The sequence below is a fragment of the Muricoccus vinaceus genome (genome assembly GCF_042433125.1).
Taxonomy (GTDB): Bacteria; Pseudomonadota; Alphaproteobacteria; order Acetobacterales; family Acetobacteraceae; genus Roseomonas; species Roseomonas vinacea.
On sequence record NZ_JBHLVZ010000033.1, the window covers coordinates 1 to 55741 of the forward strand.

47 protein-coding genes (1 of these 47 cut by a window edge) are annotated in these 55741 nt (G+C 74.2%); 19 read left to right on the forward strand and 28 right to left on the reverse strand.

Annotation, left to right across the window (positions count from 1 at the left end; translation table 11 throughout):
• On the reverse strand, positions 1–1286 hold a 1286-nt coding region (locus ACFFIC_RS12790), incomplete at its 3' end, for a HAMP domain-containing protein (protein WP_377050848.1).
• 181 nt (positions 1287–1467) lie between these two features.
• Between ACFFIC_RS12790 and ACFFIC_RS12795 the strand changes: the two genes are divergently transcribed.
• Positions 1468–1908: a DMT family transporter gene (locus tag ACFFIC_RS12795; RefSeq protein WP_377050850.1), complete on the forward strand. Its 441-nt coding sequence runs from the start codon at positions 1468–1470 to the stop codon at positions 1906–1908.
• A gap of 33 nt (positions 1909–1941) precedes the next feature.
• On the opposite strand, the gene ACFFIC_RS12800 is transcribed toward ACFFIC_RS12795, so the two are convergent.
• The gene (locus ACFFIC_RS12800) at positions 1942–2844 is read right to left on the reverse strand and encodes an MBL fold metallo-hydrolase (protein WP_377050852.1); all 903 of its coding nucleotides are present in this window, start codon (positions 2842–2844) and stop codon (positions 1942–1944) included.
• Positions 2845–2966: 122 nt separating this feature from the next.
• Between ACFFIC_RS12800 and ACFFIC_RS12805 the strand changes: the two genes are divergently transcribed.
• Positions 2967–3950 (forward strand): Bug family tripartite tricarboxylate transporter substrate binding protein, encoded by a 984-nt coding sequence (locus ACFFIC_RS12805; protein ID WP_377050854.1) that lies wholly within the window; start codon positions 2967–2969, stop codon positions 3948–3950.
• Positions 3951–3982: 32 nt separating this feature from the next.
• Here ACFFIC_RS12805 and ACFFIC_RS12810 read toward each other — a convergent pair whose 3' ends face one another.
• The 5 genes from ACFFIC_RS12810 to ACFFIC_RS12830 form a co-directional block, all read right to left on the reverse strand.
• A complete protein-coding gene (locus ACFFIC_RS12810; RefSeq protein ID WP_377050856.1) occupies positions 3983–4234 on the reverse strand; it encodes a hypothetical protein in 252 nt (83 codons plus the stop codon).
• A 59-nt stretch (positions 4235–4293) separates the two neighbouring features.
• The gene (locus ACFFIC_RS12815) at positions 4294–5256 is read right to left on the reverse strand and encodes a collagen-binding domain-containing protein (protein ID WP_377050858.1); all 963 of its coding nucleotides are present in this window, start codon (positions 5254–5256) and stop codon (positions 4294–4296) included.
• Positions 5257–5415: 159 nt separating this feature from the next.
• Entirely contained in the window at positions 5416–6678 is a 1263-nt protein-coding gene (locus ACFFIC_RS12820; RefSeq protein ID WP_377050859.1) for an AmpG family muropeptide MFS transporter, read from the reverse strand.
• A 62-nt stretch (positions 6679–6740) separates the two neighbouring features.
• Positions 6741–7724, reverse strand: coding sequence for an alpha/beta fold hydrolase (locus tag ACFFIC_RS12825; protein WP_377050861.1), 984 nt, complete (start codon positions 7722–7724; stop codon positions 6741–6743).
• Positions 7725–7845: 121 nt separating this feature from the next.
• Complete coding sequence (locus ACFFIC_RS12830) at positions 7846–8142, reverse strand: DUF3072 domain-containing protein (RefSeq protein ID WP_377050863.1); 297 nt, start codon at positions 8140–8142, stop codon at positions 7846–7848.
• Between the two features lie 105 nt (positions 8143–8247).
• Here ACFFIC_RS12830 and ACFFIC_RS12835 point away from each other — a divergent pair, with 105 nt between their 5' ends.
• A complete protein-coding gene (locus ACFFIC_RS12835; protein ID WP_377050865.1) occupies positions 8248–9048 on the forward strand; it encodes a creatininase family protein in 801 nt (266 codons plus the stop codon).
• Between the two features lie 178 nt (positions 9049–9226).
• Here the strand turns inward: ACFFIC_RS12835 and ACFFIC_RS12840 are convergent, their stop codons facing one another.
• Positions 9227–11176 carry an alpha/beta hydrolase domain-containing protein gene (locus tag ACFFIC_RS12840; RefSeq protein WP_377050867.1) on the reverse strand — a complete coding sequence of 650 codons (1950 nt, stop codon included), beginning with the start codon at positions 11174–11176 and terminating at the stop codon, positions 9227–9229.
• Between the two features lie 43 nt (positions 11177–11219).
• The gene (locus ACFFIC_RS12845) at positions 11220–12707 is read right to left on the reverse strand and encodes an MmgE/PrpD family protein (RefSeq protein ID WP_377050869.1); all 1488 of its coding nucleotides are present in this window, start codon (positions 12705–12707) and stop codon (positions 11220–11222) included.
• 214 nt (positions 12708–12921) lie between these two features.
• On the opposite strand from ACFFIC_RS12845, the gene ACFFIC_RS12850 reads away from it, so the two are divergent.
• Positions 12922–13929, forward strand: a complete 1008-nt coding sequence (locus ACFFIC_RS12850) for a Bug family tripartite tricarboxylate transporter substrate binding protein (RefSeq protein ID WP_377050871.1) — start codon at positions 12922–12924, stop codon at positions 13927–13929.
• Between the two features lie 66 nt (positions 13930–13995).
• Here ACFFIC_RS12850 and ACFFIC_RS12855 read toward each other — a convergent pair whose 3' ends face one another.
• Positions 13996–14400: a substrate-binding domain-containing protein gene (locus ACFFIC_RS12855; RefSeq protein WP_377050873.1), complete on the reverse strand. Its 405-nt coding sequence runs from the start codon at positions 14398–14400 to the stop codon at positions 13996–13998.
• A gap of 350 nt (positions 14401–14750) precedes the next feature.
• Here ACFFIC_RS12855 and ACFFIC_RS12860 point away from each other — a divergent pair, with 350 nt between their 5' ends.
• Positions 14751–15446 (forward strand): MarC family protein, encoded by a 696-nt coding sequence (locus tag ACFFIC_RS12860; protein ID WP_377050875.1) that lies wholly within the window; start codon positions 14751–14753, stop codon positions 15444–15446.
• 39 nt (positions 15447–15485) lie between these two features.
• Here ACFFIC_RS12860 and ACFFIC_RS12865 read toward each other — a convergent pair whose 3' ends face one another.
• The 11 genes from ACFFIC_RS12865 to sppA form a co-directional block, all read right to left on the reverse strand.
• Positions 15486–16820 (reverse strand): aspartate aminotransferase family protein, encoded by a 1335-nt coding sequence (locus ACFFIC_RS12865; RefSeq protein ID WP_377050877.1) that lies wholly within the window; start codon positions 16818–16820, stop codon positions 15486–15488.
• 5 nt (positions 16821–16825) lie between these two features.
• A complete protein-coding gene (locus tag ACFFIC_RS12870) occupies positions 16826–17884 on the reverse strand; it encodes a phosphotransferase (RefSeq protein ID WP_377050879.1) in 1059 nt (352 codons plus the stop codon).
• 47 nt (positions 17885–17931) lie between these two features.
• Positions 17932–18072, reverse strand: a complete 141-nt coding sequence (locus tag ACFFIC_RS12875; RefSeq protein ID WP_377050881.1) for a DUF2474 family protein — start codon at positions 18070–18072, stop codon at positions 17932–17934.
• Positions 18053–19108 (reverse strand): cytochrome d ubiquinol oxidase subunit II, encoded by a 1056-nt coding sequence (cydB, locus tag ACFFIC_RS12880; RefSeq protein ID WP_377050883.1) that lies wholly within the window; start codon positions 19106–19108, stop codon positions 18053–18055. The genes ACFFIC_RS12875 and cydB overlap by 20 nt, the downstream gene beginning before the upstream one ends.
• Before the next feature lie 6 nt (positions 19109–19114).
• The gene (locus ACFFIC_RS12885) at positions 19115–20707 is read right to left on the reverse strand and encodes a cytochrome ubiquinol oxidase subunit I (RefSeq protein ID WP_377050885.1); all 1593 of its coding nucleotides are present in this window, start codon (positions 20705–20707) and stop codon (positions 19115–19117) included.
• A gap of 96 nt (positions 20708–20803) precedes the next feature.
• On the reverse strand, positions 20804–21118 hold the full coding sequence (locus ACFFIC_RS12890) for a hypothetical protein (protein ID WP_377050887.1): 315 nt from the start codon (positions 21116–21118) through the stop codon (positions 20804–20806).
• Between the two features lie 228 nt (positions 21119–21346).
• On the reverse strand, positions 21347–23722 hold the full coding sequence (locus ACFFIC_RS12895; protein WP_377050889.1) for a mechanosensitive ion channel domain-containing protein: 2376 nt from the start codon (positions 23720–23722) through the stop codon (positions 21347–21349).
• Between the two features lie 83 nt (positions 23723–23805).
• Positions 23806–24822 carry an alpha/beta hydrolase gene (locus ACFFIC_RS12900; protein WP_377050891.1) on the reverse strand — a complete coding sequence of 339 codons (1017 nt, stop codon included), beginning with the start codon at positions 24820–24822 and terminating at the stop codon, positions 23806–23808.
• 96 nt (positions 24823–24918) lie between these two features.
• Positions 24919–25278 carry a lipopolysaccharide assembly protein LapA domain-containing protein gene (locus ACFFIC_RS12905; RefSeq protein ID WP_377050893.1) on the reverse strand — a complete coding sequence of 120 codons (360 nt, stop codon included), beginning with the start codon at positions 25276–25278 and terminating at the stop codon, positions 24919–24921.
• A 20-nt stretch (positions 25279–25298) separates the two neighbouring features.
• Complete coding sequence (gene ihfB / locus ACFFIC_RS12910; RefSeq protein WP_377050894.1) at positions 25299–25619, reverse strand: integration host factor subunit beta; 321 nt, start codon at positions 25617–25619, stop codon at positions 25299–25301.
• A gap of 65 nt (positions 25620–25684) precedes the next feature.
• Complete coding sequence (gene sppA, locus ACFFIC_RS12915) at positions 25685–26707, reverse strand: signal peptide peptidase SppA (protein WP_377050896.1); 1023 nt, start codon at positions 26705–26707, stop codon at positions 25685–25687.
• A 187-nt stretch (positions 26708–26894) separates the two neighbouring features.
• On the opposite strand from sppA, the gene ACFFIC_RS12920 reads away from it, so the two are divergent.
• On the forward strand, positions 26895–27335 hold the full coding sequence (locus tag ACFFIC_RS12920) for a hypothetical protein (protein ID WP_377050898.1): 441 nt from the start codon (positions 26895–26897) through the stop codon (positions 27333–27335).
• 143 nt (positions 27336–27478) lie between these two features.
• On the opposite strand, the gene rpsO is transcribed toward ACFFIC_RS12920, so the two are convergent.
• From rpsO to ACFFIC_RS12935, 3 genes are all read right to left on the reverse strand, one after another.
• Entirely contained in the window at positions 27479–27745 is a 267-nt protein-coding gene (gene rpsO / locus ACFFIC_RS12925) for a 30S ribosomal protein S15 (RefSeq protein WP_377051171.1), read from the reverse strand.
• A 30-nt stretch (positions 27746–27775) separates the two neighbouring features.
• Complete coding sequence (gene truB, locus ACFFIC_RS12930) at positions 27776–28888, reverse strand: tRNA pseudouridine(55) synthase TruB (protein ID WP_377050900.1); 1113 nt, start codon at positions 28886–28888, stop codon at positions 27776–27778.
• A 106-nt stretch (positions 28889–28994) separates the two neighbouring features.
• A complete protein-coding gene (locus tag ACFFIC_RS12935; protein WP_377050902.1) occupies positions 28995–29855 on the reverse strand; it encodes an AraC family transcriptional regulator in 861 nt (286 codons plus the stop codon).
• A 54-nt stretch (positions 29856–29909) separates the two neighbouring features.
• On the opposite strand from ACFFIC_RS12935, the gene ACFFIC_RS12940 reads away from it, so the two are divergent.
• Both ACFFIC_RS12940 and ACFFIC_RS12945 read left to right on the forward strand, forming a co-directional pair.
• Positions 29910–31163 carry an MFS transporter gene (locus ACFFIC_RS12940; protein ID WP_377050904.1) on the forward strand — a complete coding sequence of 418 codons (1254 nt, stop codon included), beginning with the start codon at positions 29910–29912 and terminating at the stop codon, positions 31161–31163.
• 111 nt (positions 31164–31274) lie between these two features.
• Positions 31275–33083: an ATP-binding protein gene (locus ACFFIC_RS12945; protein ID WP_377050906.1), complete on the forward strand. Its 1809-nt coding sequence runs from the start codon at positions 31275–31277 to the stop codon at positions 33081–33083.
• A 20-nt stretch (positions 33084–33103) separates the two neighbouring features.
• Here ACFFIC_RS12945 and ACFFIC_RS12950 read toward each other — a convergent pair whose 3' ends face one another.
• Positions 33104–35986: an SLBB domain-containing protein gene (locus ACFFIC_RS12950; protein ID WP_377050908.1), complete on the reverse strand. Its 2883-nt coding sequence runs from the start codon at positions 35984–35986 to the stop codon at positions 33104–33106.
• Between the two features lie 84 nt (positions 35987–36070).
• Here ACFFIC_RS12950 and ACFFIC_RS12955 point away from each other — a divergent pair, with 84 nt between their 5' ends.
• The 11 genes from ACFFIC_RS12955 to ACFFIC_RS13005 all read left to right on the forward strand — a co-directional run bounded on the left by ACFFIC_RS12955 (position 36071) and on the right by ACFFIC_RS13005 (position 52629).
• Positions 36071–37858, forward strand: coding sequence for a heparinase II/III family protein (locus ACFFIC_RS12955; RefSeq protein ID WP_377050910.1), 1788 nt, complete (start codon positions 36071–36073; stop codon positions 37856–37858).
• A 6-nt stretch (positions 37859–37864) separates the two neighbouring features.
• Positions 37865–38764 (forward strand): hypothetical protein, encoded by a 900-nt coding sequence (locus tag ACFFIC_RS12960; RefSeq protein WP_377050912.1) that lies wholly within the window; start codon positions 37865–37867, stop codon positions 38762–38764.
• Positions 38765–38769: 5 nt separating this feature from the next.
• On the forward strand, positions 38770–40020 hold the full coding sequence (locus ACFFIC_RS12965) for an O-antigen ligase family protein (RefSeq protein ID WP_377050914.1): 1251 nt from the start codon (positions 38770–38772) through the stop codon (positions 40018–40020).
• Positions 39995–40726, forward strand: a complete 732-nt coding sequence (locus ACFFIC_RS12970; RefSeq protein WP_377050916.1) for a sugar transferase — start codon at positions 39995–39997, stop codon at positions 40724–40726. Before ACFFIC_RS12965 ends, ACFFIC_RS12970 begins: the two co-directional genes overlap by 26 nt.
• A 137-nt stretch (positions 40727–40863) precedes the next feature.
• The gene (locus tag ACFFIC_RS12975; RefSeq protein ID WP_377050918.1) at positions 40864–42120 is read left to right on the forward strand and encodes a DegT/DnrJ/EryC1/StrS family aminotransferase; all 1257 of its coding nucleotides are present in this window, start codon (positions 40864–40866) and stop codon (positions 42118–42120) included.
• Positions 42121–42190: 70 nt separating this feature from the next.
• Positions 42191–43453 (forward strand): glycosyltransferase family 4 protein, encoded by a 1263-nt coding sequence (locus tag ACFFIC_RS12980; RefSeq protein ID WP_377051173.1) that lies wholly within the window; start codon positions 42191–42193, stop codon positions 43451–43453.
• 101 nt (positions 43454–43554) lie between these two features.
• Complete coding sequence (wecB, locus tag ACFFIC_RS12985; RefSeq protein WP_377050920.1) at positions 43555–44694, forward strand: non-hydrolyzing UDP-N-acetylglucosamine 2-epimerase; 1140 nt, start codon at positions 43555–43557, stop codon at positions 44692–44694.
• Complete coding sequence (locus tag ACFFIC_RS12990; protein WP_377050922.1) at positions 44691–47360, forward strand: glycosyltransferase; 2670 nt, start codon at positions 44691–44693, stop codon at positions 47358–47360. The genes wecB and ACFFIC_RS12990 overlap by 4 nt, the downstream gene beginning before the upstream one ends.
• 105 nt (positions 47361–47465) lie before the next feature.
• Positions 47466–49388 (forward strand): polysaccharide biosynthesis protein, encoded by a 1923-nt coding sequence (locus ACFFIC_RS12995; RefSeq protein ID WP_377050924.1) that lies wholly within the window; start codon positions 47466–47468, stop codon positions 49386–49388.
• Positions 49389–49541: 153 nt separating this feature from the next.
• Positions 49542–50897 (forward strand): nucleotide sugar dehydrogenase, encoded by a 1356-nt coding sequence (locus tag ACFFIC_RS13000; RefSeq protein ID WP_377050926.1) that lies wholly within the window; start codon positions 49542–49544, stop codon positions 50895–50897.
• A gap of 157 nt (positions 50898–51054) precedes the next feature.
• Positions 51055–52629 (forward strand): hypothetical protein, encoded by a 1575-nt coding sequence (locus ACFFIC_RS13005; RefSeq protein ID WP_377050928.1) that lies wholly within the window; start codon positions 51055–51057, stop codon positions 52627–52629.
• Positions 52630–52633: 4 nt separating this feature from the next.
• Here the strand turns inward: ACFFIC_RS13005 and holA are convergent, their stop codons facing one another.
• The 3 genes in view from holA to leuS are tightly spaced (at most 13 nt apart) and all read right to left on the reverse strand, a layout consistent with a single transcriptional unit that may run on beyond the window.
• Complete coding sequence (gene holA, locus ACFFIC_RS13010; protein WP_377050930.1) at positions 52634–53641, reverse strand: DNA polymerase III subunit delta; 1008 nt, start codon at positions 53639–53641, stop codon at positions 52634–52636.
• A gap of 13 nt (positions 53642–53654) precedes the next feature.
• Positions 53655–54212: an LPS assembly lipoprotein LptE gene (gene lptE, locus ACFFIC_RS13015; RefSeq protein ID WP_377050932.1), complete on the reverse strand. Its 558-nt coding sequence runs from the start codon at positions 54210–54212 to the stop codon at positions 53655–53657.
• Positions 54205–55741 carry the 3' portion of a leucine--tRNA ligase gene (leuS, locus tag ACFFIC_RS13020; RefSeq protein WP_377050934.1) on the reverse strand. 1079 nt of this gene lie beyond the right edge of the window, so only the last 1537 of its 2616 coding nucleotides appear in the window; the start codon falls outside the window, past its right edge; the stop codon is at positions 54205–54207. The genes lptE and leuS overlap by 8 nt, the downstream gene beginning before the upstream one ends.

Sequence of the window (55741 nt, forward strand, 5' to 3'; positions counted from 1 at the left end):
GCCGCCGCCTCCTCCTCGAAGCCGCGTACCAAAGCCTCCACACGCGCACCGCGCGCCGCCTTCAGCGAGGCCTCCTCCACCGCAAGAGCGGACAGGCGGTCGGCCTCGTGCAGGCCGTCGCGGCAGGACTCGGTGGCGCGGGCCATGTCGCCGATCTCGTCGTTGCGCGCGGTTTCGGGCAGGGACAAGGCGTAGTCCCGGCGGGAAAGCTGCAGCATGGCGTCCCGCAGATGGGCCAGGGGGCGCGTGACGCGGCTGCGGATCAGCAGGATGGCGCCGAGCGCGAGGGTGGCGAAAAGGAGGGCCAGGGCGGCGGCGGCGCCCAGCCACAGCCTGGCCGCATCGGCGCGGGTGCGGGCGAGGTCGCCGATGCTGGCCAGGGAAAGATCCGCGACCTCCACGAGGCGGGCGGTGCCCTGGTCCAGCGCGGCGTTCATGGCGGCCGGGGTGACGGGCGGCTCGCGCCCTTCGGCAAGGGCCTTGTCCAGGCTGTCGCGCAGGGCGGCGAAGCGGGTGAAGTAGTCCTCCTGCGCGCGCTCGATCGCCTGGCGGACGGGCACGGGGAGGGTGGCGGTGAGGCCCGTGACCAGCGGCCAGGTCGCGGCGGCGCGGGCGCGGAGCTGGGTCATGGCCGTGCGCGCGGCGGGGGTCACGGCCTTCGTGGCGATGGCGCCGATCAGGAAGTCCCGCTCCGTGCCGGCGGCGTCGCGCGTCGCGTAGGCGGCGTCCTTGACCTGGGCGAGGGTGGCGCTGGGTCCGTCGAGGTTGCGGACCTGGGCGGTGAGGGTCGCGCTCACCTCCTCCAGCAGGTCCACCAGGCCGGTGGCGGCGGTGTTGAAGCGGGCGGCGATGTCGGGCGGGCGCTGCGCCAGGGGACGGGACAGGGCCGGGTCGCCTTCCCGCCGCAGGGTGTCCAGCGCGGCGCGCGCGGCGGCCAGGCGGGCGGGCGCGTCGCCGGCGGCGCAGATGGCCTGGGCGCAGAGGGAGGCCAGCGCGTCCAGCGCGGCGCTGGCGGCGGCGCGGGGCTGGGCCATGCCTGCCAGCAGGGTGGCGGCGGCGGGGCCCTCGCCGCGCAGGGCGATGCGCACCGGCCCGCGCTCCAGCCGCGTGGCCTGCAGGGCGGCGAAGGTCAGGCGCGTGGCGTCGGCGACGGTGACGGCGGCGTTGGCCTGCCGGAGATCCTGCGAGGCGTGGAAGAAGAGCCAGGCGGAGCTGCCCAGCAGGGGCGCCGACAGGGTGCCGACGAGCAGCCCGAGCTTCAGGAACAGGGTAGGGCGGAGCGTCATTGATGGATCCTCGGGCACCGACGGCGTTCTAAAAGGACAGGCGCGTGTTGCCGGATTATTGCCTGGCCTGATGAAGGCTTGGCTAATCCCGCCCGCGGGGTGCGCGAGGGAGCGGCATGGATTCGCGTGCCGGACGGGGCGCGGCGGCGTTGTTCCATTGTGCCGAATGGGAGACGGAACCTTGGCCTATCTGCTCGCGGTCCTCGCCGGGGTGCTGAACATGCTGCAGTCCGGCAGCAATGCGACGCTGAACGAGAAGCTGGGCGCGGGGCCCGTGGTGCCGGCGCTGGTGGTCTATGCCGCGGGGGCACTGGGGGTGCTGGCGGCCTGGCCCTTTCTGGGAAGTTCGCTGGAGGGGGTAACGGGGCGTGCCGGGGCGGTGCCCTGGTGGGGCTGGATCGGCGGGCTGCTGGGGGCTTTCTATGTCGTGGTCACGCTGACCCAGGCGAAGGCCATGGGCGCCGGCGCCTTCACGGCGGTGACGCTGACCGCGGCGGTGGTGACCAGCCTGGTGCTGGACCATTGGGGGCTGCTGGGCTTCGAGGTGCGGCCGCTGACCGCGCTCCGGGTGCTGGGCGGCGTGCTGATGGTGGCGGGGGTGGGGCTGGTGGCGCGGTTCTGAGCCCCGGGACCGGCGGGCCGCCGCCCGCCGGCGTCAGGACAGGCGTTCGGTGGCGACGCCTTCGGCGGTGACGGTGAAGCGCATCAGGTCCTCGCCCATGACCAGCGGGCCGCCATATGTGCGGCGGGTCTGGTCCTCGATCTCCGCCAGGGGCACGCGCGGGACGCCGGGGGCGGCGATCTGCACGATGTGGGTGAAGGCGGCCAGGGCGGGGCGGGTGGCGGCGAAGATCTCCCCGGCTTCCTCGGGCGAGGTGTGGTGGTCGGCGATGGCCATGGAGACGGGGTTGCCGCGCAGGGCGGGCGGCAGGGCGCAGACCTCGTGCACCAGCAGGTCCACCCCGGCGCCGTGCGCGCGCAGGTTGGGATGCGGCTTGGTGTCGCCGGACAGGAGGACGCTGCGGCCGGCATGGTCGATGCGGAAGCCGACCGCCGGGCGGATGTGCCGGCCGTGGTCCACCTCGAAGGCGGTGACGCGGACGCCGGCTTCCTCCAGCACCACGCCGCCGGTGGCGGGGAAGTCGCTCGCCTCGATCCGCGTGGCCTCCTCCGGCACGCGCTCGTCGGCCATGCGGATGCGGATGTCGTCGGCGAAGGCCTCGCGCAGGTGGTGCGCCATGCGGGCGGTGCCGGGCGGGCCGAAGAGCCGCATGGGCGCGCGGCGGCCGCCCCAGGCGGGAGGGACGTAGGAGCTCATCCACACATCCGCGAGGCCGTTGACGTGGTCCGAGTGGAAGTGGGTGAGGAAGACCGCGGCGATGCGGCCGAGCGGAAGGCCGCACTGGGCCAGCCGGATCGTGCAGCCGCGCCCGGCGTCGAACAGCAGGTCCAGCCCGCCGGCCTGGACGAGGGTGGCGGGGCCGAAGCGCTGCGGGCTGGGATTGGGCGTGCCCGTTCCGAGCAGCGTGACCACGATGCGGCCATCCCCTGCGTTCATTGCCGTTTCCTCCTGATGCCCTGGCCGGAAAAGCTGGATCGGGCGGCCTTCCGGGAGTAGTTATGAAGCATAACTATAATCGGCGCGGGAGGAAACCGGGGATGGCTTCAACTGTGAATCGCATGCCGGCCTGGACCCGCCGGACCCTTTCGGCGGGGTTGCTGGCCGGGCTGGGCGCGCCCCGGGCCGCGCGGGCGCAGGGCGGCTGGCCGCAGCGTCCGGTGCGGATCGTGGCACCCTTCGCCGCGGGCGGCGCACCGGATGTCGCCTTCCGCATGGCCCTGCCCAGGCTCGGCGCGGCCTTCGGGCAGCCCTTCGTGATCGACAACCGCCCGGGCGCGAGCGGCGCCATCGCGGCGGACGCCGTGGCCAGCGCCGCGCCCGACGGCCACACCCTGCTGCTCGCGACCAACTCCATCATCGCGATCAACCCGGCGCTGTTCGGGGCGCGGCTTTCCTATGACCTCGCGCGGGACTTCCGGGCGGTGGCGCGGTTCTCGCGGCTGCCCTTCTTCCTGTTCGTCGCGGCCGAGTCGCCCGCGCGGGACATGAAGGGGCTGATCGCCCTGGCGCGCGAGGCCCCGCAGCCGCTGACCTATGCGACCAACGGCAACGGCACGGTGGGCCATATCTCCACGGAAACCCTCGCGCGGGCGGCGGGAATCGAGCTGGTCCATGTTCCCTACCGGGCTTATCCGGCGGCCATGGGGGACCTGCTGGCCGGGCGCGTGTCGATGACGCTGTCGGACCTGACGGTGTTCGGCGGGCCGCTGCGCGGCGGGCGGTTGCGCGCCCTGGCGGCGATCTCGGCGGAGCGGTCGCGCTTTCTGCCGGATGTTCCGGCCCTGCCGGAGCTCGGCCTGCCCGCGGTGGATGGCAGCGTCTGGATCGGCCTTTTCGCCCCGGCCGCGACGCCGGACGAGATCGTGACGCGCCTGGGCGGGGAGCTTCGCGCCTGGCTGGCCACGGAGGAGGCGGTGGCGGGGCTGGCCCAGATCAGCCAGGAGCCGGCGCCGCTGGACGGTGCCGCGCTCGGGGCGCTGGTGCGCGAGGAGACCGCCCGCTTCGCCGGCATCATCGCCGCCGCCGGCATCCGGCCGGACTGAGCGCGGGGGCGGCGCTCAGCCCGGCGCGGCGATCAGCGGCCGCTGTTCGGCTGGTTCTGGCTTTGCTGCTGCTGATCGCGGCGCTCGGCCTGGTTGCGGCGATGGACGCCGACCGCGCAGCCGGCGGCGGCGCCGGCCACCGCATGCCCGCTGCCGACGAAGTGGCCGGCGACGGCGCCGACCGCGCCATCCTTGACGCAGCCGCCGGTCTTGGCCTGGGCGGGGAGGGCGGCGAGGAACAGGCCGGCGGCGATGGCGAGGGGGGCGAGAAGGGTGCTGCGCATGGGATGGACTCTCCTGTGAGGACCGTCCGTTCCAACGCGCGGGCGCCCGCGCCGGCACATTAAAGCCGGGCCATGCTCCCGCGGGCGGGGCCGCGCTGGCGGCGTGCGAGGACGCCGAGGAACAGGATGCTTCCGCCGAACAGGGCGAGGGAGGCGGGCTCGGGCACCGGGGTGGGGCCGAGGTCGGGGATGGAGCCGAGGAAGCGGTGGTCGTGGAGTTCGCCGCGGCCGCTGAAGGAGCCGGCCATGAGGACGCCCTCGATCGGCGTGCTGTTGGTGACCTGGGCACCAATGGCGAGCACGGCGCCGTGCCAGAAGCCGAAGCTGAGGGTGTCGGCCTCGAAGAAGTTCCAGAGGACGCGCTGGTTCACGTCGATGGCGGCATTGAAGTTGGCCATGTCCTGAAACGAGGTGCCGCTGACGTTCACGATGACCGTGCTGGCGCCGTTCAGGTTGAAGTTGATGTTGCGGTAGCTCTCGAGCGCGGTGGTGGAGAGGGTGAAGACGGCGCGGCCGCTGCTGTCCGGCGCGGCGTTGAAGGCGGCGTTGTTGGGATCGGCCGCGTCGACCTGGCTGTTGGCCTGGAGGGCGGTGAGCTGGCCCGACAGGGCGCCGAGGGTGGCGCCGACCTGGGCGGGATCGAAGTTCCGCAGGCCGGTCTGGAGCGTGCCGCCGCCGTTCAGGTTGAAGGTGCCGTTGTTGGTGCCGCCGACCACGACGCCGCCGCCGTTGTTGACGTTGAAGGGGCCGGGCGCGGCGACGTTGTTGTGGACGTTCAGGGCGCCGAGTTCCGGCAGGCCGCCGGCGCCGCGCGGGTTGTTGTTGAAGGTGGCGCCGCCCGTGAGGTTGCCGCCGACGAGGAGGCGGCCTTCCACGTCCGAGTTGCTGGAAAAGTCGCCCAGAACGACGGCGTTGAATTTGGACAGGATTTCGGCGGCGGTGATCGGCGCCGCCGTGGCGGCCGGGATGACGGCCAGCAGCCCGGCGGCGAGGGCCAGGCCAGCGATGAGACGAAGCTTCATTCTGCTCTCCTGCCGCACGGTTCCGCGCCCGGTTCTCGCGCCCACGTCGGAGGGGAAGAGAGGGGAAAACGTTGCGAAAAGCAAAGCAATGTTTTGTGTTCTGATCGGAATTCCTGTTTTTTGGACAATTCCGGCGTGGCGGGTTGTGGCGGGGGCGGATCAGCCCGCCGGGGCCGGGGCGCCGCTGGGCTGCGCCGGGGGAAGGCGCCAGAGGAGGAAGAGCATGATGGCCATGGCCGGCAGGGCCGCCGCGGTGGTGAGCAGGAAGAAGCCGGTCCAGCCGAGCGACTCGGCCATCCAGCCGGAGGAGGCGCCCAGGGTGCGCAGCGGCACCGCCGCGAGCGAGGACAGCAGGGCGTATTGCGTGGCGGTGAAGGCGCGGCTGGTGAGGCCGGAGAGATAGGTGACGAAGGCGGCGTCGGCCAACCCGTCCGTGAAGTTCTCGATGCCGACCTGGAGCCAGAGCATGGGCATGTCGTGGCCGGCATTGGCCAGCGCCACGTACATGAGGTTGGAGAGCATCTGGCCGAGGCCGGTGATGACGAGCGCGCGGGCGGTGCCGAGGCGGGCGACGACGTAGCCGCCGGCCAGCGCGCCGCCCAGGGTGGCGAAGAGGCCGAAGACGGTGCCCACCGCCGCGACCTCGTCCCTGGAGAAGCCGAGGGAGCGGTAGAATGGGGTGGTCATGATGCCCGCCAGCGCCTCGCCGAGCTTGAAGAGCGCGATGAAGAGCAGGATGGCCAGCCAGTGCGGGCGGCGCATGAAGTCGGCGAAGGGGTGGACGACGGAAAGGCGGAGGCGCTCCCCCCAGGGGAGGGGGGCTGCGGCTTTCGTCGGCGCCTCGCGCGAGGCGAGGGTGGCGAGGACGCCGACGAGCAGCAGGGCGGCGGCATAGGCATAGGCACCGCCCCAGCCCAGGGCGCCGACCAGCCAGAGGGTGCCGCCGCCGCTGGCCAGAAGCGCCAGGCGGTAGCCCCAGACATAGCAGGCGAGGCCGTAGCCCTGGTTCTGTTCCTCCAGGATCTCGATGCGGTGCGCGTCCACCACGATGTCCTGGCTGGCGGACAGGAAGGCGACCAGGGCAGCGAGCGCCGCGGTGCCGAAGGGGCCGGTGGCGGGGTTGCTGAAGCCGGTGGCGAGGATCGCCAGGATCAGGAAGGGCTGGATCAGCAGAAGCCAGCCGCGGCGGCGGCCGAGGCGGGACAGGAAGGGGGGCGCCACCGTGTCCAGCGCGGGGGCCCAGAGGAACTTCAGGGAATAGGCGAGCCCGATCAGGGCGGTGAGGCCGATGTCGGTGAGGGACAGGCCGGATTCCGTGAACCACTGGCGCAGCACCTGCCCGGCCACCAGCGGCAGCGGGACGCCGGCGGAGAAGCCGAGCGCCAGGAGGATGGGGAAGCGGCGGTCGCGGAAGAGGTGCATGGCGGGGCGACCCTGCCATGGGGCGCGCGGGGGCGGGAGGGGCGTCCGCCCGCCCTGGCCGCTCAGCCCAGCAGCGGCTGTCCCCGGCCGGGGGAGACGGACTGCACGGCCCGGGCGACCTGCCGGGCGGCCAGGTGGTGGACCATGTGCCCGGCGCCGCGGACGATCTCCAGCGTGCTGCCGGGGATCTCGCCGTGCAGGCGCTCGGCGGCGCGCTTGAAGACCACCTTGTCGCCATCGCCGGCGATGATGGCCACCGGCATGGCGAGGTCCCCGTAGCTGTTCTCCAGGGCGCGGACGGCGGGGATCATCAGGGCGCCGTCCGCGTTGGTGGCGCGGATCTGGGAGGGGCGGAGGGAGATGGAGGGGGAGAACTCGTCGTCGAAGCGGGCGGGGACGGCGGCGGGGGAGAAGAAGGCCCGCTTGAGCAGCGGGATCGAGAGCCAGCCGAGGACGGGGGAGATCGTGTAGCGGAGAATGTCGCCCAGGACGGGGGCGGCGCCGATCGCGGCCATCCAGGCATCCGGGCGGAGGGTGGGGAAGTAGTAGCCGGACAGCAGCACCAGGCCGGCCGTGCCTTCCGGGTGCTGATGGGCGAAGGCGAGGGCGACAACGGCGCCAAAGGAGTGGCCGACGACCACCGGGCGCTCGATGCCGATCTGCACCAGGGCCTTGTGGATCAGCGCGGCCTGCTCCGCGGCCGTCCAGGGGCGGTTGCGGGGGCGGGTGCTGTGGCCGAAGCCCGGGCGGTCGAAGATGATGACGCGGTGGGTCTTGAGCAGCAGATCGGCGACGCCGCTGGTGTTGAAGTCGTCGCCGGTGACGATGTTGCCGTGGATCAGGAGGGCGGGCTGGCCTGTGCCGCGGTCGGTGTAGTGGAGACGGGTGCCGTCCACCTCGATGAAACGACCCTGGGGCGGATGGCGGCGTTCCGTCAGGCGGGCGAGGGCGTGGTTGGCGAGGGCGAGGGCACTGAGGGTGCCGAGCGTCCAGGCGAGGGTGCTGGCCGGGCGCGGGGCACGGCGTCGGCGGCGGAGCAGGTTCATTCGGGGCCCTTTCTGCGGAGGCGCGGGAGGGGCCGCCGGGCGGCCATTTGGGCCGAACGCCGCAGGGAGGGGGATGTTGCGGTGCCGGCCGGGGGAGCGCCGCGCCCCCCCGGAGCCGGTATCAGGTGCCGCGGCCGGTCTTTTCCTGGAGCGCGTCGATGCGGCGGGAGGCCTCGGCCTTGCTCAGCCCTTCCTCGAAGCCCTCGCCGGCCTCCTCGGACAAGGTCTTGAGGTAGGAGGCCTGGGCGCCGGTCATGGGCTGGTCGCCGGTGGTCCAGTCGGACGGGTCCTTGATGGTGTTGGAGCCGGGCTCGGGATCGGTCTTGGGGTTGTGCTCCTCGCCCTCATGGGCGTGGGCCTTGGTGTTGTTCTTGCTGATCGCGTGGTTGTCGCTGGTCTTGGCGGCCGGCTTGGTCATGCGGGCGTGCTCCTGTGTTTGGTGTTCTCCAAACGTTCGGGTGGGGTCGCGGTTGCCTCGGCAAAGGGGAGGGGCGACACGGGGAGCGGCAGGAAAGGGCGCGCGATGAAGGTGCGGATGGGGGAGATCACGGGGGGCGAGGCGCGGGCGCTTTATGCCCGCAAGCCCGTGGTGCTGCTGCCGCTGGGCAGCCACGAGGACCAGGGGCCGCACGCGCCGATGGGGGATTACCTGCTGGCGGAGGCGGTGGCGGAGCGGATCGCGCTGCGGGCCTCGGAGGCGGGGACGGAAACGGTGGTGGCACCGGTGCTGCCCTTCGGGAAGAGCGACTTCTTCGGCTCCATGCCCGGGGGGATCGCGCTGTCGCACCGCGCCTTCTCGCTTGTGCTGGAGGAGATGATCGGGGCGCTGCTGCGCCACGGGCTGGACCGGATCGTGCTGCTGAACGGGCACGGAGGGAACGCGCCGGTGATCCACGACGTGACGCAGGGCTTCATGCTGGCGGGACGGGGGGTGTTTCCCTGCTTCTATCTCTGGAAGGTGGCGGGAGCGCTGTTGCCGGAGGTGGTGGGGCCGGAGGTGGCGCGGCGCTCGGCCGGTCACGGGGCGGACCCGCTGGGCAGCATCGCCATGCACCTCTCGCCCGGGCGGATGCGGATGGACCTGCTGCCGGCACGGCCCTCGGCGCCCGGAACATGCCTGGGGCTGCCCTTCTCGGGCTGGGGGGCCGTTTCCTTCGGGGGGGCGGAGGTGAACGTGCCGGCGGAGTACGACGGCCCCTCGCCGGACGGGGTGGGGGCGGGCGACCCGCGGCTTTGCAGCGCCGGAACGGGGGCGGCGCTGGTGGAACGGCTGGTGGAGATCGGGGCGGGGTTCGTCCGGCATTACGCGGCGCAGGGCGGGTGACGGCGGTGGGCTTGTTCGGGCCTGGTGGCGCTTGTGGCCCCGGGGAGGGATGGAAGGAATCCCTCCTCTCCCCGGACCCCTCACCATCAGCTTCCTTCTCGGGGGGAATCCTTCGCAGGCTGTGCGCCGGGGTTCCGGGCACTGCCTTGAACGTCCGGAGCGGGACGAGCGCCGCGCGTCATCGCAGCTGGGCCAGCGATCCTGCCTTCGCGCGCTCGACCAGCGCCTCGGCGTCCCGTGGCAGCAGCAGGCGTTCCGCCACCGCGTCCTCCGCCGCGCGGCGCACCGCGGCAACATAGGCCGTGCCGTCCGCGTAGCGCTCCGCGACCGAGGGGCGCGGGTCGCCGGCGGACAGGCGGGCTTCCCGCGTCGCGGCGAAGGGTACGACCGCGCCCTGCAGGGGGTAGAGGGCGGCCGGGCCGAAACCCTGGGCCCGCGGGTTCCATCCCGTGTAGCTGGCGCGCGGCGCGGCAAGCTGCAGCGCGCGCAGGCCCGCGACCGCCATGCCGTCGCCGTCGAGGCGCGGCACGAAGACGGGGTAGCGGCCGATCTCGCGGGGCGGCATGGCGGACTGGTCCGAGAGGGCGGCGGCGGTGTGGATCGCGGCGTAGGGCAGGCCGGGGATCGGGGCGGGCATGGCCTGGGCCGCCGGCACCAGCGTGCCGTGGGCGCGCATGGGCACGCGGCTGGCGGGGGGCTCGCGGCCCTCGGCCAGCCAGGCTTCCATCGCGGCGAGGAGGGCGCGCATGGGCGGGCCGGCGTGCATGGGGTTCTTGGGCAGCGCCATGGCCTCGATCCGCCCGGCCGTTTCGCCGGGCTCGGCGAAGTGCGGCGTGCCGGCGATCATGTAGGCGCGCACGTCGGGCGGCAGGTCGATGTGGTGGCCGGCGGTGTCGGTCACGAGGAGCGAGGCGCGGGAGGCCCACCACTCGTGCTCGCTGTCGCTCTGCATGACGCGCGGGCAGGTGGAGGTGAGGCGGCAGCGCAGCATGAGCCCGTCGCGCCGGCCGGAAAGCGGGTCGTCCAGCACCGCGTAGGTGAAGGGAAAGGTGTCGGCCTGCCAGGCAGGGTCCTGGGGGTGGCGGGCGTTGCGGCCGGGCTGGCCGAAGCGGAGGTTGGTCGCCATGCGGCGCGCGCCCGCGACATGCGGCATCAGCCCGTCGAAGACGACCCGTCCGGCCGTGTCCTCGTTGAAGCCGAGATGGAGGAAGTCGCGCAGGAAGCGGCCGGACTGCGACACGCCGAAGCCGATGGCGCGGTGCACGGCCGGGCGCCCGTTGAAGGCCAGCGGGTTGGCCGCGGAGGTGTCGCGGCGAAGGAAGGCGACGATGTCGCGCACGGCGGCGAAGCCCATGCCCAGCACCGCCGGGTCGCGCGCGGTGTAGGTGACCTCGTAGAGCGCGCCGGCGTCGAAGCCCGCCTCCGGCCGCGAGACCTCGATCCGCTGCGCGTCCAGGGCGCGGGCGGACAGCCCGGGCGGCGACTGGCGCGGATCGGGCCAGGCCTGCCGCACCGTGACGGACAGGTTGGGCGGATCGGCGAGCGGCCAGGCGAGGGTCGCGGGCGCGGGGCTGCGCCGGTGGTCGAAGACGAACTCCTCCCGCACCGGGCCCGTCACGCCGCGCAGCACCGGGGCCGAGAGGGCGAGCTGCCCGGGCTGCGAGGGGATGTCCGCCTGCCAGCCCACCCAGACCACCGTGGTGCCGCGCCCGGCCAGGAAGCCGATGCCGGCATCCTCGGCCGTCCGCATGGTGTTCGCGCCGGGCTGGCGCGCGTCGTCGAAGAGCTGGGGGGCGAGCTTGCGGCCGCGGTTGGGCACGTCGAGCAGAAGGGTGCCGCTGCCGCGCGCCGGGTCCTCGGGGCGCAGGATGACGACGTCGGCGGTGGCCTCGACGCGCCCTTCGGCGTTGCGGGGTGCCTCGGCCAGGTCGGTGATGACCGCGTTGCGCGGGTCGGCGGGGTCGAGCGCGATCGTCGCGCGGCCGGTGACGCGGCGATAGGCGCCGGCCTCCCCGAAGCTGCGGCCGGCGAAGGCGGGCACGTCCTCCGTCACCTCGAAGCGCGTCACCTGCGCCGTTGCCGGTGTCGCGAGGGCGAGCATTCCCGCCAGGACGGCTGTTTGCCGCATGAACTGTTTCCTTGGTTTTGCTTGTGACCGGGAGGCGCTGGCCTCAGGCCTGGAGAAGCGCCTTGAGCGGGCGGATGTCGGAGAGGGTCTCGATCGCCATCACCGTGTCGATCAGCCGCCCGGCCTTCTCCGCCCCGAGCACGGGCGCGAGGAGGTCGCGGCCCTTCGCGACGACCTCCCCGCGGGTCATCGGGTTGGCGGTGGTGCCCCGCACCTCGCCCACGCGCTCGCGCAGCACGGTGCCGTCCGACAGCGCGACCTCGACCACGGCTTCGCGCCGGGGCAGCAGCGCCTCCAGCGCCGCGTCCGGAACGAGGCGGACCTTGGCGCGCTGGCGGAGCACGGCGGGGTCCCGCATGCGCGGCACGTCGTGCGCCGCCTCGAAGGAGGCGGTGCCGTCGAGCAGCATGACGGCCAGCATGTGCTGCACGCACACATCGGGCATGTCGCGGTTGTCCACCACGCGCGCCTGCTGCGTCGCGAGGCGCACCTCCACGGCGCGGACGTCATCGGCGGCGAAGGCGCGCTGGCGCCGCATCCGGTCCAGCGCGTCGAGCGGCGCCTGGATGGGCGAGCCGACCGTCCAGCGCTTGATGTTGGTCCGCACGATCTCGAAGCGCTGCCCGAGTTCCGCGACGAGTTCGGCCGGGTTCGCATCGGCGGAGTTGGCGAGGAGGAAGTTGTCGGCGCCGGAGAACACGTCCTCGATTCCCGTGCCGCCCGTCTGCACCATGAGCGCGGCGGTGACGCCGTTGCGGGCGGGCATGCCGCCGAAGACGAAGGCCTTCTCCACGTGGTCGGGGTCGCGCTGCCAGGAGGCGATGCCGGAGGCCTGCTGGGCCGCGTAGTCCAGCATCCAGCGCATCTGCTGCGCGGAAAGCCCGGCGGCCGCGCCGGCCGCCGCCGCCGCGCCGAAGGTGCCGGCGATGGCGTGCGTGCTGCGGTGGCTTTCCCCGCGGAAGCGCCAGGCGCCGAGCGCGAGGCTGACGCGCGGCCCGACGTCGTAGCCGAGCGTGACGGAGCGCAGGAAGCGGGCGCCGTCCAGGCCGAGCGCCTCGCCGATCGCCAGGGCCGCGGGCACGACGGAGCAGCCGGGATGGGAGGCGGAGGGGGCGTGGGAGTCGTCGGTCTCGTCGGAATGGGCGAGCATGCCGTTGGCGAGCGCCGCCTCGGCCGGCAGGCAGGTGGTGCCCGAGGCCGCGACGGTGCAGGGGCCGCTGCCGCCATGCGCCCTGGCGAAGCGCAGGGCCTGCTGCCCCGGCAGCAGCTTCGCCCCCGAGATCATGGCGGCAAAGGTGTCGAGGAGGTGGTGCTTGGCGCCTTCCACCACCCCGGGCGGCAGGGCCGCGCCGGTTGCCCCGGCCATGTAGGCGCTGAGCTCGGCCATGGCGGGGCCCGGGGCCTCCGCGGCCAGGGCCGGGCGGGAGGCGCGGGCGGACCAGGCGAGCGAGGCCGCGGCCGCGCCGAGAAGGGGGAGCCGCCGCCGCCGGACGGGTGGGCCGGCGGAGGGGGGCGTTTGCGCGTCGGACATTTCCACCACCTGCTTTGCGAGGCTTGGACGGGTGTGACGGCAGGACCATCCGGCCTTCCGGCGGGTCTTGGCAACCCACGGGGATCGTGGGGAGGTCCGGCCGGGCGGCTATTCGGATCGCTGATAGGTCGCGCGAAAGAACTGATGGGGCCGCGGGCCGGCGGCGCGCCTAGCTTGCGGCCGGTTCCGCGCCAGGCGGACGGGAGGACATGCGATGCACCGGCTCCAGGCCCCCAGGGGCCCGGCATACGACGCGGCTTTCTCGCGCCGTGCCGCGCTCGGCCTGCTCGGCGGGCTCGGGCTGCCCTTCGCCGCGCGGGCGGCCTTTCCGGACCATGACATCCGCCTTCTGGTGGGCTTCTCGCCCGGCGGGGCCGTGGACCTGGTGGCGCGGCTCGTGGCCGATGCCCTTCGCCCCATCCTCGGGCAGAACGTGGTGGTGGAGAACCGTTCGGGCGCCTCCGGGCTCATCGCGGCCGAGGCGGCCGCGAAGTCCCCGCCCGATGGGCACACGCTCTATGTCGCGGCGATGAGCGCCTTTGCCGTGCTGCCCCAGCTTCCCGGCCAGCCCATGCCGCTGAACATGGAGCGGGACCTGACGCCGGTGGCGAATGTCGCGGGCGTGCTCAACGCCCTGGTGGTCACGCCGCGCGCGCCCTTCCGCACGGTGCCGGAGCTGATCGCCTTCGCGAAGGCCAACCCCGACAAGCTGACCTATGCCTCCACCGGGAACGGCACGAGCCAGCACCTGGCGGGGGAGCTGTTCTCGCGGCTGGCGGGCGTCCGCATGACGCATGTGCCCTATCGCGGCGGGTCGAACGCGATCCTCGACATCACGGCCGGGCGCGTGGACATGATGTTCGGCAACTTCCCCGAGTTCATCGGGCAGATCCGGGATGGCGGGCTGCGGCTGCTCGCCTTCGGCAGCCGGCAGGCCTCGCCGCTCTTTCCCGGCACGCCGCTGGTCCACGACGCCGTGCCGGGCTTCGAGGTGACGAGCTGGATCGGCCTGGCGGGCCCCGCCGGGTTGCCCGACGCGGCGGCCGCGGCCTGGAACGCGGCCCTCGGCCGTGCCACCGCCTCGCCCGAGTTCCAGCGCCGCATCACGGAGAACGGGCTGGAGGTGCTCGGCCAGGATCAGGCCGCCTTCCGTGCGACCATCGTGGCCGACCGCCAGCGGTGGGGCGACGTGATCCGGAGCGCCGCCATTCGCGCGGAGTGACGGCGGCACGGGGTCGTGGGCGGGGCCGGCTGACGGGCGGCGATGCCGTGCCGGCCTTGCGGTTCCTCAGCGCCGGAGGGGATCGAGGCCGGTCGCGGCGACGGCCTCCGCCGCCTCGGGCGAGGCGAGAAAGGCGATGAGCTGGCGTGCCGCCCCGGGCTGGCGCGCCCGCCTGGCCAGCGCGGCGGAGGCGAGGGAGACGCGGCCGGTTTCGTCGGGGATGCGGATGATCTCGATGCCCGCGATCGGCAGCAGCTCCGACACCTGTTGCAGGCCGAGCGCCGCGTCGCCGCGCGCGACCACCGCGCCGATGCGGTCCGGGAACCAGCGCCGGGATTTCGGCAGCACCTGTTCGGCGATGCCGAGGCGGGGAAGCAGCTCGCGCTCGAAGAAGAGGCCCGAGCCGCTCGGCGAGTGGGCGATGCTGGGTGCGGCGAGGAGGGCAGAGCGGAGTGCGTCCGGCGTGGACATGTCCGGGCGGGGCGGAGGCGAGGCGGTGGCCCGTGCGCCGCTCGAAGGCCGGGGCGAGGCGGCGATAGGCCTCGGTGAAGGAGCCGGAGGAGAGGACGTGGATCTCCGCGCTTTCCGCCAGCGCCATCGGGACGAGGGGCGCCGCCAGGGCGCCGAGCAGGGAGCGGCGGGGCAGGGGGGTCATCGTGTCGTCTCCTCCGGGCCCCCTCGGACGGGAGGTGGCCGGAGGCTAGCGCGCGGGGCGGGGGGCGTCCTATCCGTTCTTCCAGGCGCTTCACCGGCCCGGGCATGGCGGCGCGATGGGGTGGCCTGCCCTGTCGGTGGATGGAAGATCCCGGCAGGATGGGACCATGGATCCCGGACAACTTCCCTTCGGCGGCGTCGTCGGCGCCTTCCTGCTCGCCTTCCCCGCGCTGTTCTCGATCGTCAACCCGATCGGGGCCGCGCTGATCTTCAGCCAGGTCATGGCGGACCGCACGCATGAGGAGCGGGCGCTGCTGGCGCGGCGGGTGGGCGCCTACTCGTTGATGGTGCTGCTGGTGTCGCTCTGGGCGGGCTCCTACGTGCTGAATTTCTTCGGCATCACGCTCGGCGCCCTCCGGGTTGCCGGCGGCCTCGTGGTGGCCATCCGGGCCTGGAGCCTGCTGACCGCGCCGGAGGTCCAGGAGGCCCGGAAGGAGCAGCAGGCGGCGCCCGCCAGCGACGCCGAGGACGCGGCCTTCTTTCCGCTCACCATGCCCTTCACCACCGGGCCCGGCACGATCTCGGTGGCGATCGCGCTCGCCTCGGCGCGGCCGGCGAGCGGGTTCGGGCTCTGGGCGTTCTTCGCCGGCATGACCGGCGCCGCGGTTCTGGTCGCGCTGAGCGTCTGGATCGCCTATCACTCGGCGGACCGGCTCATCGCGCTGCTGGGCGCCAGCGGCGCGCGCGTGGTCACGCGGCTGGCCGCTTTCCTGCTGCTCTGCGTCGGCGTGCAGATCCTGAGCAACGGCATCCAGGACCTGCTTGCGCCGCTTTTCCAGCACGCCGCCACGCCCGGTCGGTGACCGGAGCCTTCGGCCGCAGCGGAGGTTTCCTCGCGCTTCTCAGCCTGCGGCGAGTGCCTGGTCGAGGGTGTCCAGGAAGAGGTCGGCCTGTTCGGTGGAGAGGCAGAGGGGCGGGCGGATCTTCAGGATGTTGGCGGCCGGGCCGGAGGCGCTGATCAGGACGCCGCCTTCGCGGAGCGCGTTGACGGTGCGCGCGGTCTCGGCGGTGGCGGGTTCCTTCGTGGCGCGGTCGCGCACCAGCTCGGCGCCGATGGAGAGGCCGGCGCCGCGGATGTCGCCGAGGATGGCGTGTCGGGCGGCGAGCGCCCCGAGGCCGGCGAGGAGGTGGGCGCCGACGCGGGCGGCGTTGGCGGGCAGGGCCTCGTCGCGCAGCACGTCGAGCACGGCGAGGCCGGCGGCGGCGGAGACGGGGTTGCCGCCGAAGGTGTTGAAGTAGCGGGCCCGGCTGCCGAAGCGTTCCAGCAGTTCGGGGCGGATGGCGAGGCCGGCGAGCGGGTGGCCGTTGCCCATGGGCTTGCCCATGGTGACGATATCGGGCTCCGCGCCGTGGCGCTCGAAGCCCCACATGCGGCCGGTGCGGCCGAAGCCGGGCTGGACCTCGTCGGCGATGAAGAGGGCGCCGGCGGCGCGGGCGGCGGCGGCGGCCTCGGCCAGGAAGCCGGCGGGGTCGGGAAAGACGCCGTCGGAGGTGAACATGGTGTCCACCAGCAGGGCGCAGGGGCGGATGCCGTGGCGGGCGAGGCCGGCGAAGGCCCTGGTGATGTCGGCGGCGAAGCGGGCGGGCATGTCCGGGCCGCCGCGATAGGCATCGGGCGGGGAAACGGTGGCGACGTGGCGTCCGAGGGGAACGCCCTCGCCGAGGGAGGGGGAGAGTTCGGCGAGCGAGGCGGTGACGCCGTGATAGGCCAGCGAGGTGACGACGATGCCCTCGCCGCCCGTGTGGGCGCGTGCGATGCGCAGCGCGAGGTCGTTGGCCTCGGACCCCGTGCAGGTGAACATGACGTGGCCGAGCGCGGGCGGCAGGGTGGCGAGCAGGGCCTCGGCGTAGTCCAGCACGGTGTCGTGCAGGTAGCGGGTGTGGGTGTTGATGCGCGCCGCCTGCCTCGCGATCGCCTCCACCACGCGGGGATGGGCGTGGCCGAGGGAGGCGACGTTGTTGTAGCAGTCGAGGAAGCGCTTGCCATCCGCGTCGAAGAGCCAGGCGCCATCGCCGCGCACCAGGTGGACGGGGTGTTCGTAGAAGAGGCGGTAGGCCGGGCCGAGCAGGCGCTGGCGGCGCTCCACCATGGCGCGCTCGCGCGGGGACAGGGCGGGGGCGGCGGCGGGGTCGAAGGCGTTGATCATGGCCATGCCGCGGGGGGCTGTGTCGGGCATGGGGTTCATCCTTGCGTCAGGGCCGTCAGGGCGTTGGGCGGGAGAAGCGCCAGGGCCTGGAGGCCGGCGCGGGCGCGGGGCAGGTTGCGCTGGATATAGGGCGCGTTGTCCGGCTGGAGGCGGGCGCGCCAGCCGGTGATCAGCACCGTCATGGCCATGCGGGCCGCGATCATGGCGGGAAGAAGGGCCGCCTGTTCCTCCGGCAGGGGGAGAAGGGCGCGGAAGCCGGACAGGAAGGCGGCGGGGGCGGCCAGGAGGCTCTCGCCCTCTCCGAGGAGATAGGCGCAGGCCGTCGCGGCCTCCTGCAGCGGGGAGGCGCGGAGCATGTCGCCGAAGTCGATGATGCCCGAAAGGCGTGCGGGGTCGGCGGGGTCCACCAGCACGTTGTGGGGGTTCAGGTCGTTGTGGATGACCTGGGCGGGGAGGGAGGCGAGCAGGGGGGCGGCGCTTTCCTCGAAGCGGTCCAGCGCGGCGGCGGCGAGCGCGCGGAGCGGGGCGTCCGGCACGTCCGGCAGGAAGGCGCGCAGGCGGGGGGCCTCGCGCAGGTCCCAGATCAGGCGGCGGGTGTCGGCGGGATGGGCGAAGCCTTCGAGCGCGCGGTCGAGGCGCGCGGTGAGGGTGCCGAGGTCGCGGGCACGGGCAAGGCCGGCGGCTTCCGTCATGGGCACGCCCGGCAGGAAGGTGACGACGCGCAGCAGGCAGGGGCGGCCATCGCGCGCGGGGTGGGGGAGGGCGGTGGCGCCCGCCCGGGTGCGGAGGACGTGCGGCACGGGGAGGGTGGGGTCGGCGGCCTGGAGGTGCAGCAGGGCGGCGGTCTGGAAATGGGTGACGGCGGGGGGCTCGTCGGGATGGGCGAGCTTCACCAGGAGGGGGGGCGCGTTGTCCCGGTCCAGGCGGAGGTTGCGGTCGCGCTCCCCGCCCAGGGGGTGCAGGGCGCCGGTGAGGCCCCACTGGGCGAACAGGGCGTCGCGCAGGGGCGGGATGTCGATGGCGGGCGGGGCGGCGAGGATGAGGGGGTCGCGCAAGGGGTCGTGCATCGGGTCGCGCGAGGAGTCGGGGGGCATGCGGAGGAGGGTAGCATGCCCCGGCGCGGGGTGGCCCAGGGGGGACCTCAGAGGCCCAGCGCGGCGCGGATCACCAGCGCGACGGCGCCGAGGGCCAGGATGCTGGCGGCCCAGAGGCCCACGAACCAGAGAAGGCGCTTCCCCCACACCGCCGCGGCGCGCTCGCTCTCAGTGGTAGCCGCTCTCATGCGTCACCTTTCCGCGGAACAGCCAGTACACGTAGCCCGTGTAGGCCAGGATGATCGGGATCAGCACGGCGGCGCCCACCAGCAGGAAGCCCTGCGAGGCCGGCGGGGCGGCGGCCTGCCAGATGTTGAAGGCGGGCGGCACGATCATCGGCCACATGGAGACGCCGAGCCCGACATAGGAGAGGGCGAAGAGGCCGAGGGCCAGCAGGAAGGGGCGGGCGTCCACCATGCCGCCATGGCCGGTGTCCTCCGCGAGGGCGTGAAAAAAGCGCCAGATCAGGAAGGCGACCAGCAGCGGCACCGGGGCGGCGAGGAGCAGGTTGGGGAAGGACAGCCAGCGCGCGGCGAAGGCGGGCTGGAGGAAGGGCATGATGGCGGAGACGAGCGCGATGGCGCCCACCGTGGCCAGCGCGAAGCGCCAGGCGAGGGTGGCCGCGCGGGTGTGGAGCGGGCCCTCGGTCTTCCAGAGCAGCCAGCAGGCGCCGAGCAGGGCGTATCCGGCCATGAGGGCGAGGCCGGTGAGGACGGAGAAGGGGGAAAGCCAGTCCCACCAGCCGCCGGCATAGGCGCGGCCTTCCACCTGGATGCCCTGCACGAAGGCGCCGAGCGCGATGCCCTGGGTGAAGGCGGCGAGCATGGAGCCCCAGGAGAAGGCGCGGTCCCACCAGAGCTGCTGGGTGTCGTTCTCGGCGCGGAAGCGCATCTCGAAGGCGACGCCGCGGAAGACGAGGGCCAGCAGCATCAGGATCAGCGGCATGTAGAGGGCGGGGAGCACCACGGCGTAGGCCAGCGGGAAGACCGCCAGCAGGCCGCCGCCGCCGAGCACGAGCCAAGTCTCGTTGCCGTCCCAGACGGGGGCGACGGTGTTCACGGCGACGTCGCGTTCCGCCTTTTCCTTCATGAAGGGAAAGAGGATGCCGATGCCGAGGTCGAAGCCGTCCATGCAGACGTAGAGGAAGACGGCCAGCGCGATCAGCACGGCCCAGATGAGCGGCAGCCAGAAGGCCCAGCCGGAAAGGTCGGTGGGGAGGTCCATGGCTGTTTACTCCGCCGGCTGGGGTGCGGCGGAGGCCGCGGGTGCAGCCGAGGCCGCGGGGCCGCGCTGCACGGAGGGGGCGGGGGTGATGCCGGCGCTGCGGATGGGCTGGCCCTGCGGGGGCGCGCCTTCCTGCGGGCGCGGCGTCTGCGAGAAGAGCTTGAAGAGGTACCAGATGCCCGCCCCGAAGACGACGAAGTAGACCACCACGAAGGCCGCGAGCGAGGTGGCGACGGCGGGCAGCGCGATGGGGGAGGCGCTGTCGGCCGTGCGGAGGTGGCCATAGACCGTGAAGGGCTGGCGGCCGGCCTCGGTGACGATCCAGCCGGCGGTGACGGCGAGGAGGCCGGCGGGGCCCATGGCGATGGCGGCGCGCAGCAGCCAGGGGGTGTCGTAGAGGCGGCCGCGAAGCCGCATGATGCCGCCGAGCGTGCCGAGGCCGATCATCAGGAAGCCGAGGCCGACCATGGTGCGGAAGGACCAGAAGACCAGCGGGATGTTGGTGGGCCACTGGTCGCGCGGGATGTCACGCAGGCCGCGCACCTCGCCGTTCCAGTCATGGGTGAGGTAGAGGCTGGCCAGGTTGGGGATGGCCACCTGCATGCGGGTTTCGCCGGCCTCGGCGTCGGGCAGGCCGAAGAGGATGGCGGGCGCGCCGCGCTCGGTGTGGAAGTGGCCTTCCATGGCCGCGAGCTTGGCGGGCTGGTGCTCGAAGGTGTTGCCGCCGTGCAGGTCGCCCAGCACGGCCTGGATGGGCGCCACGATCAGCAGCATCCACATGGCCATGGAGAACATCAGGCGGGCGCGGGGATTGGGGCCGGCCTCGCTGGATTCGGTGCCGCGGCGGGCTGCGGCGCTGCCCGGGGCGGAGATGGGATCGGGGGAGAGGACGTCGCCCGTGCGGGCGCCGGGCGTGCTCTCCATGCCCGTGTCGCGCACGGCGCGGTGGCCGCGGTGCTCGCGCAGCAGGTGCCAGGCGCCAACGGCGCCGACGATCAGCGCGGTGGTCAGGTAGGCGCCGGTGACGGTGTGGGCGAGGCGAAAGGGAAAGGAGGGGTTGAAGATGATGGCCCACCAGTCCTCGGGCACGAAGCGGCCGTCGGGCAGCAGCGTGTAGCCGGCCGGCGTGTGCAGCCAGGAATTGGCGGACAGGATCCAGAAGGCGGAGAAGAAGGTGCCGGTGGCGACGAGCGCGGTGGCCAGCATGTGCAGGCCCTTTCCCACGCGGTCGAGGCCGAAGAGCATGACGCCGAGGAAGCCGGCCTCCAGGAAGAAGGCGGTGAGCACCTCGTAGCCCATCAGCGGGCCGATCACCGGCCCGGCCTTGTCCGACAGCACGGACCAGTTGGTGCCGAACTGGTAGGACATGACGATGCCCGAGACGACGCCCATGGCGAAGGCCACCGCGAAGATCTTCAGCCAGTAGCGGAAGGTGTCGAGATAGACGGCCTTTCCTGTCCAGAGCCACAGCCCTTCCAGCACCGCCAGGTAGCTGGCCAGTCCGATGGTGAAGGCCGGGAACAGGAAGTGCCACACAACGGTGAAGGCGAACTGGAAGCGCGCGAGGTCGAGTGCGCTGGGCAGAAGGGCGTCGATCATGGGGGCCAGACTCTCCTGGGGGAGAGGTAGGCATGGGGCGCCGTTCCACCAAGCCATTTCGCTGCGCTGCAACCGGCCAGCGGCGGGGCCGCCGGATCAGCCGCCGGGCATGACCCGGCCGTGCTCGACCTCGAGGCGCAGCACGCCGACCACCGAGCGCAGATTGCCGGCGATGAGGTGGACCATGCCCTCCGGCACGGTGGTGGCGATCTCCACGCGCATCGCCTCGCCCTCGCGCGCGGCGCGGAAGCGGTCGGGCGTCACGTCGCGCTTGGCGAGCGGCTGGAGGAGGCGCGGGAGGAGGCCCGGGGAGGGTTCGGCGTGCAGCAGGTAGCGCACGGCGAGGTGGCGTTCCTCCACCTCCTCGGCGGCGAGGGCGGGCAGCAGGGCGCCGGGAACGGCATCGAACATGAGCGGGTGCTTTTCTTCCGAAGGGAGGGGCGGGGGCTGAGGCCCGGCCACCCGTCCGCGCGCGCGGGGCATCGCCCGCGTGCCGGTCAGGCGACCGGGCGGGTAATTCGGCGCATTCGGCGCCCGCGCGTGCTTCGGAAGAAGGACATGAGGGAAGACTATGGCGCCTGCCTGGAAAGGCAAGCGCCGCGGGGAGGTGCGAGGTGCGGGGCTGCCATGCGCGGCCGGTCAGGCCGCGTCGGCGGCCTCTTCCTCCAGATGGGTCTCGGGCGCCTTGCGCCAGGGGGAGTTGATCTGGATCCCCTCCTGGTCGAAGCGGGCCTGGATGCGGCGGTAGAGCTCGCGCGTGACGGGCCAGCGCTGGGACGGGTCGGTCTTCATGCGGGCGCGCATCACCACACCGGTTTCCAGCAGCTTGTCCACGCCCATCACGTCGATGTCGTCGCGGATCACGCTGGCCCAGCGGGGCTCGGCGCGGATCTCCGTGGAAATGCCCTTGAGCACCTTCGCCACGTGGTCGGTGTCCTCGCCATAGGCCAGCGAGATCTCCAGCACGGCGAAGGCGAAGTCGCGCGTCATGTTGGTGACGGAGGTGACGGTGCTGAAGGGGATGATGTGGAGCGAGCCGTCCACGGCGCGCAGCCGGATGGAGCGGATGGAGAGCTGTTCCACCACGCCGGTCATGGCGGCGATCTGCACGGTGTCGCCCACCGCGACGGCGTCCTCCAGCAGGAGGAACATGCCGGTGATGACGTCCTTGACCAGGGTCTGCGAGCCGAAGCCGATGGCGACGCCGACCACGCCGGCGCCGGCGATCAGCGGCGCCACGTTGACGCCGATCTCGCTCAGCACGTTCAGCGCGACGAAGATCATGATGATGATCAGCAGCGCCGTGCGGAGCATGGGCAGCAGGGTGCGGATACGGGCGGAGCGCGCGGCCTGGGTGTCGCGGGACAGCTTGGTCAGGCGGCGCTGGATGGCGGCGTTGGTCACCTCCCACACCGTGATGGCGGCCATCACGGTCAGGCCGATGGAAACGATGCTGCCGATCAGGCGCGCGCCGAGCTGGCCGCGGGCGAACCAGCCGAAGGCGTCGATGCCCCAGGTTTCCAGCAGGAACAGGGCGGCGATCACCACCACGATGCCGGACACCACGCCCTTGAGCACGGGCAGGTAGCGGTTGGCGCGCTGTTCCAGGCCGGGGTAGCGCTTGGCGAGGTCCGGCGTGATGCGGAAGCCGCGTTCCAGCAGGCGCCGGAAGCCGTAATCGGCCAGCTTGGCGATGCCGAGAACGGCGAGGGTGAGGGCGCTGGCGCGGAGCAGGCGGGGAAAGCCGTCGCGCACCTCCAGCGCCCAGACGCCCCAGAGGGCCAGGAGGTAGAGGATGGCGAGCACGTGCCAGATCTCGGCCAGGCGGTCCCGCAGGGCGCGGAACATGCGGCGCGAGCGGTCCGGGTGGTCGCCGGGCTTCAATTCGGGCGCGCGCAGGCGATCCGCCACGGCGTGGCGGTTCTGCATGACCACGATGATCAGGAACAGCGAGACGATCAGCAGCGAAAGGCGGGAAATCGCGTCGTAGACGGCCCAGGGCACGCCGAAGAGCAGGCCGGCCTCCGCCACCGCCCAGCCCACCACCAGCACGGCGACGATCCGGCGCAGCCAGACCGTGATGTAGGCGGCCGTCTCGTCCTGCAGGGGCACGAGGCGCAGGTGGGCGGAGTTGGGCGAGAACAGCATGCGCGACGTCAGCATCACGGCGCGGATGGCGATGTAGGCGTTGTTGGCCAGCAGCAGCACCAGCTCCGTCGTCGGCAGCGGCTGCACGGCGCGGATGAGGCCGTAGGAGATGATGGCGAAGGCGCCGATCGGCAGCAGGTCGAGCGCGAGGCGGGCCAGCACGTAGGGGATGCGGCGCAGCCAGGTCCAGACGTTCTCGCGCTCGGGCGCCAGGGCGTCCAGCCGGTCCCGCCAGCGGGCGAGGCCGCGCCAGACGATCCATTCGGCGAGCAGGCCCAGGCCGAAGAGGAGGGCGAGCTTCCAGGAGGCATCCACCACCCGGGCCTGGGTGACCGGGTCGCGCGCGACGCCGGAGGCCCAGGAGACGATGTTGGGCAGGTCCGTCACGGCCTGGATGCCGGAGACGATCTGGTCCGACAGCAGGGCGAGGCGCTGGGACGCGCCGGTGAGGAGCTGGGCCCCGAGGGTGTTGGGGGCGAGAAGGGCGGGCTCGGCCGGGGTCTCGGGGGCGGCTGGGCTTCCCGGCGCGGGGGCACCGGCGGCGGGTGCGGCCGGGGATGTGGCGGCGGAGGTGGCGCCGGACGTGGTGCCGGACGTGGTGCCGGACGTGGTGCCGGACGTGGTGCCGGACGCGGCCGGTGCCGGGGCGCCCGCGGGCGGGGCCGTGCGGGAGGCGGCGGACAGCGCTTCCAGGTTGCGGATCAGTTCGGCCCGCCGGGACTCGTCGCGCAGCACGCCAAGAAGGCGATCGGCCTCGGACACTGTTCCCCCGGAGGCGGCGGCAGGCGCCGTTCGGGCCGGTGCCTGAGCCAGGGCCGGCCCCGCGAGGAGCGGCAGCAGAAGGAGCGGCAGGAAGAGGAGGCGCATGGGTGGGTTGGACCCCACCGGGTCGGCCCAGGTCAAGTTTCGGAGGGTAGCCCGGCCCTACCCCGGCAGCGGGGCGAGGCCGGTCAGAGACCCTGGTCGCGGAGCCAGGCCGAGGCGGCCTCCACCAGGGCGTCCCCGGTGTCGGCGAAGGAATGGGCGGCCAGGCTGGGGGGGCGGGAATTGGGCAGCAGGACGAAGCGCGCCTCCGGCGGCAGGGCGCCCTCGGCACTTGCGGCGGCCAGGAGCATGTGGGGCTCGAAGGGCTGGATCACGGCATCGGCCGCGTCCCGCAGGATCAGGATGGGGCGGGGCACGCGGCGGATCCAGAAGGTGCCGTCCGCCGCGCTGACCGCGTCCGAGCGGTAGGTGAGGAAGTGCTGGGCGGTCACCGGCACGCGCTCCCCGGTGTAGTAGCCCATGGGCGAAGGCAGGCGTTCCGCCGGGCGGCCCTCCCGCAGCAGGGTGCGGGCGGCGGCGTTCAGGCGGCGGTAGGCGGCCTCGTCGGCCATGAGGATGGTGCGGGTCTTCCAGGGCAGGTTGGCGAAGGGGGCGAGCAGCATCACGCTGCGGATGTCGGGCGACCAGTCGGTTGCCGCGAGGAACTGCACCTGGATGTTGCCCAGGCTGTGGCCGGCCAGGACGATGCGGCGGAAGCCCAGGGCGCGGCCGGTCGCCACCGCCGCCTCGATGTCGCGGCGGATGTCGAAGAAGTTGTCGGTGTTGATGCGGTCGTTCTGCTGGCGGGTGGAGATGGAGAGCACGGCACGGCCGCCGGCGGACAGGCCCCGGCCGAGCGAATCCATGGGCGGGCGCAGCAAGTTGGAGCCGCTGCCGTGGACCGCGACCACCAGGGTGGTGTCCGCCGGCGCGGTGGCGCCCGGGGTCCAGAGGGCGGCGTCCACGCGGTTGTTGTCGATCGCGCGGAGGGACAGGAAGCGCAGCGCGGCGCCGGGGGCGGGCTGGAGGCCGTCGGGCAGGCCGGCGGGGCGGGGAGCCTCGTCAAAGCCGATGCTGGCGACCACGGTTTCGGCGCGGACGGGGAGCGGGGTCAGGAGGAGCGTCGCGAGGAGGGTGGCGAGGAGAGGGCTGCGGCGTCGCATGGCGGGTTCCCGGCATCGGGCCGGCGGGGGCCGGCCGCTCCGCCGGGCATCATCGGGTGGCGGGGCGGCGAAGGCGAGCGCTTCGTGGCGGAGCGGTTACCCGGCGACGCGGACGGCGCGGCTGCCGGTGTCGGCATACATGGCCTGGTCGCGTGCGATCGTTTCGGCTTCCACGCGCTTGGCTTCCCGGGCGCGGAGCTGGTTCAGCTCGGCGATCGCGGCCTCGCCTTCCCGGATGCGGGCGCGGGCACGGCGGCGGGCGGGGCCGCCGGAGGCCCAGGCGATGAAGGCGCCGAGCAGGAAGGCCAGCGCGGCCACCAGCAGCACGGCCATGGCGAGCGGGGCCTGCCAGGTGAGGTCGAAGGGCCAGAGGGCGACGTTGACGGGCTGCTGGTTCGACACCGCGAACAGGATCAGCACGAGCAGGAGCGGCGCGAGAAGCAGCCAGCGCAACATGGTGAAAACTCCCGAGGTGTTCAGTCGCGCGCCGCGGCGGTCCGGCGCGCTTGCTGCAGCGGGCCGCCGTTGACCCGTTCCCGCAGCTCCTTGCCTGGCTTGAAGTAGGGAACGGCCTTGCCGGACACCGCAACGGACTCGCCCGTGCGCGGGTTGCGGCCCGTCCGCGCGTCGCGCTTCTTGGCTGAGAAGGCACCGAAGCCGCGCAGCTCCACCCGGTCCCCGCGGGAAAGGGCCGCGGTGATCTCCTCGAAGATGGTGGCGACGATCAGCTCCACGTCCGGCTGGCGCAGGTGCGGGTTGGCGGCCGCAAGCGCCGCGATGAGTTCCGATTTCGTCATCGAGGGGTGGGTCGTCCGGTCGGCATCATCGGGGGCACGGGTCTCCCGGGCCCGACGCGGGCCCCTCAGCGCCCGGAAGGCTGCCAAAGCGCCCAGGCGCCGTCAACGCCAAGTCCTTCTGAAATCAGGCTTTTCACGCTCTGGCGCAGCATGGCCGCGAAGCCTGACCCGAAAGCCTCACCCAGGGTGCCGGCGAGGCTGGCCCCGAAGGCCCGTTCGCGCAGGTCGCGGGCGTGGAGGTCACGGAGCGGCAGGTCAGGGTCGATGCCATGGGCCTGGGCCAGGTGGGCCCGCGCCTCGGGCTCGCCGCCGATGGCGTCGACCAAGCCCTCGGCCAGGGCCTGGCGGCCGGTCATGATGCGGCCATCGGCCAGGGCGCGCACGCGTTCCTCCGGCATGCGGCGGCCTTCGGCGACCATGTGGACGAACTGGGCGTGGAGGTCCGCCACCACGGCGCGCAGCTCGGCGCGGCCTTCCTCGGTGAGCGGGCGGAAGGGGCTGGGCTGGTCCTTCAGGGGACCGGAGGCGATGGTTTCGGCGGAAACGCCGATCGAGCGCAGGGCATCGGAGACGTCGAAGGATTGCAGCAGCACGCCGATGGAGCCGGTGACGCTGCTTTCGCGGGCGAAGATGCGCTCGGCGGGCATGGCGATCATGTAGCCGGCCGAGGCGGCGGTGCCGCCGAACACCGCGACGACGGGCTTGCTCGCGCGGAAGCGGGCGAGGGCGGCATGCAGGGATTCGCCGCCCGAGACGGTGCCGCCCGGGCTGTTCACCACGAGAAGCAGGCCGCGCACGGCGGAGGACTTGGCCGCGCGGTCGATCGCCTCCAGCAGGGGCCGGTCCTCGGTGATGGTGCCGGACACGGTGAGGCGGACGAGGTGGGGGCCGCCCAGGGCGGCGAGCACCGGGGTTCCTTCGCGCGTGCCGGCGAAGGCGAGGGCGGCGCCGGCCAGGACCACCAGCACGGCAAGCGCGCGCCAGAGGCCGCGGCTGCGCTTCAGGCGCCGCCGGTCCAGCAGCAGGTCCGCTTCCAGCCCGGAGGAGGCGGGGAGGGGCTGCGCGGCGGGGGCTGGGGTTTCGGCCATGGGCGGGATATGCGCGAGGCGGCCTCGCCGCGCCAGGGGCGCTGGGGCCCGCCCGTGACCAGCAGGGGGCGGGACCGGATTATCACGTGACTGTGAGCGCGGGCGGGGCTAGGTTCGGCCGGAACCTTCCTGCCGCCGGGCGCCTGCCAGATGGGCCGGCGCGGTGGCGCCAACGGAACAGGCCCCAATGCCCCTGATCCCGATGCTGCCGGTCCTGGGCGCCCTCGCGCTGATCGCCGCGCTTGTTGCGCCCGGCTCCGCCATCGCGCAGCCGCAGCTCCGATCCCGGGCCGTGGCGAACACGGTGACGCCGCCTTCCACGGGGGATGCGACCTGCGACGACGCGGTGGCGGCCTGGCGGGCCTGCATCGCGGCCTCGCCCAAGCTGCCGGCGGACCGGGTGCAGGCGAACACGGAGGTGGACAGGTTCGTGCGCGACGTGTTCGACGCGCGGGGGGCGCACCGCGACGACCTGATCCGCGCCTGCGGTCCGACCGCCGCGGGCTACCGGCAGATGGCGGAGAACGGCACCTGCGCCAGCAACATCACGGGGGCGCGGGACGATCAGGCGACGCGGGCGGGGGCGCCGCCGGCCGCGGTGGCGGCGCAGCGGCGTGCGCAGCGCTGATGCGGGCCGCCCTGTTGGATGACAGCTCTCGACCCCAAGCGGTCATCCGCAAGGTCAGCTGACATGAGGAGGCGTTGTTCCCCAACAAAAAAGGGGAAGGGCCTGCGCCCTTCCCCTCGTCCGTGCCCTGGGGCCGGGAAAGCTCAGCGGCGCAGGCCGAGGCGCCCGATCAGGCTCTCGTAGCGCTGCTGGTTGTTGCGCTTCACGTAGTCCAGCAGGCCACGGCGCTGGCCGACGAGCACGAGCAGGCCGCGGCGGGAGTGGAAGTCCTTCGGATGGGCCTTCATGTGCTCGGTGAGCGAGGAGATGCGCTCGGAAAGCAGGGCGACCTGGACCTCGGGCGAGCCGGTGTCGCCGGGGGTGGTCGCGTATTCCTTGATGAGCGCCGTGCGGCGCTCGGGGGAGATCATCGACATCGGGATGTCCTAAGGTAGGGGGCTTCAGGATCCGCCGCGGGCGAGCCAGCGCTCGGGGCGGAGCAATCCGTCCCCAAGCCTGCACAATCCCATCAGGCGCTCCCCCACCAGCACGCGGACGAGGCCACCATCGGGCCGGGCCGCCTGAGGAACCCGGCCCATGAATTCCACCAGGGAGAGTTCCTGGCCGAACGAGAGACGGGCGGCTTCGGCTTCGGTGACGGCCAGGGCCGGGATGTCGTCCAGCGCGGTCGTCACCGGCAGCAGAAGCGCCGGGGAAGGGGGCGGGGTATCCCCCGTAACGATCAGGCTGTCCAGCGGAATCGCGTGCTCCTCGCGGAAGGGGCCGACCCGCAGGCGGCGGAGCGCCGCGATGTGGCCCACCGTGCCGGCGGCGCGGGCGAGGTCGCGCGCGAGGGAGCGCATGTAGACGCCCTTGCCGCTTTCGACGTGGAAGATGGCGGTGTCGTCGTCCACGCGCTCGACGAGATCGAAGCGGTCCACGCGGGCCGGGCGGGCGGCGAGTTCCACCACCTGGCCTTCCCGCGCGAGGTCGTAGGCGCGCTCGCCGCCGACCTTGATGGCGGAGTAGATGGGCGGGACCTGCATGATGTCGCCGCGGAAGGCGGGAAGGGCGGCCTCGATCTGCTCGTTCGTCGGGCGGTGGTCGGAGGTGGCGATGGTCTTGCCGTCGGCGTCGTCGGAATCGCGCTCGTCGCCCATCTTCAGGGTGAAGCGGTAGATCTTGGTGCTGTCCATGACATAGGGCACGGCCTTGGTGGCGGCGCCGAAGGCGATGGGCAGGATGCCGGTGGCCAGCGGATCGAGGGTGCCGCCGTGGCCGACCTTCTGGGCATCGAAGGCGCGCTTGAGCTTGGTGACCACGTCGGTGGAGCCCATGCCGGTGGGCTTGTCGATGATCAGCCAGCCGTCCAGCGGGCGGCCCTTGGGGATGCGGTTGCGGCCGCCCCGGCCCTTGGGGCCGCCCTTGTGCCCGCCCTTGTTGCCGCCGCCCCGGTGGTCGTTGTTGCGCTGGCCCTCGCTGCGCTGGCCGTTGTCCCTGGGGCCGCCTTCCTGGGCCGTGATCCCCGGGGCGCCGCCGAAGCCGCCGTCCTGTGCCGCATCCTGGCCCGCCATGCGCAACCTGCCTCCTGAACATCACCGGAGACCATCACCGGAGACCATGATCCGGATCGCGCGGGCGCGCGCCTCCGCTGCTTCCCCTGCCGGGGAGGGCGGCCCTCTAGCACCCGCGGCGGCGGGGCGCACGGGGGATGCGCGCGGGAGAGGGTTGCGCCGGGGCGGGGCCGGGGCTCTGCCCGCTTCCGCCCCGGGGGGTGATGCCGAAGGCCGCGCGGAAGGCGGCGCCGAAGGCGGGGGCGGAGGCGTAGCCCACCGCCGCCCCCGCGCGGGCGGGGGGGACGCCCTGGGCCAGGAGGGCGGCGGCCTCGGCCAGGCGGAGCGCCTGGCGCCAGGCGCCGAAGGACAGGCCGGTTTCCGCGCGGAACAGGCGGGACAGGCTGCGCGGGGAGGCGCCGATGCGGGCGGCCCAGTCCTCCAGGGAGAGGGGGGAGGCGGGATCGGCGCGCAGCGCCGCGGCGAGGCGGGCGAGGCGGGGCTCGCGCGGCTCCGGCACGCCGAAGGGCAGGGCCGGGGCGCGGCGGATCTCCTCGATCAGCAGGGCGGCGAGGTGGCCGCCGCGGCCGTGCTCGTCCCATTCCAGCGGTTCCTCGCAGGCGGCGAGGATGAGTTCGCGCAGGAGGGGCGAGGTGGCCATGACGGTGACGCCGGGCGGGCCGGCGCGGGCGGCGTCGTCGCGCAGGAACAGGGCGCGCATCTGGACCAGGCCCGCGATGGCGACGCTGTGGGGCTCGCCGGCCGGCACCCAGAGGGCGCGGCCGGGGGGGACGATGAAGCTGGCCGCGTCGGTCGCGACGCGCATGACGCCCCCGAGCGAGAAGAGGAGCTGCGCGCGGGCGTGGCTGTGGCGGCCGGTGAAGTCGCCATCCGGGTAGTCGCGCATGAAGGCCGAGAGCGGCCGGTCCACGGCGTCCTGCGGGAGGGGCAGGCGGGGGCTGGCGGCTTGGCCGGATCGCGACAGCATATGGCCGAACGTCTCCTTTGGGCCAGGATAGGGTGATGGCGAGGGAGAACGCCAATGCCCAAGGACCCGGCCGGCCGGCAGATCTGGTTCATCAACGCCGCGCACATCGTCTGCCACTACACGCTGCTGATCCTGGCCACGGCCGTGCTGGGCATGGTGCTGCATGACGGCGCCACCTTCGGGGCGGATTACGGGCCGGTGCTGGCGCTGGGGACGGGCATGTTCGTGCTCTACGGCGCGGGGTCGCTGCCGATGGGGTGGCTTGCGGAGAAGGTGGGGCGGCACGCGCTGATGGGCGCGTTCTTTCTGGGCGTCGGCGGGTCGCTGGTGCTGGCGGGGCTGGTGCCGGGCTGGCTGGTGTCCGGGCCCTGGGGGCTGGCGGCGGCGCTGGCGCTGGCCGGGCTGTTCAACGCGATCTACCACCCGATCGGCACGGCGATGCTGGTGGAGGCGGCGGGCGACCGGGTGGGCCGCGCCATGGGCAACAACGGGGTGTTCGGCAACATGGGCGTGTCCTTCGCGCCCGTGCTGACGGCGGTGCTGGTGGCGCAGGCGGGCTGGCGCTGGGCCTTCATCGTGCCGGGGGTGGCGGCCCTGGCCATGGGGGTGCTGTGGCTGCGGGAAACGCCCTACGACGCGCGGCTGCACGCCCGGAACAACCGGCCCTTCCCGGAGATCCCGCGGGCGGTGGTGCGGCAGGCGGTGGTGTCGCTGCTGCTGATGGCGGTGGCCTCGGGCTTCGTGTTCAACGCCTTCACGCTGCTGGTGCCCAAGCTGATGCAGGAGCGCATGGCGGGCAGCCCGGGGCTGCTGCCGCTGGTGGGGGCGCTGGCCTTCGTGGCGACGCTGTTCGGCGGGCTGACGCAGTTCACGGTGGGGCGGCTGATCGACCGCATGACGCTCAAGCGCGTGTTCATGCCGCTGGCGCTGGCGCTGGTGCCCGCGCTGCTGCTGCTCTCCTTTCTCCAGGGCTGGGTGGTGCTGCCGGTGGCGGCGGTGGCGGCGGCGGCGATCTTCGGGCAGGTGACGGTGAACGAGACCATGACCGCGCGCTACGTGGCGCCGCCGCTGCGGGCCAAGCTGTATTCGGTGCGCTTCTTCGTGGGCTTCCTGGGCGCCGCGGCGGCCTCGCCCGCGATCGGGTCGCTGCACGAGGCCTTCGGGAACCTCGGCGTGGTGATGGTGGTGCTGGCGGGCTTCGGCGCGATCACGCTGGCCTGCGCGCTGCTGTTTCCGGACCGGCCGGAGGAGTTGCGGCCGGAGCTGTGGGGGGTGCCGCAGGGGGGCGCCGCCGTGCCGGCGGAGTGATGCGCTGAAGGCACAGCCACGGCCAGCCATGCGCCGCCGGTGAGCCCGGATGCTTGGTTCCTGATCGCCCGTTCCGTATTCGGCGCCGGGGCGGCGATGAGGGATTGAGGCTTGCTGCATACTCCGACGGTGCTTGTTCTCAGCTTCGTCCTGGCCGCGACCTGTGGAGCGATCCTTCTCGGCCTCTGGGTGCAGGACCGGCGGCACAGGGCCATCGCGAGCTGGGGTGTCGGGCACCTGATCGGTGGGATGTCGCTGGTGCTGTCGGCGCTGCGGCCGGTGCTGCCGGGGGTGCTGGCCATCCAGGGTTCCAACGCCGTCCTGGCCGTCAGCTACGGGCTGATCTGGGCGGGCGCCCGGCAGTTCGGCGGCCGGTCCGCCTCGCCGGCCGTGATCGGCCTCGGCGCGATGGCCTGGCTGGCCGCCTGCCAGATTCCGGCCTTCTACGGGAATATCGGGGCACGCGTGCTGTTCATGAGCCTCGTGGCCACGGGCTACAACCTCGCGGCCGCCTGGGAATTCCGCCGGGGGCGGCGGGAGAACCCGGTCCGCTCGCACCCGCTCATCATCGGCGTGCTGCTGGCCAATGCCGCGGCCTACCTGCTGCGGATTCCGTTTCTCCTTCTTCAGCCGATCGCCGCCCCGGTGCAGGGCTTTCCCGGCACCCTCTGGTACGACGTGCTGATCATCCTCGGCACCGGGCTGGCGGTGAGCACCGCGCTGATGCTAGTGGCGCTGGTGCGCGAGCGCGAGGCGCAGGAGGCGGGGGCCGCGCTTCGCGCCGCACGGGACGCGGCGGACCGGGCCAATGCCGGCAAGACGCGCTTCCTGGCCCAGATGAGCCACGAGCTGCGGACGCCGCTGAACGGGGTGCTGGGGCTGGCGCAGGTTCTGGCCCAGGACCCGGCCCTGACCGGTGAGCAGCGCGACCGCGCCGCCATCCTGGAGGGCGCCGGGCACCATCTGAGCGCCCTGCTGAACAACGTGCTGGACCACTCGAGCATCGAGGCCGGGCGGCTGGAGATGGTGCCGGTTCCCACGCGGCTTTCCGCGCTGCTGGATGCCGTGGCGGGGCTGACCCGCGCCGCCGCCGACGCGAAGGGCGTGGCCCTGCGAATGGACGCGGCGGAGGACCTGCCGGCGGGCGTGCTCTGCGATCCGCTGCGGGTGCGCCAGATCCTGCACAACCTCCTGGGCAACGCGGTGAAGTTCACCCCGCCCGGCGGCAGCGTCACCCTTTCGGTCCGGTGGTCCGACGGGGGCGGGCTGGTGCTCGGCGTGACCGACGAGGGGCCGGGCGTGCCGGAGGAGATCCGCGGCCGGCTGTTCCAGGACTACACGCGCGGGGCGCGCGAGGCCGCGAAGGGGGAGGGCACGGGCCTTGGCCTGGCCATTTCCGCCGGGCTCGCCCAGGCGATGGGCGGCCTGATCCGCTTCAGCACGCCGCCCTGCGGGCGGGGAAGCCTGTTCGAGGCCTGGCTGCCCCTGGCGGAGGCCGCGCCGCCGCCGGACGCTCCGCTTGAGATCCCGCCCGAGGCGGCGCGACTGCGGGTGCTGGTGGTGGACGACTTGGCCGTGAACCGCCTGGTGATCCGCGCGATGCTGGAGGCGGCCGGGCACAGCGTGGCGGAGGCGCCCGACGGCGCCGCCGCCCTGGCACAGATCGCCATGGAACCGCCGCATGACGTGGTGCTGATGGATGTGCTGATGCCCGGCATGGACGGGCTGGAAACCACGCGCCGCATCCGCGCCCTGCCGGGCCCGGCCGCGGGCGTGCGGATCCTGGCCGTGTCCGCCAGCGCCCTGCCGGAGGAGGTGGCGGCCTGCCGGGCGGCGGGGATGGACGGCTTCCTGGACAAGCCGGTGGACCGCCGGAAGCTGCTTCTCTGCCTGGCGGAGGGCGGGCGGGCGGCGGCCTGAGGCGAGCGCGGGCCGCCGGGCTACCTGGCCTGCCGGGAGATCACGGCCAGGGCCGCCGAGCTGATCGAGAGCTGGCCGAGCACGCCCGCGAGGTCGCGGATCAGGCCCCAGGTTTCATAGGGCGAGGGATCCTGCGGCACGACCACGAGGCTGCCGGGCGGGATGGGCGGGCCGCCGGCCTGCCAGCTTCCGAGGCCGGCGGGCACCGTCTGGCCGTTGGGCAGCACCACGAAGGCGCGGGAGATGTCGGCGAAGCGCTGCTCCCCGCCCGCGCCGCGCACGTACTGGATGGCGCGCCACCCGGAGGAGAACTGGAGGCTGCCCGGGTTCAGCACGGCGCCGACCACCGTGACCTCGTTGGGGCGCTTGGGCACCACCAGCAGGTCGCCGGGTTCGAGCAGCACGTCGAGGTCGGGGCGGGAGGCGAGGACCACGGGGTTGGCTTCCACCACCATGCGGCCGGCGGCGCGGGCCTCGCGGAGCGTGCCGGCCAGGGCCTGGCCGGCGTTGATGGCGCCGCCGATGTCGAGGTTGCCGGCGCGGCTGCCGGCGACCGCCTGCCCGGCGGCGACCTGGATCAGGCTGGTTTCGAGTTCCCGCGCGGTGCGCTGGAAGCCCTCCTGCTGGCGGGCGCGCACGCTTTCGCGGGTGAACACGGCGCCGTAGGGATAGGCCTGGGCGGTGAGCCCGCCGGCGCGGGCGAGGAGTTCCGACAGGCGCTCGCCGCGGCGGATGTCGTAGGTGCCGGGGCGGAGGAACTCGCCCACCAGGGCGACGGGGCCGGTGTCGCGGTCCCCGAAGCCGCGTGGAACGCGCACGGCGTCGCGCGGGGACAGGCGGATGGCGGCGAAGTTGCGCGAGCGCAGGTCGAGCTGGACGCGCGACAGCGGGATGGCGCCCGCGCCCTCCAGCGGCTCGCGGGCGAATTCGACGGCGGACAGATCGGCGGTGTCGGCCGTGCCGCCGCCGGCGGCGAGCACGCTGTCGAGGCCGGTGTCCTCCAGGATGGGGTAGAGGCCGGGCAGGCGGACCTCGCCCGCCAGCAGCACGGACTGGTCCAGCAGGAAGGGGAGGAGGGTCGGGTAGTCGATGAAGAGCTGCGGGCAGCCGGTGGCGCCGAGGTCGGGAAAGCCGGCGCTGCGGGCATGGGCGAAGCGCAGCGGGCTGGAGCGGGCGGCCACGGCGAGCGCCGTGAGGGCCGGGCAGTCCGGCGCGGGCGCGGCGCCGGAAAGCTGCATGAGGGGTTGGGCACCGAACTGGGCACCAAACTGGGCACCGGTCTGGGTGGCGGCCTGGGCGTTGGCCGGGATGGTGCCGCCGGGCGCGCCAGCGAGGGGGGGTGTGGGTGCGAGCTCGCCCCGGAGCGCCCGCTGCACCGGGGGGGCCGCGAGCCAGAGCACGTCGGCCTGGGAGAGGAGGATGACCTCGTCGCCCTCCTGCAGGGGCAGCTCGGCCTGGCCCTGCATGACGCGGCCGAGGTCGAAGGCGATGAAGCGGCGGACGCGGGTGCGCGGATCCATGCGCCAGGCGATCCCCATGCGGACATAGGGGTCGGGGCGGATCACGCGGGGGTCGGACAGGAGGGCGCGCAGCCCGGCGCCGCGCGGGCCGACGCCGCGGGTGACGGGGGCGGCGACGTGGCCGACCAGGCGCAGGCCGCCCGCCGTGGCGTCCACCCCCGGGGAGGTCACCACGGCGTCGCCGCGGCGGAGGGTGGAGCGGGGGGAGAGTTCCGCCACCGCGCGGCGCCCGCCGGCATCGGTGCCGGTGGACAGGAAGCGGTTGCCGGCCGGGCGGAGGGTGCCGCCGGCCAGGGCGAGGAGGCTGAACAGGGGGGCGGCGTCGGTGCCGGCGGGAAGTTCGTAGATGGCGGGGCGGGTGACGTCCCCGCCGAGGGCCACCACGGCGCCGAGCGGGGGCACCACGACGCGTTCCCCTTCGCGCAGGGACAGGTCGGGCGTGCCGGGGACGCCCGCGATCGCGGCGTAGAGGTCCACGGTGCGGGCGCCGCCGGCCCCTTCCACCCGGATGGCGCGGAGGCTGCCGCTGCGGCGGATGCCGCCGGCGGCGCCGAGGGCGTCCAGCAGGGAGGCGAGGGCGGGAAGGGGGACCAGGCCGGGGCGCACGACCTCCCCCGCCACGAAGATGCCGATCTGGCGGGTCTGGCCCATGGAGACGAAGGCTTCGGAGCCGCCGAGCTCGCGGGCGACGCGGGTCTCGATGTCGGCGCGCAGGTCGCGCAGCGTGCGGCCGGCGGCGGGAAAGGGAGCGAGGTCGGGGAGGGCGATCATGCCGTCCCGCCCGACGCGCAGCGAGAGGGACTGGCGGGAGCGGCCGCGGATGGAGACCACCACCTCGTCGTCGCGGCCGAGGACGAAGCTGTCGGGCAGGGCGCCGACCACGGCCGGGGGGCCGCCGGGGAGGGGGGCGAGGTTGCGGAAGGTGTCGTAGCCGAACTGGCGCAGCGGGGGCTGCTGCTCGGGCAGGCGGGCGGCGAAGAAGGCTTCGGTGTTGGAGAGGGGCTCGGCGGCTTCGGGTCGGAAGGCGGGGGAACCCTGGGGAACGGAGGGGGGCGGGCTGTAGGCGGGGATGGGCTGTGGGGCGGGCGGCTGGGGGGCGGGGCTCCCGGCGCGGCCCCCGGCGGCGTCGAGGATGCGTTGCAGGATGTCCTGCTGGGCGACGCCGGAAAGGCTGGGCAGGGGCTGGCCGCCCGGCAGGGTGAGCGGCAGGGCCGAGGGAAGCGAGGGCGGCAGGAGGGGCTGGCCCCCGCCCGATCCTGGGCCAGGACCCTGGGAGAAGCCCTGGGCAAGGCTCTGGCCCCGGCCGGTGCCGGCGGGCGCGAGGGCGAGCAGCATGGCGGCGGCCAGGCGCCCTGCCTTCTCTGCCGTGCCGCGGATCGACACTTCATTCCTCCCGGGCTGTGCCGGTGCTGGCCGCGTGACGCACACGGGCGAACACGAACTCGTGATCGTGCTAACACGCCTGTCATGTCCTTCCAAGCGCCGCATGCCCTTCTGCGCCTCGATGCCGCGTTCCGGCTGGGGGTGGAGCCTTTGTGGTGGCTGGGCTGGCACCGGCTGCGGCGGGCGGCGGGGCTGCCGGGGCGGGCGCTGCGGCCGGGGGTGGCGGCCCGGGGGCCGTTCCTGCCGGAGGCCGCGCCCCCGCCGCCGGTGTTGCCGGCGGGGGCGCGGGACGGGGTGGGGGCGGCGCTGCGGGCGCTGGGGCCGGCGGTGTTCCACGGGCCTTTCGACCCGGGGGCAGGGGCGCTTGGCCTGGATCTTTTCGCACCGGGGGATGTGAGGCCGGTCTGGGAGGCGAACCGGCTGGGCTGGGTGCCGCTTCTGGCCATGGCGCACCGGCTGGAGCCCGGGGCGGGGCACCAGGCGCTGGCGGAAGCGCGGCTGGCGGAATGGGCCGCGGCGAATCCGCCATTTCTGGGGCCGAACTGGGCCTGCGGCCAGGAGGCGGCGCTGCGGGCGCTGCACCTGGCGCTCGCGCATGCGCTGCTGGGGGGAGGGCCGCCGGCCGCGGGGTTGGCGGCGCTGCTGCGCCAGCATGCCGCGCGGATCGGGGCGACGCGCGCCTATGCCCGCGCGCAGGACAACAACCACGGGATCAGCGAGCCGGCGGGGCTGCTGGCGATCGGCTGGGCCCTGGGGGATGCGCGGGCGGCGCGGCGGGCGGGGCGGGACCTCGCGCGGGCGGTGGCGCGGCTGGTGGCGCCGGACGGGGGCTTCGCGCAGGTTTCGACCGGGTACCACCGGCTGCTGCTGGACGTGCTGTCGGTGGTGGAGTGGCTGCGGCGGCGGCACGGGGCCGGGCCGCTGCCGGCGCCCTTCGGGGCGCGGGCGGAGGCGGCCGCGCGGTGGCTGGCGCGGGTGGTGGAGCCGGACACGGGCGGCACGCCGCGGCTGGGGCACCAGGACGGCTCGGCCTTCGCGGATCTTTCCCTGTGCGGGCCAGGGGATGCGCGGGGCAGCGCGGAGCGGGCGCTGCGGCTGTTCGGCGGGGCCTCGATGGGGTGGGAGGATGCGGGCTGCGCCTGGCTGGGGCTGCCGCCGGGTTCCGTCCGCGGCGGCGAGGGGGCCTGGGTTGCGGCGGGCACGCGGGGCTGGCGGATGGGCGGGACGCGCGGCCTGCTGCGGGTGGGGCCGCTGCGCTTCCGGCCGGGCCAGGCGGACCTGCTGCACTTCGATCTGTGGCTGGGGGCGGAGAACCTGCTGCGGGACAGCGGCACCGGTTCCTACAACCCGGGGGTGGGGCGGGACTGGTGGGGGCCGCACTTCGCCTCGGCGGCGGCGCACAACCTGGTGGTGTTCGACGACGCCGAGCCGATGCCGCGTGCCGGGCGGTTCCTGCTGGCGCGCTGGTTGGCCGCCGAACCGCTTCCCGATGGTGGGGTGGTGCGGGATGCGCGGGGGAACCGGCATGCGCGCCGGGTGGTGCCGGGGGTGGGGGCATGGCGGGTGGAGGACCGGGTGAGCGGGCCGTTCCGGCACCTCGCGCTGCGCTGGCATCTGGCGCGGGGAGAATGGCACCTGACGGCGGCGGGGGCGCGGCGGGGCGCGGTGGAGCTGGTTCTCTCGGCGGATGCCCCGCTGGCGCTGTCCCTGGAGGAGGGGTGGGAGAGCGCGGCCTATGGGGAGGTGCGGCGGGCGCCGGTGCTGGTGGCGCGGGCGCGGGCGCCGGTTTCGGCGGTGCTGACGGAAATCCGGTTCGGAAGCGGTTGCATTGAGGCGGGGGATGCACCCAAGATCGTTTCGATTCATCAGTGATCGGCGATGCCGCTCGAACTTCTCCTGCTCGGCCTCTGGAGGCTTCGGCGCCAGATCGCCGCGTCCGCCCTGGCGCTGCTGCTGCTCGGCGCGGCGGCGGTGACGCTGTGGCCGCGGCAATACGTGGCCGAGGCGGTGGTGGCGCCGGCGGAAACCACGGGGCTCGCGGCCTCCACCCTGATCCAGGGCGGGCTGGTGATGCCGGGGGGGCTGCTCGACACGCGGGCGGGGGGGAACTTCGCCATCTATCTCGCCAGCATCCGCAGCCCGGAGGCGGTGGCGATGCTGGCGCGGGACACGACGATCCTCGCGGACCTGACGGAGATGAAGCGGAACGGAGTGACCGGGCGGCTGCGGGCGCTGGCGGGGTTTCCGCCATCGCCCGCCGACCTCGATGACGTGGACCGCTGGCTGGACCGGAACCTCGGGGTGACGCAGTCGCTGGCCACGGTGACCACGGCGCTGTCCATCCCCCATCCGGACCGGGGGACGGCGCTCGATGTTCTGTCGCGGCTTCACGCCTTCGGGGAGCGGCAGGTGCGGGCCAGCCTCCACGACCTCGCGCGGCGGCGGGTGGCGGCGCTGGAGGCGCGGCTGGCGACGGAGCGCGACATCTACCTGCGCACGCCGATCTACGAACTGCTGGCGCAGCACCAGCGCGCCGGGGTGATCGCGCTGGCGGACGACATCGTGGCGGCGCGGCTGGTTTCGGCGCCGAGCGTGGGGATCTGGCCGGCGCTGCCGAACCGGCCGCTGCTGCTGGTGCTTCTGGCCGTGACGGTGCCGCTGGCCTGCCTGCTGTTGGCGGCCTGCCGGGTGCTGCTGTTCGGCGTGCCGCCGGAGCGGGCGCGGCGGGCTTCGGCACGGCTTCCGCTGGCGGCGCTGGCCCGCAAGGGGGATGAGTGAGGGGGATGGGGCGCCGCAGCGTTGCCGGGCTGGCGGCCCTGGCCGGCGTTCCGGCGGCCGGGATGCAGTTCGCGGGGGCGCTGAAATCGGCGCCGGCGCTGGCGAACCTGCCCTTCGACCTCACGCTTCTCTGCGCGGCGGCACTGGCGCCGGGGCTGCCGCTGCTGCTGGCCGGGGCGCGCTGGCGGGTTCTGCCCGTGCTGGCGGTGCCGCTGGGCTGCTGCGGGCTCCTGTGGCTGTGGCTGGTGGTGGCGGCGCTCTGGAGTCCATCGCGCGAGGTGATGGCGGCCAAGCTGCCGGAGGTTGTGCTGGTGGCGCCCGCGATGCTGCTGGCCGGGCTGGTGGTGGGGGCGGACGGGGGCGCGCGGCGGGTTCTGTCGGGGGCCGTGCTGGTGCTGGGGCCCTTTGTCGCGGGCTCGATCGCCTGGGGGATGCTGCATGGCGAGGTGGTGCTGGGCGGCGCCGTGGGGGCCAATCCGGACTTGGTGCGGGTGCAGTACCAGTTGGCGGGACTGGCGATCGCCAGCGCGGCCGGGCTTTCGGCCCTGCGCGTGGTCGAGTCGCGCGGGGTGTGGCGGCTGTTCTGGGCGGGGCTGACGGGCGCCCTGGCGGTGGCGGGGCTGCTGCCCGGCGGGCGGGCGGGGCTGCTGGCACTGGGACTGGCGGTGGCGGTGGCGCCGGCCGCGCATCTGTGGTCGGCCGGGCGGGCGCGGGCGGCGTTGGGCTGGGTGGGGCTGGCGGCGGGGGCGGTGCTGCTGGGGCTGGCGGTGCTGCTGGCCGATCCCGCGCGGGCGGAGGGGCTGCGGACGCTGGAGCGCTTCACCGGGGAAGGGCTGGCGGCCTCGGCGCGGCCGGTGCTCTGGGCGGAGGCGCTGCGCTGGGCCGGGGAGACGCTGCCATGGGGACTGGGGACGGGGGGCTTCACGCTGGCGGCCGGCAACGGGGAGCGGCGGGGGCTTTATCCGCACAACCACGCGCTGGAGGCGCTGTCCGAGGGCGGGCTGCCCGGGATCCTGCTGTGGCTGGGGGCCTTCGGGGGCGGGGTGGCGCTGCTGGCGGGGCGGCTGCGGGGGCTGCCCGCGGGGGCCGCGGGGCGGCTGGTGGCGCTGGTTCTGCCGGTGGCGCTGGGCGCCATGGTCTCGACCGACATGGGGAACCGGATGGTGTGGTTCGCTCTCGGCCTCGCCTTCTCCGCGGGGGTGGAGGCGGTGCCGCGGGGCGGCTTTCCCGATGGGCGGGAGGTGGTTCCTGCCTGAGGGGTTCTATGCCCGGCGCGGCAAGCGCTGGCTGGATGCGGGGGCATCGGCGGCGCTGCTGATCTGCCTGAGCCCGGTGCTGGTGGCCGTGGCGGCGGCGGTGCGGCTGGCGCTGGGGCCCGGGGTGCTGTTCCGGCAGGAGCGGGCGGGGCGCGGGGGCGTGCCCTTCACCCTGCTGAAGTTCCGCTCCATGCGCGCGCGGCGCTTCGAGGGGGAGGAGGATGCTGCGCGGCTGGGCGGCTTCGGGCGGGCGCTGCGGGCCTCGGCGCTGGACGAGGTGCCGCAACTGGTGAACGTGCTGCGCGGGGAGATGAGCCTGGTGGGGCCGCGGCCGCTGCCGGTGGCCTACCTGGCCCGCTACACGCCGCGCGAGGCCGGGCGGCTGCGGGTGCGGCCGGGGTTGGCGGGGGCGGCGCAGGCGCGGGGGCGGAACGCCGTGCCCTGGCCGGAGCGGCTGGAATGGGACGCGCGCTATGCCGCGGGGGTGACGCTGCGGGGCGACGCGCTGGCGGCACTGGGGACGCTGAGGGTGCTGCTTTCGGGCCGCGGGGTGGCGGCGCCTGGCCATGCGACCATGCCGGAGCTGCCGGCCCCACCGGCGCGGCCGGCAATGCGACATCCGGCGGGGGATCCCTTGGAACCACCCGTGGGAGGCGCCGTGGCCGCGGGAGTGGCGGAGGCGGCCGGCGGTGGCCGGACAGGGTGAGGCGGGTGGTGGGGCAGGCAACGGTGATGTTGTGTGAGCACAAGGCCGAACGTTTTTTTACTTGCGGTTGCGGAATGACTTGCATGCTCGCCTGCCTGGTGGTCAAGGTTCCCATCACCCAGCCGTGAGGGGCGGAGATGACGCTGCGCCTGCTTCCAGCCATCGAGCACCCGGTGCCCGCCTCGGCGGTGCCGGTTTCCGCCCTGCCCAACGTCATCCCCTTTCCCCGCCTGGTGAGCGGGGGGGATGCGGATGGCCCCGTTCTTCTTTCGCCGCCGGAGCTTGCGGGCGGCGAGATGGAGTCGGTGGAGGAAACGCTGCGCAGCGGCTGGATCGCCCCGGCCGGGCCGGTTCCGCGCGCCTTCGAGGCGGCGCTGGGGCAGGCGGCGGGATTCGGGCAGGTGCTGGCCACGTCCTCGGGCACGGCGGCGCTGCACCTGGCCTATCGCGTGCTGGGGATCGGGCCGGGCGACGAGGTCTGGGCGCCGACCCTGACCTTTGTGGCCACGGTGGCGCCGGCCATCCAGATGGGTGCGCGCGTGACCTTTCTGGACGTGTCGCCGGAAACCTGGACGCTGGACCCGGAGCTGCTGCGCGAGGCCCTGGCGCAGGCGGGGCGGGAGGGGCGGCTGCCGCGGGTGGTGGTGCCGGTGGACCTTTACGGGCAGTGCGCGGAGCTGGAAGCGATCGTGGCGGCCTGCGACCGCTGGGGCGTGCCGGTGCTGAGCGATTCCGCCGAGAGCCTGGGCGCCACCGGGCGCGGGCACGGCCCGGGCGGCGCCTTGCGGGCGGGGCAGGGGGCGCGGCTGGCCTGCTTTTCCTTCAACGGCAACAAGATCATCACGGCGGGCGGCGGGGGCGCGCTGGTGTCGGAGGATGCGGCGCTGATCGCCGCCGCCCGGCACCTGAGCACCCAGGCCAAGGAGGCCGCGCCGCACTACCAGCACGAGACCACCGGCTATTCCTACGGCATGTCCTCGGTGCTGGCGGCGGTGGGGCTGGCGCAGCTGCGCGTGCTGGACGCGCGGGTGGGGGCCAGGCGGGCGGTTTTCGCGCGCTATGTCGCGGGGCTGGGGGAGTTGCCGGGCGTGTCCTTCATGCCGGAGCCGGCCTGGGGGCGCTCGTCCCGCTGGCTGAGCGTGGCGTTGTTCGACCCCGCCCGCTTCGGCGCGGACCGCGAGGTGGTGCGGCGGGCGCTGGAGGCGGCGAAGATCGAGAGCCGGCCGGTGTGGAAGCCGCTGCACCTGCAGCCGGCCTTCCGGCAATCACGGGCGATCGGCGGCGCGGTGGCGACGGGGCTGTTCGAGCGCGGGCTGTGCCTGCCGTCCGGTGCCATGGCGGCGGGGGCGCAGGCGCGGGTGATCGACACGATCTGCGGGCTGGCCCGGTGCTGAGGCCCGCTGCAAGGCCCTTTGCCGGAGCACCCGCGCGGATGGCCACGGCCTGAGACGGGGGGCGATTCCGCTGCGCCTTCTTTATCTTCACCAGCACTACTCGGGGCCGGGCGGGGCAACGGCGACGCGCGCCCATGCCATGGCCTGCGCCATGGCGGCGCGCGGGCACGCGGTGACGCTGGCCTGCGGCCGCTACGAGGGGGCGGTGACGGGGCTGGACGGGCCGTTCCGGCGCGGCGCGCGGGCGGGGCGCGTGGCGGGGTTCCGCGTGGTGGAGTTCGACATTCCCTGCGGCAACAGCCAGGGGCTGGCGGCGCGGACGCGGGCTTTCCTGCACTACGCCGGGCGGGCGGCGGGGCTGGCGCTGCGGGAGGAGTTCGACCTGGTTCTCGCTTCCTCCACGCCGCTGACGGTGGCGCTGCCGGCGCTGGCGGCGCGGCGGCTGAGGAGGGTGCCCTTCGTGTTCGAGATCCGCGATCCCTGGCCGGAGCTGCCGCGGGCGCTTTCGGAGGCGGCGCTGCCGGGCGGGGTGCCGGGGCCGGTTCTGGCGGGAATGGACGTGCTGGCGACGGCGGCCTGCCGGGGGGCGGCCGCGGTGATCGGGCTGACCGAGGGCATGGCCGGGACGGCGCGGGCGCGGGGGGCGGCGCGGGTGCACGTGGTGCCCAATGGCTGCGACCTGGACCTGTTCGGGCCCCAGGTGGCGCCCTGGCGGCCGCCCGAGGCAGGGTCGGGCGAGGTGCTGGCGGTCTATGCCGGGGCGCATGGGCGGGCCAACGGTTTGGACGCGGCGATGGAGGCCGCGACCATTCTGCGCAATTCGGGCGAGCGGCGCCTGCGGCTGGTGCTGGTGGGCGAGGGAAGCGAGAAGGCGCGGCTTGTGGCCGAGGCGGCGCGGCGGGACCTGCGGAACCTGGTCTTCCTGGACCCGCTCCCCAAGACGCGGCTGGCGGGGCTGCTTGCCGCGTCGGGCATCGGGCTGCACCTGCTCGCGCCGGTGCCGGCCTTCGCGGAATGGACGGCGCCGAACAAGCTGATGGACGCGCTGGCGGCGGGGCTGGCCGTGGTGACCAACGTGCCCGGCCGGGCGGCGCGGCTGCTGGAGGCGGGGGCGGAGGGGCCGGCCTGCGGCATCGCGGTGCCGCCCGGGGATGCGCCGGCGCTGGCCGAGGCGCTGGCGGGACTCGCGGCCGCACCGGTCCGGCGGGCGTCGATGGGGCTGGCGGCACGGGGGCGGGCGGTGCGGTTGTGGGACCGGCGGCTGCACGCGGCGCGGTTCTGCGGGATCCTGGAAGCGGCGGCGGGGGAGGCCGCGCTTTCGCGGGCGGCGTGAGGCGGAGCCTCGTCCTCCGCGGCGCGCGGGCACCCGGCCCGGGCCTTTGAAGCGTGTTGCAGGAATGGGGGCCGGGGGTTGTTCCCCCGGGGCGTGGGGCGATGCTTCCTGAGATTCACCTGGTTGCCGCGGCACGGCCGAACCTTCCGAAGCTGGCGGCGCTGTTGCACGCCCTGGCGGAGGCGCCGCCCTTCTGCACGCCGGTGGTGGTGCACACCGGCCAGCACCACGACGCCGCCATGTTCGGGGGGCATCTGGCGGATCTCGGGCTCGGGGCGCCGGATGTGTCGCTCGGCGTGTCGGGGGGCGGGCATGCCGGGCTGACGGGGCGGACGATGATGGCCTGCGCGGCGCTGTGGGAGGCGCGGCGGCCGGCCCTGGTGGTGGTGGCGGGCGACGTGGACGGGACGCTGGCGGCGGCGCTGGCGGCGCGCAAGCTGGGCATTCCGGTGGCGCATCTGGAGGCGGGGCTGCGCTGCGGCGACCACGACATGCCCGAGGAGATCAACCGGCGGGCGGTGGATGCCGTGAGCACGCTGCTCTGGGCGCCGGACGAGGCCACGGCGGCGCGGCTGCTGGCCGAGGGGCACGGGCCCGGCGCGGTGCGGGCGGTGGGCAACGCGATGATCGACAGCGTCAGGCGGGCGCTGCCGGCCGCGCGGGGCCGGGCGTTGCCGGAGGGGCTGGCGCCCGGAGGATACGGGGCGCTGACGCTGCACCGGCCTGCCAACGTGGACAGCCCGGCCGCGCTGGGCGCCCTCCTGGAGGCCGTGGGCCGGGCGGCGCGGCATCTGCCGCTGGCCTGGCCGATGCACCCGCGCACGGCGGGACGCCTTTCGGAATTCGGCCTCTCCGTGCCAGAAGGGGTGATGCGCCTGCCGCCGCTCGGATACCTCGATTTTCTGGGATTGCTCGCCTGCGCGCGGCTGGTCGCGACCGACAGCGGCGGCGTGCAGGAGGAGGCCTGGGCGCTGGACCTGCCCTGCCTGACGCTGCGGCCCTCCACCGAGCGGCCGGTGACGCTGGAGGCGGGAAGCAACCGGCTGGTCCCGGTGGCGGGGTTGGAGGCGGCGGTGGCGGCGGTGCTGGCGGGCGATGCGCCACAGGCGCGGCCGATCCCCTTGTGGGACGGGAAAGCGGGGACGCGCATGGTGGCGCATCTGAGGGAGCGCCTTGGCGCCGGAGGCGCCGCGGATGCTTCGCATGCCTGGGCATCGGCGCAACAGGGGTGTGCGGCATGAGCGGCACGCGAAGCGGCCTGGGCACGCGGGGCGCGGTGCCTGGCGCCGGCGCCGGCGGGGTGGCGCCGGTGAAGGGGCCGTCGGGGCGTGACCTGGCGGCGGACGGGATTCGCCCGGCGGGGTCCTCGCCCGCGGAAGAGGCGCCTCTGGTGCTGATGCTGTCCGCGGCGCATCCGCCGGCGGACCTGCGGATCGTCGCCAAGGAGGGTGCCGCGCTGGCCGCGGCGGGGTGGCGTGTGACGCACCTGGCGCCGGCGCCGGCGCGGGGCGCGAGGGACGTGCCGCCGAGCATGGCGGGGGTGACGATCACGACCTATCCGCGGCCCTCGGGCTGGTTGGGGCGGTTGCGGGCGGCGCGGGCGCTGGCGGCGCGGGCGGCACGGCTGAGGCCGGACGTGATCCACGCGCACGAGCCGGACAGCTGGTACGCGGCCATCCTGGCGGCGCGCCGCTGCGGGGCGGCGGTGGTGCTGGACGTGCACGAACACTACCCCTCCCGCCTGGACGGACGGCTGCCTCGGCTGTTCCGCGGGCTGGGGCGGCGCGCCGTGCGGGCGGCCTGCCGCTGGATGGCGGCGCGGGCCGATGCGGTGGTGGTGGCCAAGGACGGGCTGGACGACGCCTTTCCCGGCGTGGACATCGTGCCCGTGCGGAACTACGCGGCCGCCGTGCCGGTGCAACCGCGCGCGCATGGCGACGGGCCGCTGACCCTGGTGCACCTGGGCGCGCTGACGCGCGAGCGCGGCGCGCTGGAGATGCTGCGGGCGCTGGCGCACTGCCCGGAGGGAACGCGGCTTTCCCTGGTGGGGCGCTTCACGGATTCCTCCGAGGCGGAGTTCGTGGCGGAGGCACGCCGGCTGCGCGTGGACGGGGTGGTGGAGCGGCACGGCTGGATGGCGCACGGGGCGGCGCTGGCCCTGGCGGCGGAGGCCGATATCGGGCTGGTGCTGTTCCAGCCCGGGCACGAGAACCACCGCCTGGCGCTGCCGCACAAGCTGTTCGACTGCATGCTGGCCGGCCTTCCCGTGATTGCGCCCGGCTTCGCCGAGGAGGTGGCGGAGGTGGTGCGCCGGACCGGCTGCGGGGTGCTGGTGGACACCGCCGATCCCGCCGCGGTGGCCGAGGCGGTGCGCGCCCTGGCCGACCCGGCGTTGCGCGCGGAGATGGGCGCGGCGGGGCGGGCGGCGGCGCTCGGGCGCTATGGCTGGGCGGGCGAGGCGGAGCGGCTGATTGGGCTGTACCGGGAGCTGGCACCGCTTCCCGCAGGGTGCGGCGCGGTTCCGGAGCGGCCGGCCGTGCCCGCGCTTCCGCCGGTGCCGGTGCCGGTGCCGGTGCCGGTGCCGGTGCCGGTGCCGGTGCCGGTGCCGGTCGCCGCCGCCCTTGTGCCGCGGGTGCCCACCGCGCCGCCGCTTCCGGTGCTGCCGGCCGGGTTGCGGCCCGTGTCGCCGTCCGGGGCGCCTGGCTTTGTGCCTTCCGCCCTGCCCGCCCTGGACGAGGCGCTGTTCCAGGCGCGGCCGGCGGCGCCGCGCGGGGTGGGGCCGGACCTGCTCTCCCTGGCCGAACCGGCGCCGGGGCTGGACCCGGCGGATGCCTTTGCCCGGCTTTCGGCGGCGATGAGGGAGGCCAACCCGCGCCCCGCCGCCTCGCCCCCCGAGCCGCATCCCTGGCCTCGTCCGGCTCCGGCGGTCGATGCGGCCGGTGCCATCGCCAGCCTTTCGGCGGCGATGCGGGCGGCCGGATCGCGGCCGGAGCGGGCCGCCGCCGCGCATTCGGCGGTGCAGCCGGGCCCTGCCCTGGGCGCCGGGCCGGAGGGCGCCTTTAACAGCCTTGCGGCGGTCATGCGCGCCGCGCCCGCCATCCCCGGAGCTCCGGCTGCCCCGGGCGCCTTGGCTGCCCCGGGCGCCTTGGCTGCCCCGGGTGGTTCCAGCGGCCCGGGCGGCGTCCCGCGCCTCCTGCTGGATGCCGCCTTGCGCCAGGCGGATGCCGTGCCGGACGCCTTCGCGGCCCTCCTCGCGCGGACCGCGCCGGAGGCTTCGCCAGGGCCGCCGATGGGGCGAGCGCCGGGTCTGGCGACAGGGCGCGGGGAAACCGGGGATGAGGAGATGCCGCCCCCCTCCCGGGTGCTGGGGCCCATGCCCGCGCTGACGCCCGGCGCCGTGCCGGAGGTGGGCGGGGGAGCGACGCCCTCGGCCGCGCTGGGGGCGGTGGTGCAGGCGCTGCGCGGCGGGGCGGGGCGCCATGCCCCGGTCGTGGCGGCGCCGGTTCCGCCCGCTTCGAATCCGGAAGCGGCCTTTGCGCTGCTCGCCCCGGTGGGGGATGCGATCGCGCCGCCGCGGCCGCTGGTGGTGCCCCGTTCCGCGGCGGCTCTGCCGTCCCTGTTCGGGCGGCCGATCGAGGCGGTGCCCGAGGCCGCCGGCGCGCGCCTGCTGGTGGAGGCCGGGCTTTCGGGGGCGGCTGTGCCGGCCTCGGTGGCGGCCGTGCTGGCGCGGGTGGCGGAGGCGGCGCCCGCGGAGGTTGCACCGGAGCCCGTCACGTCCGATGTGCCGCTGATCGAGGCGGGCCTGCGCGCCGCCAGCCCCGCGGCGCCGGCGGATCCGGCCGGAACGGGGTGGCGGCTCCTGCAGGCCGCCGTTCCGCCGGACGCGGCCTTTCCCACCAGGCCGTGACCCGCACCGATGGAGGCGTGGATCATGGTGCGGTTTCCTGTTCGAACGCGTGCTGCACGCCCTTGGCCCTTCCGGCCTCGGGCGGCCGGACCTTAGGTTGATTCCATGGCGCCCCAGCGCATCCTGCTGAACCTTTCCCTCGACCTCGCCCTGGCGGCGCTGGCCTTGCCGGCCGCGCTGGTGCTGGCCGCGCCAGGGGCCTTTCCCTCCCCGGGCTGGTGGTGGGCGGGCATGGCCTGGGCGCTGCTGGTCTTTGCCGCGGTGGCGCTGCCGCTGCGCCTGCCCCGCCAGTACTGGCGCTACGCGGCGCTGCCGGACCTCTTGCCGGTGATCGCGGCCTCCCTGGGGGCGGCGCTGCTGTTCTGGGGCGGGCTGCTGCTGTTCGGGGCCTGGCGGCCGCCGAACCCGGCCTTTCCCGTGGTCCATGCCGGTGTGATGGCGGCGCTGCTGGGCGGGGCGCGGCTGGTGGGGCGCATCCGCTCGGCGCACCGGGTGGGGCCGCAATCGGACGTGCCGGCGCAGCCGGTGCTGCTGGCCGGTGGCGGCGACGCGGCGGACCTGTTCATCCGCGCGCTGATCGCGCAGCGGGCGCCGGGCTACCGGGTGGAGGGCATCCTGGCGCCGCGGGCCCGCCAGCGCGGGCGGCGCATCCTGGGCGTGCCGATCCTCGGCGCGGTGGAGGAGGCCGGGGCGGTGCTGGACACGCTCAGGGCCGAGGGACGGCTGCCGGCGCTGGTGGTGCTGGCCGAACCCTCCCTGTCGGGCCCGCTGCTGGAGTCGCTGCTGGATGCGGCCGAGCGGCACGGGGTTTCCGTGCGCCGGGCGCCGCGGGTGACGGCGCTGGACCCGGCCACGGCCCGCGCGCAGGCGCCGCGGCGGATGGACCTGCGCCCGGTTTCCATCGAGGAGCTGCTGGACCGGCCGCAGGTGCCGCTGGACCGGGAGGGCATGGCGCGGCTGATCCAGGGGCGGCGGGTGCTGGTGACGGGGGCGGGCGGCACGATCGGCAGCGAGCTGTCGCGCCAGATCGCGGCGCTGGGCCCCTCCACGCTGACGCTGCTCGATCACGGGGAGTTCGCACTCTACGAGATCGATCTCGAGCTGTCGGAGAACCATCCGGCGGTTCTGCGCCGGGCCGTTCTGGCGGACATCCGGGACGAGCCGCGGCTGCGGCGGCTGATGGAGGAGATCCGGCCGGAGCTGGTGTTTCACGCGGCGGCGCTGAAGCACGTGCCCATGGTGGAGAACGACCCCATGGAGGGCGTGCTCACCAACGTGCTGGGGACGCGGCTGATCGCGGATGCGGCGCGGGCCAACGGGTGCCGGGCGATGGTGTTCATCTCCACGGACAAGGCGGTGAACCCGACCAGCGTGATGGGCGCCTCCAAGCGGCTGGCGGAGATGTACTGCCAGGCCCTCGATGTCGCGGCGCGGCAGGCGGGGGGGATGCGCTGCGTCACCGTGCGCTTCGGCAACGTGCTGGGCTCCACCGGCTCCGTGGTGCCGCTGTTCCGGCGCCAGCTGGAGCGGGGCGGACCGCTGACGGTGACGCACCCGGACATGCGCCGTTATTTCATGACGGTGCGGGAAGCCGTGGGGCTGGTGCTGCAGGCCAGCGTGATCGGCGCGGAGGACCGCGCCGACCAGCCGCCGGAGCTGCGCGAGGGCGGGATCTTCGTGCTCGACATGGGCAAGCCCGTGAAGATCGTGGACCTCGCACGGCGCATGATCCGGCTGGCGGGGCTCCGCCCGGACGAGGACGTGGAGATCCGCTTCACCGGGCTGCGCCCCGGCGAGAAGCTGTTCGAGGAGATGTTCCACGGGCAGGAGCCGCCGCGGCCGACGGGCTTTCCGGGGCTGCTGGTCGCGACCCCGCGCACCGCGGATGCGGCGCTGGTCGGGCGGGCGATCGACGAGGTGGCGGGGGCCGCGCGCGGCGGGCAGGCGCGGCTGGCCCTGGCGGGGCTGGCGCGCATGGTTCCGGAGTTCGACCACGCGCCCAACGCGCCGGCGGCCGGGAGAGCCTGATCCTCTTGCGGCGGGGAAGCGGCGGTGTTTCAATGCGATTACGCAACGGAGCGCATTGCCGTGAGCTTTCTTTCCGCCGTTCCCGCGTGGCGCCGGCGCGGCGCCGGGCGGGTGGGTCCGCGCCGGTGCGGCACGTTGCCGGACTAGCCGCCGATGGACGGGGTTGTCGGCCTTTCGACGGCGCAGGGATCCCGGGAGCGGCTGCTGGCGCGGCTGGAGGCGCGGCAGGCGCGGATCGGCGTGATCGGACTGGGCTATGCCGGGCTGCCGCTGGCGCTGCGCTTCGCCGAACTGGGTTTTCCCGTGCTGGGCTTCGATACCGACGGGGCCAAGGTGGCGGCGGTGGAGGCGGGGCGAAGCCCGGTGCACGGGATCGACGGTGCCCGCGTGGCCCGGATGCGGACCGGGGGCGGGCTGCGGGCGCAGGTGGGGGCCGCGGGGGCGGCCGGCTGCGACGCGCTGGTGATCTGCGTGCCCACGCCGATCGGGCCGCACAAGGAGCCTGACCTTTCCGCCGTGCGCGCCACGCTGGCGGCGCTGGAGCCCTTCCTGCGGCCGGGGCAGGCGATCTCGCTGGAAAGCACGACCTATCCCGGCACCACGGAGGAGCTGGTGCTGCCGGTGCTGGCGCGGGCGGGCCTGCGGGTGGGGGAGGATGCCTTCGCGATCTATTCGCCCGAGCGCGAGGACCCCGGCAACCCCGAGGGCACGGTGGCGCGCGTGCCCAAGCTGGTGGCGGGGGCGACGGCGGCCTGCCTGGCGGTGGGGCGCGCCCTTTACGAACCGGTGGCGGGGAGCCTGGTGCCGGTTTCCTCCCTGGCGGTGGCGGAGCTGGCCAAGTGCTACGAGAACGTGTTCCGGGCCGTGAACATCGGGCTGGTGAACGAGCTGAAGCGGATCGCGCATGCCATGGACCTCGATGTTCATGAGGTCATCGACGCGGCGGCGACCAAGCCCTTCGGCTTCATGCCCTTCCGCCCCGGGCCGGGGCTGGGCGGGCACTGCATTCCCGTTGATCCCTATTACCTCGCCTGGAAGGCGCGGGAGCTGGGGGTGCCGAGCGACTTCGTGGAGCTGGCCGGGCGGGTGAACGACGCCATGCCCGCCTATGCGGTGGAGCGGCTGCGGGACGCGTTGGACGCGCGGGGCCTTCCGCTGCGCGGCGCCCGCGTGCTTCTGCTGGGTCTGGCCTACAAGCCGGGGGTGCCGGACACGCGGGAAAGCCCGGCGGTGGAGATCTTCCGCCTGCTGGAGGCGCGCGGGGCGATGGTGAGCTACCACGACCCGCTGGTGCCGCGCTTTCCCCCGACGCGGCGGCTGCGGGGAGCCTCGCCCGCGCTGGAGAGCGTCGCCCTGGACGAGGCCCGCATCGCCTCGCAGGACGCGGTGATGGTGGTGACGCCGCAGCCGGGAATGGACCTGGCGCTGGTGCGGCGGGCGGCGGCGCTGGTGGTGGACACGCGGGGGGTGATGCGGGGCGATGGGCCGGGGGTGGTGGTGACGGCCTGAGGGGTTGCCGGGCTTGCTGGGCTTGCTTGCTGATCTTGCTTGCTGGGCTTGCCTTACGGGTGCGCACCGCCGATACGCGGCCCGTGAAATCGTGCTCCGATGATGTTTCTTCCCTGATGCCGCCTGCCTCGGGCGCAGCCCGCGCATGGTGAGCGGGATGAGCCCGGCGGAGCGGCGCTTCGCCCTTGCCTTGCCGTTGGGCTTCGGCCTGCTCGCCGTGCTGCTGGGCAAGGACAACAACTGGGACCTGCTGCACTACCACTACTACAATCCGTATTCATGGCTTCACGGCCGGTCCGGCTTCGACGTGCTGGCCGCCGACTACCACGTCTTCTTCAATCCGCTTCTCGACCTGCCCTTCTATCTCGGCAGCCAGGTTCTGCCGGCGGCGGCGCTGACCTTTCTGCTGGGCGCGGTGCACGGCGTGAACGGGGTGCTGCTCTGGCGCATCGCGCGGCACGTGCTGCCAGGGGCCCGCCTGCTGCCGGCCGTGGTCATGCTGATCGGCATGCTCGGCGCCGGCTCGCTCTTCGTGATGGGCACGACCTATTACGACACGGTCGCGGCCCTGCCGATCTACGTGGCCATCTGGCTGATCGCGCGCGCGGGGCTCGTGGCCTTCGAGGGTCCCTTGCGGCGCAGCCTGCCCATCCTGCTGGCGGCGGGCGTGGCGGCGGGCGCCGGCGTCGGGCTGAAGCAGACCGGCGTGGTGCTGGCGGGCGGGATCGGGGTCGCGATCCTTCTGCTGCCGGGGCGGCGCATCCCGCATGCGGCGGCCTATGGGATGGGCATCCTGCTCGGGGTCGCGCTGACCGCGGGCTTCTGGCTGTGGCACCTCTGGCAGGTCACGGGCAATCCGCTGTTTCCCTATTTCAACGACCTGTTCCGCTCGCCGCTCGGGCCCGTGGGCAACAACCGCACGCACCACGCCATGCCGCGCAGCCTGTTCGAGGCGGTGTTCTGGCCCTTCGTCTTCACGCGCACGCCGTCCCGGATCGACAGTTCCGTGCGCGACGTGAAGCTGCTGCTGGCCTATCTCGTGGTGCCCGCCGGCATTCTCTTCGCGCTGCTCGGGCGGCAAAGGGTGCGCGACATGGAGGCGGGGAAGCGGCTCGGCCTTTTCCTGCTGGTGGCGGGGGCGGCGACCTACGCCATCTGGCTCCACCTGTTCTCCATCTACCGCTACCTGGTTCCGCTGGAGATGATGGTGCCGCTGCTGCTCGTGGCCGCGGCGGGCTTCCTGCCGCTGGCGCCGCGTGCCGGGCGCTGGGCGGCGGCCGGGCTGCTGGTGCTGGCGGTGCCGATGCAGCCGACCAATCCCGACCGCACCCCCTGGAACGGAAGGCAGTTGGACCGCTTCGTGGAGGTGGCGCCGCCGGCGGGCATGGACCTGTCCGGTGCCATGATCGTCGTGCCCGGCTATCACCGGGGCTGGGAGCCGAATGCCTTCGTGATCCCGTTCTTTCCGCCGGACGTGCCGTTCCTGCGGATCCTGGCCTTCGACAACCCGGCGGAGCGGCTGGCGACGGGTTTCGAGGCGATGGCGACGGAGCGGATCGCCGCGCATGCCGGGCCGTTCTTCGCGCTCGTGTTGCCGCATGCGGAAGGTCATGTGGCGGCGAGCCTCGCGCGGCACGGCCTTCTGGCGGATTTCGCCGGGTGCAGGCCGCTGGTCGCCAATATCGGGAAGCCGCTGGAGCTCTGCCCCGTGCGGCGTGGCGCTCCCGGCTGAGGCGCTAGCCGCGCCGGGCCAGGGTGGCCGACTGGCGGGCGACCGTCAGCAGCGCGGTGCGGGCGAGCGCCGCATCGGGCATGGGGCGGCCGGTGCCGCCGGACTTGGAAAGGCGCTCGGCCTCCAGAAGGCTGGCGAGCACGGTTTCCAGGGCCTCCGGCCGCCAGTGGCGCAGCGCCTTCTCGAAGCCCGGGCGGCTGCGGAAGAAGACGGGCGGCTGGAGGGCCTGCATGCCGGCGACGGAGGCCAGGTGCAGGCGCTGGACGTGGCGCAGCAGGGCGCGGATCACCTGCACGGGGTTGGCGCCCTCGCTCATGGCGGATTCGAGGGCGCGGTCGGCGGTGGCGACGTCGCCGGCGGTGGCGGCGACCAGGGCCTCGTCGAGTTCGAGGGCGGAACCGTCGCCGATGCAGGCGAGCACGTCCTCCTCGGCGAGGCGGCCGCCGCGGCCGGCGTACAGGGCGAGCTTCTCCAGTTCGCGGCGCAGCGTCTGGCGGTCGTCGCCCAGGCGCCCGGCAAGCCAGGCCGCGGCGGCGGGCTCCGCGGTGACGCCGGATTCGCGCAGAATGGCGGCGATGGTGGCGGCGAGTTCGGCGCCGCGCTCGCGGTAGCAGGCGATGGCGGCGGCGCGGGCGTGGGATTCCGCGAGGGCGCGGAGCTTGGAACGGGCGGGAAGCTCGCCGGCCTCGATGATGAGGAGGGTGTCGCCGGGGCTGTCCAGCACCTCGCGCAGGGGCGCGGCCAGGGCGTCGGTGGCGTCGCGCACCCGGATCACGCGGCGGCCGCCGGTGAGCGACAGGGCGGCGGCCTCGCCGGACAGGGCACCGGGGCGGGCGGCGAGGTCGCGCGCGAGGTCGGCGACGCGGAAGGGGTCGTTGCCGGGGGCGATGCCTTCCTGCAGGGCATCCGCGCGCTCGCGGGCGAGGCCGGCATCCTCGCCGTAGAGGAGGGCGGCGCGGGTGGCGCCGGGGTCCTTCAGGAAGGCTGGGAGGCGGCGCGCGTCCAGCTTCATGGGCGGGGGCGGCTCAGGCGGCCGGGATGTCGCGGAAGGCGAGGGCCAGGCGGATCGTGATGTCCTCGGCGATCTGGTCCACCAGACGGCGCTCGGCGGCCTCGCTGCTGACGACCGAGGAGAAGAACTCGTTGTCCACGACGTTGAAGGAGTCGAAGGCGCGGGCGGTGCCGGTGGCGATCTGCTGCGGCGGCACGGCCAGGGTGGCCAGAGTCCAGGGAACGGACATGGCGATGCGGATGCGCGACGGCGATCCGTCCCGCCGGTAGCCCTGGGCCTCGTAGGAGGGGAGGATGGAGGTGGTGAGGAGGTAGCGGGCGGCAGGGCCCGAGCGGTCGCGCGCGGCGAGGCGGCGCTCCAGCGACTGGTGGAGAAGCTGGCCGGGGCGGCTGTAGGTGGGGCCGATGCGGATGGCCGCGAGCTGGGACCCGACGGCCGCGCTCCCCTCCCCCTCCACGGGCGGGCCGTTGAGGGGGTGGAAGCCGCAGCCCGCGAGCACCGCGGGGGCGCCGAGCGCGGCCAGCAGGCCGCGCCGGCGGAGAACCGGGCCGGCGGGTGGCTGATCAGACAACGAAGTTGACGATTCGGCCTGGGACATGGATCCGCTTCCGGATGGGCTTGCCGGCGATGGCACGCTGCACGTTCTCCTCGGCCTCGGCGGCCGCGAGAACCGCATCCTCGGGCGTGCCGACGGGAAGGGAAAGGGTGGCGCGCAGCTTGCCCAGCACCTGCACCGCGATCGTCATGCTCTCGGCGGCGATCAGGGCGGGGTCGGCCTCGGGCCAGGGCATCTGCGCCACCAGCTCCGCCTTGCCGGGGTGGAGGATGGACCAGAGCTCCTCGGCGAGGTGAGGCATCATCGGCGCCACCAGGCGGGCCATGGTGGAGACGGCCTCGCGCCGGGCCTCGAGGGGGGCGGGGCTGGACTCGATGCTGTTGGCGAATTCGTGCAGGCGGGCGACCGCGACGTTGAAGGCGAAGCTTTCCAGCGCGGCCGTGACGGCGGCGACCGTGCGGTGGGTGGCCTGCATCAGCGGGCGGGGCTCGCCGTCACCGCCCCTCTGGTCGAGGTTGGCGGCGAGGCGCCAGAGGCGCTGGACGAAGCGGTGGGCGCCGGCGACGCCGGATTCCGACCATTCCATGTCCCGCTCGGGCGGGTTGTCGGCCAGGATAAACCAGCGGGCGGTGTCGGCGCCGTAGCGGGAGATGATGGCGCCGGGGTCCACCGTGTTGCGCTTGGACTTCGACATCTTGTCGTTGCGCGAGACGGTGAGCGGGATGCCCGTGCCCTTTTCCACCGCGCTGCCGTCGGCGGCGACCTCCACCTCGTCCGGGGCGAGCCAGCGGTTGTCGGGCGCCTTGTAGGAGGCGTGCTGGACCATGCCCTGGGTGAAGAGGCCGGCGAAGGGCTCGGGCGTGCGCAGTTGGCCCATGGTGGCCAGCGCCCGGGTGAAGAAGCGGGCGTAGAGAAGGTGCAGGATCGCGTGCTCGATGCCGCCGATATACTGGTCCACCGGCAGCCAGGCGTCGGTCGCCGCCGGCGTGATCGGCGCCTCCGCGCGGGGCGCGCAGAAGCGGGCGAAGTACCAGGAGCTGTCCACGAAGGTGTCGCAGGTGTCGGTCTCGCGGCGCGCGGGGGCGCCGCAGGACGGGCAGGCGACGTGCTTCCAGGTGGGGTGGTGGTCCAGCGGGTTGCCGGGCACCGAGAAGTCCACGTCGTCGGGCAGGCGCACCGGAAGCTGGTCGCGCGGCACGGGGACGGTGCCGCAGGCCTCGCAGTGGATGACGGGGATGGGGCAACCCCAGTAGCGCTGGCGGGAAACGCCCCAGTCGCGCAGGCGCCAGTTCACCACGCCCTGGCCCAGCCCCTTGGCTTCCAGGGCGTCAATGGCGGCGCGCTTGCCGGCGTCGCTGCCGAGGCCGTCCAGGAAGCGGGAGTTGTAGAGGGTGCCGTCGCCGGTCCAGGCGGTGCGGTCGATGGTGAAGGCCGCGGGGTCCTCGCCCGGGGGAAGGACCACGGGCGGGACGGGCAGGCCGTACTTGCGGGCGAAGTCGAGGTCGCGCTGGTCGTGCGCGGGGCAGCCGAAGAGGGCGCCGGTG

Bases quoted from the DNA above. Each gene is read 5' to 3' on its own strand.
- ACFFIC_RS12920 (WP_377050898.1), top strand. From the start codon at position 26,895: ATGCCCCTGATCCCGATGCTGCCGGTCCTGGGCGCCCTCGCGCTGATC.
- ACFFIC_RS12970 (WP_377050916.1), top strand. From the start codon at position 39,995: ATGGGCGGGAGGTGGTTCCTGCCTGAGGGGTTCTATGCCCGGCGCGGC.
- ACFFIC_RS12850 (WP_377050871.1), top strand. From the start codon at position 12,922: ATGCACCGGCTCCAGGCCCCCAGGGGCCCGGCATACGACGCGGCTTTC.
- ACFFIC_RS12890 (WP_377050887.1), bottom strand. From the start codon at position 21,118: ATGTTCGATGCCGTTCCCGGCGCCCTGCTGCCCGCCCTCGCCGCCGAG.
- ACFFIC_RS12975 (WP_377050918.1), top strand. From the start codon at position 40,864: ATGACGCTGCGCCTGCTTCCAGCCATCGAGCACCCGGTGCCCGCCTCG.
- ACFFIC_RS12940 (WP_377050904.1), top strand. From the start codon at position 29,910: ATGCCCAAGGACCCGGCCGGCCGGCAGATCTGGTTCATCAACGCCGCG.
- ACFFIC_RS12860 (WP_377050875.1), top strand. From the start codon at position 14,751: ATGGATCCCGGACAACTTCCCTTCGGCGGCGTCGTCGGCGCCTTCCTG.
- ACFFIC_RS13000 (WP_377050926.1), top strand. From the start codon at position 49,542: ATGGACGGGGTTGTCGGCCTTTCGACGGCGCAGGGATCCCGGGAGCGG.
- holA (WP_377050930.1), bottom strand. From the start codon at position 53,641: ATGAAGCTGGACGCGCGCCGCCTCCCAGCCTTCCTGAAGGACCCCGGC.
- sppA (WP_377050896.1), bottom strand. From the start codon at position 26,707: ATGGCCGAAACCCCAGCCCCCGCCGCGCAGCCCCTCCCCGCCTCCTCC.
- wecB (WP_377050920.1), top strand. From the start codon at position 43,555: ATGCTTCCTGAGATTCACCTGGTTGCCGCGGCACGGCCGAACCTTCCG.
- ACFFIC_RS12995 (WP_377050924.1), top strand. From the start codon at position 47,466: ATGGCGCCCCAGCGCATCCTGCTGAACCTTTCCCTCGACCTCGCCCTG.
- truB (WP_377050900.1), bottom strand. From the start codon at position 28,888: ATGGCGGGCCAGGATGCGGCACAGGACGGCGGCTTCGGCGGCGCCCCG.
- ACFFIC_RS12840 (WP_377050867.1), bottom strand. From the start codon at position 11,176: ATGCGGCAAACAGCCGTCCTGGCGGGAATGCTCGCCCTCGCGACACCG.
- ihfB (WP_377050894.1), bottom strand. From the start codon at position 25,619: ATGACGAAATCGGAACTCATCGCGGCGCTTGCGGCCGCCAACCCGCAC.
- ACFFIC_RS12895 (WP_377050889.1), bottom strand. From the start codon at position 23,722: ATGCGCCTCCTCTTCCTGCCGCTCCTTCTGCTGCCGCTCCTCGCGGGG.
- ACFFIC_RS12825 (WP_377050861.1), bottom strand. From the start codon at position 7,724: ATGAACCTGCTCCGCCGCCGACGCCGTGCCCCGCGCCCGGCCAGCACC.
- ACFFIC_RS12870 (WP_377050879.1), bottom strand. From the start codon at position 17,884: ATGCCCCCCGACTCCTCGCGCGACCCGATGCACGACCCCTTGCGCGAC.
- ACFFIC_RS12935 (WP_377050902.1), bottom strand. From the start codon at position 29,855: ATGCTGTCGCGATCCGGCCAAGCCGCCAGCCCCCGCCTGCCCCTCCCG.
- ACFFIC_RS12800 (WP_377050852.1), bottom strand. From the start codon at position 2,844: ATGAACGCAGGGGATGGCCGCATCGTGGTCACGCTGCTCGGAACGGGC.
- ACFFIC_RS12820 (WP_377050859.1), bottom strand. From the start codon at position 6,678: ATGCACCTCTTCCGCGACCGCCGCTTCCCCATCCTCCTGGCGCTCGGC.
- ACFFIC_RS12815 (WP_377050858.1), bottom strand. From the start codon at position 5,256: ATGAAGCTTCGTCTCATCGCTGGCCTGGCCCTCGCCGCCGGGCTGCTG.
- ACFFIC_RS12965 (WP_377050914.1), top strand. From the start codon at position 38,770: ATGGGGCGCCGCAGCGTTGCCGGGCTGGCGGCCCTGGCCGGCGTTCCG.
- ACFFIC_RS12855 (WP_377050873.1), bottom strand. From the start codon at position 14,400: ATGTCCACGCCGGACGCACTCCGCTCTGCCCTCCTCGCCGCACCCAGC.
- ACFFIC_RS12885 (WP_377050885.1), bottom strand. From the start codon at position 20,707: ATGATCGACGCCCTTCTGCCCAGCGCACTCGACCTCGCGCGCTTCCAG.
- ACFFIC_RS12805 (WP_377050854.1), top strand. From the start codon at position 2,967: ATGCCGGCCTGGACCCGCCGGACCCTTTCGGCGGGGTTGCTGGCCGGG.
- ACFFIC_RS12865 (WP_377050877.1), bottom strand. From the start codon at position 16,820: ATGCCCGACACAGCCCCCCGCGGCATGGCCATGATCAACGCCTTCGAC.
- ACFFIC_RS12960 (WP_377050912.1), top strand. From the start codon at position 37,865: ATGCCGCTCGAACTTCTCCTGCTCGGCCTCTGGAGGCTTCGGCGCCAG.
- ACFFIC_RS13005 (WP_377050928.1), top strand. From the start codon at position 51,055: ATGAGCCCGGCGGAGCGGCGCTTCGCCCTTGCCTTGCCGTTGGGCTTC.
- rpsO (WP_377051171.1), bottom strand. From the start codon at position 27,745: ATGATCTCCCCCGAGCGCCGCACGGCGCTCATCAAGGAATACGCGACC.
- ACFFIC_RS12835 (WP_377050865.1), top strand. From the start codon at position 8,248: ATGAAGGTGCGGATGGGGGAGATCACGGGGGGCGAGGCGCGGGCGCTT.
- ACFFIC_RS12900 (WP_377050891.1), bottom strand. From the start codon at position 24,822: ATGCGACGCCGCAGCCCTCTCCTCGCCACCCTCCTCGCGACGCTCCTC.
- ACFFIC_RS12845 (WP_377050869.1), bottom strand. From the start codon at position 12,707: ATGTCCGACGCGCAAACGCCCCCCTCCGCCGGCCCACCCGTCCGGCGG.
- ACFFIC_RS12905 (WP_377050893.1), bottom strand. From the start codon at position 25,278: ATGTTGCGCTGGCTGCTTCTCGCGCCGCTCCTGCTCGTGCTGATCCTG.
- ACFFIC_RS12990 (WP_377050922.1), top strand. From the start codon at position 44,691: ATGAGCGGCACGCGAAGCGGCCTGGGCACGCGGGGCGCGGTGCCTGGC.
- ACFFIC_RS12810 (WP_377050856.1), bottom strand. From the start codon at position 4,234: ATGCGCAGCACCCTTCTCGCCCCCCTCGCCATCGCCGCCGGCCTGTTC.
- ACFFIC_RS12955 (WP_377050910.1), top strand. From the start codon at position 36,071: ATGTCCTTCCAAGCGCCGCATGCCCTTCTGCGCCTCGATGCCGCGTTC.
- ACFFIC_RS12875 (WP_377050881.1), bottom strand. From the start codon at position 18,072: ATGAGAGCGGCTACCACTGAGAGCGAGCGCGCCGCGGCGGTGTGGGGG.
- cydB (WP_377050883.1), bottom strand. From the start codon at position 19,108: ATGGACCTCCCCACCGACCTTTCCGGCTGGGCCTTCTGGCTGCCGCTC.
- ACFFIC_RS12830 (WP_377050863.1), bottom strand. From the start codon at position 8,142: ATGACCAAGCCGGCCGCCAAGACCAGCGACAACCACGCGATCAGCAAG.